At 42.9% G+C, this 49,728-nt stretch carries 47 protein-coding genes; 32 read left to right on the forward strand and 15 right to left on the reverse strand.

What is annotated here, in order from left to right:
- Positions 1-38 precede the first annotated feature (38 nt).
- Complete coding sequence (locus GMA13_RS04615) at positions 39-194, forward strand: hypothetical protein (RefSeq protein WP_255882980.1); 156 nt, start codon at positions 39-41, stop codon at positions 192-194.
- 310 nt (positions 195-504) lie between these two features.
- Here GMA13_RS04615 and GMA13_RS04620 read toward each other — a convergent pair whose 3' ends face one another.
- On the reverse strand, positions 505-1,290 hold the full coding sequence (locus GMA13_RS04620) for an amidohydrolase family protein (protein ID WP_255882981.1): 786 nt from the start codon (positions 1,288-1,290) through the stop codon (positions 505-507).
- A 232-nt stretch (positions 1,291-1,522) separates the two neighbouring features.
- On the opposite strand from GMA13_RS04620, the gene GMA13_RS04625 reads away from it, so the two are divergent.
- From GMA13_RS04625 to GMA13_RS04645, 5 genes are read left to right on the forward strand one after another with little or no spacing between them, the layout of a single operon-like run.
- A complete protein-coding gene (locus GMA13_RS04625) occupies positions 1,523-1,765 on the forward strand; it encodes a (2Fe-2S) ferredoxin domain-containing protein (protein ID WP_255882982.1) in 243 nt (80 codons plus the stop codon).
- 32 nt (positions 1,766-1,797) lie between these two features.
- Positions 1,798-3,474 carry a [Fe-Fe] hydrogenase large subunit C-terminal domain-containing protein gene (locus GMA13_RS04630; protein WP_255882983.1) on the forward strand — a complete coding sequence of 559 codons (1,677 nt, stop codon included), beginning with the start codon at positions 1,798-1,800 and terminating at the stop codon, positions 3,472-3,474.
- Entirely contained in the window at positions 3,467-4,639 is a 1,173-nt protein-coding gene (locus GMA13_RS04635; RefSeq protein ID WP_255882984.1) for a SpoIIE family protein phosphatase, read from the forward strand. Before GMA13_RS04630 ends, GMA13_RS04635 begins: the two co-directional genes overlap by 8 nt.
- A 15-nt stretch (positions 4,640-4,654) precedes the next feature.
- Entirely contained in the window at positions 4,655-6,124 is a 1,470-nt protein-coding gene (locus tag GMA13_RS04640; protein ID WP_255882985.1) for a 4Fe-4S dicluster domain-containing protein, read from the forward strand.
- A 37-nt stretch (positions 6,125-6,161) separates the two neighbouring features.
- Positions 6,162-6,647, forward strand: a complete 486-nt coding sequence (locus GMA13_RS04645; RefSeq protein WP_255882987.1) for a methylated-DNA--[protein]-cysteine S-methyltransferase — start codon at positions 6,162-6,164, stop codon at positions 6,645-6,647.
- Positions 6,648-6,708: 61 nt separating this feature from the next.
- Here GMA13_RS04645 and nrdG read toward each other — a convergent pair whose 3' ends face one another.
- The 4 genes from nrdG to GMA13_RS04665 all read right to left on the reverse strand — a co-directional run bounded on the left by nrdG (position 6,709) and on the right by GMA13_RS04665 (position 12,269).
- A complete protein-coding gene (gene nrdG / locus GMA13_RS04650) occupies positions 6,709-7,239 on the reverse strand; it encodes an anaerobic ribonucleoside-triphosphate reductase activating protein (RefSeq protein ID WP_255882988.1) in 531 nt (176 codons plus the stop codon).
- A 97-nt stretch (positions 7,240-7,336) separates the two neighbouring features.
- Entirely contained in the window at positions 7,337-9,463 is a 2,127-nt protein-coding gene (nrdD, locus tag GMA13_RS04655; RefSeq protein WP_255882989.1) for an anaerobic ribonucleoside-triphosphate reductase, read from the reverse strand.
- A 398-nt stretch (positions 9,464-9,861) separates the two neighbouring features.
- A complete protein-coding gene (locus GMA13_RS04660) occupies positions 9,862-10,878 on the reverse strand; it encodes a sugar-transfer associated ATP-grasp domain-containing protein (protein WP_255882990.1) in 1,017 nt (338 codons plus the stop codon).
- 134 nt (positions 10,879-11,012) lie between these two features.
- Positions 11,013-12,269 (reverse strand): aspartate aminotransferase family protein, encoded by a 1,257-nt coding sequence (locus GMA13_RS04665; RefSeq protein ID WP_255882991.1) that lies wholly within the window; start codon positions 12,267-12,269, stop codon positions 11,013-11,015.
- Between the two features lie 377 nt (positions 12,270-12,646).
- Here GMA13_RS04665 and GMA13_RS04670 point away from each other — a divergent pair, with 377 nt between their 5' ends.
- From GMA13_RS04670 to GMA13_RS04685, 4 genes are all read left to right on the forward strand, one after another.
- Entirely contained in the window at positions 12,647-14,014 is a 1,368-nt protein-coding gene (locus tag GMA13_RS04670; RefSeq protein WP_255882993.1) for a transglutaminase domain-containing protein, read from the forward strand.
- Positions 14,015-14,067: 53 nt separating this feature from the next.
- Entirely contained in the window at positions 14,068-14,832 is a 765-nt protein-coding gene (locus GMA13_RS04675; protein WP_255882994.1) for a dihydroorotate dehydrogenase electron transfer subunit, read from the forward strand.
- Positions 14,825-15,736, forward strand: a complete 912-nt coding sequence (locus tag GMA13_RS04680) for a dihydroorotate dehydrogenase (protein WP_255882995.1) — start codon at positions 14,825-14,827, stop codon at positions 15,734-15,736. Before GMA13_RS04675 ends, GMA13_RS04680 begins: the two co-directional genes overlap by 8 nt.
- A gap of 80 nt (positions 15,737-15,816) precedes the next feature.
- Positions 15,817-17,238 (forward strand): sodium:alanine symporter family protein, encoded by a 1,422-nt coding sequence (locus GMA13_RS04685; RefSeq protein ID WP_255882996.1) that lies wholly within the window; start codon positions 15,817-15,819, stop codon positions 17,236-17,238.
- A gap of 65 nt (positions 17,239-17,303) precedes the next feature.
- Here GMA13_RS04685 and GMA13_RS04690 read toward each other — a convergent pair whose 3' ends face one another.
- Positions 17,304-17,474: a DUF362 domain-containing protein gene (locus GMA13_RS04690; RefSeq protein ID WP_255882997.1), complete on the reverse strand. Its 171-nt coding sequence runs from the start codon at positions 17,472-17,474 to the stop codon at positions 17,304-17,306.
- A gap of 490 nt (positions 17,475-17,964) precedes the next feature.
- Between GMA13_RS04690 and GMA13_RS04695 the strand changes: the two genes are divergently transcribed.
- From GMA13_RS04695 to GMA13_RS04710, 4 genes are all read left to right on the forward strand, one after another.
- A complete protein-coding gene (locus tag GMA13_RS04695; protein ID WP_255882998.1) occupies positions 17,965-18,414 on the forward strand; it encodes a CtsR family transcriptional regulator in 450 nt (149 codons plus the stop codon).
- Between the two features lie 36 nt (positions 18,415-18,450).
- On the forward strand, positions 18,451-18,951 hold the full coding sequence (locus GMA13_RS04700) for a UvrB/UvrC motif-containing protein (protein ID WP_255882999.1): 501 nt from the start codon (positions 18,451-18,453) through the stop codon (positions 18,949-18,951).
- Complete coding sequence (locus GMA13_RS04705) at positions 18,944-19,972, forward strand: protein arginine kinase (protein ID WP_255883000.1); 1,029 nt, start codon at positions 18,944-18,946, stop codon at positions 19,970-19,972. Before GMA13_RS04700 ends, GMA13_RS04705 begins: the two co-directional genes overlap by 8 nt.
- Before the next feature lie 83 nt (positions 19,973-20,055).
- The gene (locus GMA13_RS04710) at positions 20,056-22,548 is read left to right on the forward strand and encodes an ATP-dependent Clp protease ATP-binding subunit (protein ID WP_255910511.1); all 2,493 of its coding nucleotides are present in this window, start codon (positions 20,056-20,058) and stop codon (positions 22,546-22,548) included.
- A gap of 154 nt (positions 22,549-22,702) precedes the next feature.
- Here GMA13_RS04710 and GMA13_RS04715 read toward each other — a convergent pair whose 3' ends face one another.
- The 8 genes from GMA13_RS04715 to GMA13_RS04750 all read right to left on the reverse strand — a co-directional run bounded on the left by GMA13_RS04715 (position 22,703) and on the right by GMA13_RS04750 (position 30,029).
- Complete coding sequence (locus GMA13_RS04715; RefSeq protein ID WP_255910513.1) at positions 22,703-23,476, reverse strand: hypothetical protein; 774 nt, start codon at positions 23,474-23,476, stop codon at positions 22,703-22,705.
- Between the two features lie 14 nt (positions 23,477-23,490).
- The gene (locus tag GMA13_RS04720) at positions 23,491-25,848 is read right to left on the reverse strand and encodes an endonuclease MutS2 (protein WP_255910515.1); all 2,358 of its coding nucleotides are present in this window, start codon (positions 25,846-25,848) and stop codon (positions 23,491-23,493) included.
- Between the two features lie 11 nt (positions 25,849-25,859).
- Positions 25,860-26,603 carry a DNA repair protein RecO gene (gene recO, locus GMA13_RS04725; RefSeq protein ID WP_255883005.1) on the reverse strand — a complete coding sequence of 248 codons (744 nt, stop codon included), beginning with the start codon at positions 26,601-26,603 and terminating at the stop codon, positions 25,860-25,862.
- The gene (locus tag GMA13_RS04730) at positions 26,554-26,727 is read right to left on the reverse strand and encodes a hypothetical protein (protein WP_255883006.1); all 174 of its coding nucleotides are present in this window, start codon (positions 26,725-26,727) and stop codon (positions 26,554-26,556) included. Before GMA13_RS04730 ends, recO begins: the two co-directional genes overlap by 50 nt.
- Positions 26,728-27,046: 319 nt before the next feature.
- The gene (gene panD, locus GMA13_RS04735; RefSeq protein WP_255883007.1) at positions 27,047-27,445 is read right to left on the reverse strand and encodes an aspartate 1-decarboxylase; all 399 of its coding nucleotides are present in this window, start codon (positions 27,443-27,445) and stop codon (positions 27,047-27,049) included.
- A gap of 13 nt (positions 27,446-27,458) precedes the next feature.
- Entirely contained in the window at positions 27,459-28,301 is an 843-nt protein-coding gene (panC, locus tag GMA13_RS04740) for a pantoate--beta-alanine ligase (protein WP_255883008.1), read from the reverse strand.
- A gap of 25 nt (positions 28,302-28,326) precedes the next feature.
- Positions 28,327-29,154, reverse strand: a complete 828-nt coding sequence (gene panB, locus GMA13_RS04745; protein ID WP_255883009.1) for a 3-methyl-2-oxobutanoate hydroxymethyltransferase — start codon at positions 29,152-29,154, stop codon at positions 28,327-28,329.
- The gene (locus GMA13_RS04750) at positions 29,151-30,029 is read right to left on the reverse strand and encodes a Rossmann-like and DUF2520 domain-containing protein (protein WP_255883010.1); all 879 of its coding nucleotides are present in this window, start codon (positions 30,027-30,029) and stop codon (positions 29,151-29,153) included. The genes panB and GMA13_RS04750 overlap by 4 nt, the downstream gene beginning before the upstream one ends.
- A gap of 264 nt (positions 30,030-30,293) precedes the next feature.
- On the opposite strand from GMA13_RS04750, the gene rimM reads away from it, so the two are divergent.
- From rimM to GMA13_RS04840, 18 genes are all read left to right on the forward strand, one after another.
- Entirely contained in the window at positions 30,294-30,806 is a 513-nt protein-coding gene (rimM, locus tag GMA13_RS04755; protein ID WP_255883011.1) for a ribosome maturation factor RimM, read from the forward strand.
- On the forward strand, positions 30,796-31,539 hold the full coding sequence (gene trmD, locus GMA13_RS04760; protein WP_255883031.1) for a tRNA (guanosine(37)-N1)-methyltransferase TrmD: 744 nt from the start codon (positions 30,796-30,798) through the stop codon (positions 31,537-31,539). The genes rimM and trmD overlap by 11 nt, the downstream gene beginning before the upstream one ends.
- A gap of 263 nt (positions 31,540-31,802) precedes the next feature.
- Entirely contained in the window at positions 31,803-32,066 is a 264-nt protein-coding gene (locus GMA13_RS04765) for an HPr family phosphocarrier protein (RefSeq protein WP_255883012.1), read from the forward strand.
- Positions 32,067-32,166: 100 nt separating this feature from the next.
- Positions 32,167-33,990, forward strand: a complete 1,824-nt coding sequence (gene uvrC, locus GMA13_RS04770; RefSeq protein WP_255883013.1) for an excinuclease ABC subunit UvrC — start codon at positions 32,167-32,169, stop codon at positions 33,988-33,990.
- A 77-nt stretch (positions 33,991-34,067) separates the two neighbouring features.
- The gene (rsmD, locus tag GMA13_RS04775) at positions 34,068-34,616 is read left to right on the forward strand and encodes a 16S rRNA (guanine(966)-N(2))-methyltransferase RsmD (protein WP_255883014.1); all 549 of its coding nucleotides are present in this window, start codon (positions 34,068-34,070) and stop codon (positions 34,614-34,616) included.
- Complete coding sequence (gene coaD, locus GMA13_RS04780) at positions 34,613-35,101, forward strand: pantetheine-phosphate adenylyltransferase (RefSeq protein ID WP_255883015.1); 489 nt, start codon at positions 34,613-34,615, stop codon at positions 35,099-35,101. The genes rsmD and coaD overlap by 4 nt, the downstream gene beginning before the upstream one ends.
- A 79-nt stretch (positions 35,102-35,180) precedes the next feature.
- Positions 35,181-35,642, forward strand: coding sequence for an ATPase (locus GMA13_RS04785; RefSeq protein ID WP_255883016.1), 462 nt, complete (start codon positions 35,181-35,183; stop codon positions 35,640-35,642).
- Between the two features lie 414 nt (positions 35,643-36,056).
- The gene (mraZ, locus tag GMA13_RS04790) at positions 36,057-36,476 is read left to right on the forward strand and encodes a division/cell wall cluster transcriptional repressor MraZ (protein ID WP_255883018.1); all 420 of its coding nucleotides are present in this window, start codon (positions 36,057-36,059) and stop codon (positions 36,474-36,476) included.
- A gap of 11 nt (positions 36,477-36,487) precedes the next feature.
- Positions 36,488-37,414 (forward strand): 16S rRNA (cytosine(1402)-N(4))-methyltransferase RsmH, encoded by a 927-nt coding sequence (gene rsmH, locus GMA13_RS04795; protein WP_255883019.1) that lies wholly within the window; start codon positions 36,488-36,490, stop codon positions 37,412-37,414.
- Positions 37,415-37,761: 347 nt separating this feature from the next.
- Positions 37,762-38,274 carry a hypothetical protein gene (locus tag GMA13_RS04800; RefSeq protein WP_255883020.1) on the forward strand — a complete coding sequence of 171 codons (513 nt, stop codon included), beginning with the start codon at positions 37,762-37,764 and terminating at the stop codon, positions 38,272-38,274.
- A gap of 375 nt (positions 38,275-38,649) precedes the next feature.
- Positions 38,650-40,908, forward strand: coding sequence for a penicillin-binding transpeptidase domain-containing protein (locus GMA13_RS04805; RefSeq protein ID WP_255910521.1), 2,259 nt, complete (start codon positions 38,650-38,652; stop codon positions 40,906-40,908).
- 35 nt (positions 40,909-40,943) lie between these two features.
- Positions 40,944-41,960, forward strand: coding sequence for a phospho-N-acetylmuramoyl-pentapeptide-transferase (gene mraY / locus GMA13_RS04810; protein ID WP_255883022.1), 1,017 nt, complete (start codon positions 40,944-40,946; stop codon positions 41,958-41,960).
- Positions 41,961-41,997: 37 nt separating this feature from the next.
- On the forward strand, positions 41,998-43,290 hold the full coding sequence (locus GMA13_RS04815; RefSeq protein ID WP_255910524.1) for an FtsW/RodA/SpoVE family cell cycle protein: 1,293 nt from the start codon (positions 41,998-42,000) through the stop codon (positions 43,288-43,290).
- A 28-nt stretch (positions 43,291-43,318) separates the two neighbouring features.
- Positions 43,319-44,446, forward strand: coding sequence for an undecaprenyldiphospho-muramoylpentapeptide beta-N-acetylglucosaminyltransferase (gene murG / locus GMA13_RS04820; RefSeq protein WP_255883024.1), 1,128 nt, complete (start codon positions 43,319-43,321; stop codon positions 44,444-44,446).
- A 130-nt stretch (positions 44,447-44,576) separates the two neighbouring features.
- Positions 44,577-45,830 carry a UDP-N-acetylglucosamine 1-carboxyvinyltransferase gene (gene murA, locus GMA13_RS04825; RefSeq protein ID WP_255883025.1) on the forward strand — a complete coding sequence of 418 codons (1,254 nt, stop codon included), beginning with the start codon at positions 44,577-44,579 and terminating at the stop codon, positions 45,828-45,830.
- A gap of 48 nt (positions 45,831-45,878) precedes the next feature.
- A complete protein-coding gene (locus GMA13_RS04830) occupies positions 45,879-47,372 on the forward strand; it encodes a cell division protein FtsQ/DivIB (RefSeq protein WP_255910526.1) in 1,494 nt (497 codons plus the stop codon).
- 325 nt (positions 47,373-47,697) lie between these two features.
- The gene (ftsZ, locus tag GMA13_RS04835) at positions 47,698-48,822 is read left to right on the forward strand and encodes a cell division protein FtsZ (protein WP_255883027.1); all 1,125 of its coding nucleotides are present in this window, start codon (positions 47,698-47,700) and stop codon (positions 48,820-48,822) included.
- Positions 48,823-48,883: 61 nt separating this feature from the next.
- A complete protein-coding gene (locus tag GMA13_RS04840) occupies positions 48,884-49,375 on the forward strand; it encodes an HD domain-containing protein (RefSeq protein ID WP_255883028.1) in 492 nt (163 codons plus the stop codon).
- A gap of 54 nt (positions 49,376-49,429) precedes the next feature.
- Here the strand turns inward: GMA13_RS04840 and GMA13_RS04845 are convergent.
- Positions 49,430-49,728, reverse strand: a 299-nt coding sequence (locus tag GMA13_RS04845; protein ID WP_255883029.1) for an IS3 family transposase, incomplete at its 5' end; no start/stop codon positions are given.

The raw sequence follows: 49,728 nt of genomic DNA on the forward strand, positions 1-49,728 counted from the left end.
CGCTTATCTTTTTCGGCGCATATATTGGGGGAATAAAAATGCTTAAGCATTGCGTGGATACCTTTTGGTATGCCATTATGGGTGGCTTGTGCATCGGTCTTGGAGCAACGGCGTTTCTCTGCACAGAGAACGCTATTTTCGGCTCGGTGCTGATTCCGCTGTTTAGAATAGTTCATAATAAGCTCACAGCATAATAAAAAGGAACGGTTTTCGCCGTTCCTTTTTATGTTCGGTTTAATGTTTTACATACCGTAATATGTAATCTCTTTTTGAAATTGTTAGCTTATATTTATTCCCGTCCAAAATGAAACTTACATAAGAACAATAATATATTTTTTAAGTTACTGTAACGCTGGTTGTAATATTTGATTCTTTGTTCTGAATTTCAACTACGCCGCTGCAAGTCAGTACATATTTTTTTGAGATAAACCGAATGTATCTCTTAGCAGCCTAAGATTATCTCCTGTAATTAAAAATCATCTTATTTTTGTTCTATAAAATATCTCAGCTTTCGCCTATAATCCTTTTTGCATTGCCGCTGAATATTTTTTCAAGCTCATTATCACATAAGCCGAGGTTCATAATATCTTCAATACTATCACCGGCTGTCCACATTGGGTAGTCTGTGCCGAATACAACCCTGTCTGCTCCGTACATCTTTATAAGCTCATTTGCTCTTTTTCTGCCGATGAACATTATTGAGCTTGATGTATCAATATAGCAGTTTGTATCAAGCAGATATTCAGCAGCTAAATCCCACAGCGACCATCCGCCGAAATGTGCGGCAACAACCGTAAGCTTCGGAAAATTTTGGAGTACCCTTTTAAGTCTTTCAGGGTGAGAGTAGGTGTATCGGTAGTCACCGCAGTGCATCAAAACAGGCAGCTTTCCCTGAAGCATATCATAAATCGGGAACATTTTAGGGTCGTCCATATTGAAGTGCTGTGTGTCAGGGTGAAGCTTAACGCCGTGAAGCCCAAGGCGAATTATATCCTCAATATCCTCCTGCGGATTTTCAAGGTCAGGGTGAAGCGTGCCGAAGCCGATAAAGTTTTTGTGTTTCTCACATTCTGCGGCTATAAACTGATTTATGCTCTTAACCTGATGCGGCACGGTTGCAACAGACTGAACAAGAAAGCGGTTCACTCCGTTTTCCTCTCCTTTTTTTTCAAGGTCATCTGCCGTTCCGTTGCAATCTATCCTTATACTGTAAAAATCCCCAATACCTTTAATAGCGTTTTCGGCTATCTTTTCCGGGTAAATATGTGCGTGAAAATCAATAATTTCCATAATCTCAGCTCCTTGAGTTCTATTATATTTTATTGCGGTCAATTTGTAAAGAAAAGTCGTAAATTCGCAGTAAAAAACAGCGCATATAATTGACGGAATTGTGTATATGTGATATAATTCTATATAATAAAGGCGTATTTTCTGTTGCTATAATCTGCTATTTTGCGGTGAATATTCAGATAATACAGCTTGAAATCCGATTTAATAAATTATCAGAAACGAGGTGTTTTTTATGAAGGTTTATGTATGTGTGGGAAGCTCCTGCCACTTAAGAGGTTCTTATGATATCATCAATCTTATGAAGGAAAGTATTGCAAAAAGGCAGCTTGAGGATAAAGTTGAGCTTAGCGCCGCATTTTGTCTTGGAAAATGTACTGACGGTGTGTCGGTGAAGTTTGACGATGAGGTAGTATGCGGAGTGAGCAAGGATAACTTTGATGAAATTTTCAGCGACTATGTATTGAGTAAGATTTGATAAATTAATCGCATATTGCGGGAGTGTAAATTATGACCGATTGCATACAAACAAAAAAATCAAATTGTAAAAACTGCCATAAATGTATCAGAGAGTGTCCTGTAAAGGCAATTCGCTTTCAGGATAACCAGGCATATATATTGAAATCAGAGTGTATTATGTGCGGAAAGTGCTACACAGCCTGTCCGCAAAATGCAAAGGTTATCAGAGATGACCTTCAGTCGGTGCGTGAGCTTGTTAAAAGCGGCGTACCTGTTTACGCCAGTGTTGCTCCGGCTTTTGTTGCCGATTTCAAGGGTGTGAATATCACAGAGCTGGAAAAGGCGCTTAAAAAGCTCGGATTTGCAGGCGCAGCTGAAACCGCAATTGGCGCAACGGTGGTTAAGGATGAATATCAGAGAATTTTGCGCAGCAATGACAGAGAGGTTGTTATCTCATCCTGTTGTCACAGCGTTAATACACTTATTCAGAAATATTACCCAAGCGCTTTGCAGTATCTTGCAAAGGTTCTATCGCCAATGCAGGCGCACTGTACAAAAATAAAAGAGAAGCATCCGGAGGCTAAAACCGTGTTTATCGGTCCTTGTATTGCAAAAAAGGACGAGGCGGATTTGTACCCAGGAATTGTTGACGGGGTTTTGACCTTTATTGAACTTAAACGTTGGATGGACGAAGAGGGCGTTACTCCGGAGCCTACATACGAAAAGGATGACGGAGGCAGAGCAAGACTTTTTCCGACCACAGGCGGAATACTCAGAACAATGACTGAAAAGCCGGAAAATTACAGTTATTTTGCGATTGACGGCGTAGAAAACTGTATATCTGCGCTTGAAGATATAATAGACGGCAAAATAACAAAGTGCTTTATAGAGATGTCGGCTTGTTCGGGAAGCTGTGTAGGCGGTCCTGCTATGAACAAGCAAAGCAACCGTCCTGTTGAGGAATTCCTTGCGGTTGACCGCTATGCCGACAGTAAGGATTTTGAAACCGAGCCAATGGATTCTGAGCAGCTTAAGAAGAATGTTGATTATATCAACACAAAGCGTCAGATGCCGGGTGAAAAGGCTATTGCTGACATTTTAAAGAAAATGGGCAAGACAAAGCCTGAGGATGAGTTGAACTGCGGCTCCTGCGGATATAATACCTGCCGTGAAAAGGCTGTTGCCGTTTACTTTGGCAAGGCGAGCATTACAATGTGCCTGCCGTATCTTATCCAAAAGGTTGAGAGTTTTTCAGACACCATTATTAAGAACACCCCTAACGGAATTATGGTTCTCAGCGAGGATTTGACAATTCAGCAAATTAATTCCTCTGCAAGAAGAATTATGAACATTGCAAGAGTTCAGGACGTTATAGGAGAACCTGTTGTTCGTATTCTTGACCCTTTGCCGTATATGCAGGTATTAAGCTCCGGGGTGAATGTGCACGATAAGAGAATTTATCTTGCGGAATATGATAAATATGTTGAAGAAACAATTCTCTATGACAAGAGCTACAACATACTTATCAGCATAATGCGTGATGTTACTGCTGAGGAGCAGGAAAAGGAACAAAAGGAAAAGATGGGCAAAAACACAGTCGAGATTGCCGATAAGGTTATCGAAAAGCAGATGAGAGTTGTTCAGGAGATTGCTTCTCTGCTTGGAGAAACAACGGCAGAAACAAAAATTGCCCTGACAAAGCTAAAGGAGTCCCTGAGCGATGAATAATCTTTGTACCGATATTGCCTTCAACAGCGTGATAAAGCACGGTGAGCAGCTTTGCGGCGACAAGGTTGAGCTTATTGAGCAGAGTGATAACAGCTATGTTATGGTGCTTGCAGATGGTTTGGGCAGTGGTGTTAAGGCGAATATTCTTGCAACGCTAACCTCTAAGATCATCAGTACAATGATGGCTAATAACCTGAGTATAGAGGACTGTGTTGAAACCATTGCACTTACATTGCCCGTTTGCAATGTGCGGCAGATTGCGTACTCAACCTTTACAATAATCCGTGTTGTTAACAGTGAAGAGGCTGAAATAATACAGTATGATAACCCTCAGGTTATTATTCTGCGTGACGGCAAGAGCATTGACTACCCCAAAACTATCACAGAGATTGAGGGAAAGACGATTTTTAAATCGAAAATAAAGCTTCAGGAAAACGATGTTTTCATTGCAATGAGTGACGGTGCAATTTACGCCGGAGTAGGCAAGACAATGAATTTTGGCTGGCAGAGGGATAACATTGTCACCTTTATGGAGCAGATGTACGACCCTGAATACACTGCAAAGGCGCTGTGCAATCTTTTGCTTGACGAATGTAACAGGCTTTACGGCGGCGAGCCGGGCGACGACACAACAATCGGCACAATCAAGATAAGAAAGCGTTCTCAGGTGAACCTGCTTTTCGGGCCGCCGTCTAATCCCGATGACGCAGGAAAGATGCATTCGCTGTTTTTCGCAAAGGGCGGAAAGCATATTGTATGTGGCGGAACAACGTCAAGCTTGGTTGCAAAGTATCTTAACAAGCCGATGAACACATCTATCGACTACCTTGACCCGGAGATTCCGCCAACCGCAACAATCGAAGGCGTTGACCTTGTTACGGAGGGCGTTATAACAATGAGCAAGGTGCTTGAGTATGCCAAGCATTACCTTGAAAGCAGTGATTTGTATTCTGACTGGAGCTTTAAAAAGGACGGAGCGTCACAGATTGCAAGAATGTTGTTTGAGCAGGCAACAGATATAAATTTCTATGTAGGCAGAGCAATTAATCCGGCTCACCAAAACCCGAACCTGCCTATTACCTTTAACATAAAAATGCAAATAGTTGAAGAATTGAGTGAATGTTTAAAGAAGATGGGAAAACGAATTAAAGTAAGCTATTTTTGATTGGAGTTGATTTTGATGGCTGAACAAAACGCAAAACCGCAGGCGAAGCTTAGAAAATTTGACACGAAGGTGCAGTACCTTAAATACAAGGTGCTCAGAGAGGTTGCACGCCATGCCTTTGACGATACACTGCTTGAAAGCTTCAACGATATAGCAAAGGTTATAGTAACAGGTAAAAAGCCGACAATGCGCTGTTGTATATATAAAGAGCGAGCCATTATTGGCGAGAGAATAAAAATCGCAACAGGCGGTGACAGAAGCAATCCAAATGTTATCGAGGTTATAGATATTGCTTGTGACGAGTGTCCTTTGGGCGGATACAGCGTAACAGAGAACTGCCGAGGCTGTATTGCTCACCGTTGTGAGGATGTGTGCAAGAGAGGCGCAATCACTTTTGACGAAAACCAGAAGGCACATATTGACAAGGAAAAATGCGTAAACTGCGGCAAGTGTGCTGAGGTTTGCCCGTACAGTGCGATAGCAAATTACAGAAGACCGTGTGAAAGAGCCTGCAAGATAAAGGCTATCAGTATGAACGAGGAGACAAAGGCGGCACAAATTGACAACAACAAGTGCATTTCCTGCGGGGCCTGCGTTTATCAGTGTCCGTTTGGTGCGATTGACGATAAGTCATACATTCTTGACATAATAAAGATGATTAAGGAAAGCGACAGCGGCAAAAATTTCAAGCTTTACGCTGTTGTTGCACCGTCAATTTCAAGCCAGTTCAGCTATGCAAAGCTCGGTCAGGTTATTACCGCTATAAAAAAACTCGGCTTTTCAAGCGTAGTTGAGGCTGCGTGGGGAGCAGATATGGTAGCCTACAAGGAGGCTGCAGAGCTTAGTGAAAAGGGCTTTTTAACAAGCTCCTGCTGTCCTGCGTTTGTTAGCTATATTCAAAAGCAGTTCCCGACCCTGAAGGATAACATAAGCCATAATCTTTCGCCTATGGCTGAGATTGCAAGATATATTAAAGAAAATGACCCTGAATGTAAAATCGTATTTATCGGACCATGCACAGCAAAGAAGATGGAGGTTAAGCTTGATACAGTTAAGCCTTACATCGACAGTGCAATGACCTTTGAGGAGTTACAGGCATTAATCGACAGCCGTGATATTCCGATTACTGAGCTTGAGGAGGGTGTGCTTGATAATGCCTCCTATTACGGAAGAATATTTGCTCGCTGCGGCGGCTTGAGTGACGCTGTTGCAGAGGCTCTCAAGGAGCAGGGTGTGGAGGACTTTGATTTGAATCCTATCTCATGCGACGGTATAGAGGAGTGCCGCATGGCGCTTTTGAAGGCTTCAAAGAATGTTTTGCCAAATAACTTCATCGAGGGTATGGCTTGCTCAGGCGGCTGTATAGGCGGACCGGGTTGTCTTACTCATGGGCCTAAGGATAAAAATCAGGTTGACGCCTATGGCAAGCAGGCTTTTGAGAAAACAATTACAGACGCTATCGGAGTTACAGGAATCGGGAAATAGCAGAAAAATTGCGACATTTTAGCGCAGAGGAAACAAAATGGCACAGTCTGAATACGGAAACATCAAGCATAAGCTTCATTTCAACACCCCAATTGGCACGCTCTGCATTCAGGACGATGGCAAAGCATTGACCGCACTTTATATCGACAGTAGCGGCGATACAAGCGGCGATTTTGAATCAGATTTGCTTAAACGGACTAAGATTCAGATTATGGAGTACTTTGACGGTATAAGACAGGAGTTTGATATTCCTCTTAACCCGAAAGGAACACAGTTTCAGCTAAACGTGTGGAGCAGTCTGCAAAAAATACCATATGCACAAACTCGCAGCTATTCTGATATAGCAGGGGACATCGGCAGACCAAATTCCTGCCGTGCAGTCGGTGGAGCAAACGGTAAAAACCCGATTATGATAATAATTCCCTGTCACCGTGTAATAGGCAAGAGCGGGTCGCTGGTTGGTTTCTCGGCAGGTATGGAGGTCAAGAAGTATCTGCTTGCGCTGGAACAGGCGACAAAATGAATATTTATAAATTTAAAGCAGAGCTGACAATTCAAATCCAGCTCTGCTTTGTGTTTTAATATTATATCTTTGCCAGGTCGCACAAAACTGTTTCTCCCGTTTTTAGCGACGACTGAACGTCAATTATCCTTTGGTTTGACGAGCCACGAAATTTCAGCGAAGGGTTCTTAAGCTCCTGCACAAATTTGCCGTCAACGAGAATATCAATCAGGCTTAACAGCTCGGCTGTCGATTTATACTTCTCGGCGAATTTGCCGTTTAAGTCCTTTTCAAAATCGTAGCCTGTATAGCACCAAATGTCCTTTTGCGGAAGAGTCTTTCTTACTTCCCTTACGAGTTTAATCAATGTTTCTTGATTGTGCGGGTCAAAAGGTTCGCCGCCGAGAAGGCTTAGTCCTCTTATATACGTCTTGTCAAGGCAGAAGAGTATGTGCCGCTGTGTTTCGTCGGTGTACAGCTCTCCGTAATTAAAATCCCAAGCCTCGCTGTTGAAGCAGCCCTTGCATTTATGTGTGCAGCCGCTTACAAAGAGCGAAACCCTGACCCCTGTGCCGTTTGCAACGTCAACAGGCTTAATTGTTGCGTAATTCATAGCTGTGTTTTCAGCTCCATTCATAAATTCTGCTAAAAAATGCTCTGTACTGATAAATACAAGAGCATTTTTTTAGCTTATTTTTAAGGTGTAGATTTTACAGATGCAAAACTCTCGCTTTAATTTCCTTAGTTTTGCCTACATTCCAATAGTTCTCACCAAGATAACCGCAGGTACGGCGTGTAACGCTCATTTTGCCGTGATCCTTGTTGCCGCAGTTAGGACACTCCCACTCGTAGTTGTCATTAACCTGTATCTCGCCGTCAAAGCCACAGCAGGAGCAGTAGTCACTCTTTGTGTTAAACTCGGCATACTGAATGTTGTCATAAATAAACTTAACTACCTCCGACAATGCGGAAAGGTTGTTTGTTATATTCGGAATTTCAACATAGCTTATTGCACCGCCGCTTGAAATCTTCTGGAACTGGCTTTCAAAGGTGAACTTTTCAAATGCGTCAATATGCTCTCTAACGTCAACATGATAGGAGTTGGTGTAATAGCCCTTGTCTGTTATGTCGGGAATTGAGCCGAAACGCTTCTTGTCAATGCGTGCAAAGCGATAGCACAAAGACTCGGCAGGTGTGCCGTACAAAGCAAAGCCAATGTTTGTTTCCTTCTTCCATCTATCACAGGTGTTACGCAGGTAATTCATCAGCTTAAGTGCGAATTTTTCGCCCTCTTTGCTTGTGTGACTCTTGCCTGTCATAAGCTTTGTTACCTCATAAACGCCGATATAACCGAGAGAAATGCTCGAATATCCGCCGTAGAGGAACTTGTCAATTGTTTCACCCTGCTTAAGACGGGCAATAGCACCGAACTGCCAGTGAACCGGACTTACGTCCGACTGAACGCCCTTTAGTGCATTGTGGCGGCACATTAAAGCCTCAAAGCAAAGCTCAAGTCTTTCATCAAGAAGCTGCCAGAACTTATCCATATCGCCGTTTGCAATTATGCCGATTTGCGGCAGGTTAATTGATACAACGCCCTGGTTGAAGCGACCCTCAAATTTGTAGTTGCCTTTTTCGTCCTTCCACGGAGAGAGGAAGGAACGGCAGCCCATTGGTGAGAATACATTGCCCTCGTAGTTTTCTTTCATCTTCTTTGCAGAGATGTAGTCTGGGTACATTCTCTTAGCTGAGCATCTTACAGCAAGGTCTGTAATGTAGTCATATTTTCCGCCCTTAAGGCAATTGTTTTCATCAAGAACATAAACAAGCTTTGGGAAGGCAGGTGTTATATATACACCCTGTGCGTTCTTTATTCCCTCAAGGCGTTGTTTTAATATCTCTTCAATAATCTTTGCATTTTCCTCAATGAACGGGTCATCGTCACGCAGATAAAGGAAAATGGTTACAAACGGTGACTGACCGTTTGTTGTCATAAGTGTGTTAATCTGATACTGAATTGTCTGAACTCCGGACTTAAGCTCCTCGTTGAGTCTTTCACTTACGAGCTTGTCTATAATTTCGGGCGCAACCTTTCCGCCGCATTCACGCTCAATATTTCTGCGGAATTTATCGTGGCTTCTGCGCAGATAACGTCCGAGGTGGGAAATATCTACCGACTGACCGCCATACTGGTTTGAAGCTACATTTGCAATAATCTGAGTCATTACGTTGCAGGCAACCTGAAAGCTCTTTGGTGTTTCAATGAGCTTGCCGTTTATCATAGTGCCGTTTTCAAGCATATCACCGATGTTGATAAGGCAGCAGTTGAAGATAGGCTGAACAAAATAGTCTGCGTCATGAAAATGCAGAACGCCGTCGTCGTGTGCCTTTGAGATTTTCTCCGGCAGGAGAATTCTTCTTGTAAGGTCACGGGAAACCTCGCCGGCAATATAGTCACGCTGGGTTGCGGCGATAGCAGTGTTCTTGTTGCTGTTTTCCTCGGCAAGCTCCTTGTTTTCATTGTTGAGAAGCTGGAGTATGCTCTCGTCTGTTGTGTTCTGTTTACGAACAAGTGCTCTTGTGTAGCGGTAGATTATGTAGGTTTTTGCAAGTACATATTTGTTAAGCTCAACAAGCTTTGATTCAATTATATCCTGAATCTGCTCAACAGCCATTGTGTCTTTGGCGTTTTGCTCAACATAGCCGATAATATCCTCAATTGTCTGTGCGCTGATGCGCTCACGCTCAGGAACCTCGGCATTAGCCTTTAAAATGGCTTGACGGATTTTATCAGCTTCGTAATCGACCATCTTGCCGTTTCTCTTCTGAACTAACATTTTCATTACTCTCCTATTCTTATAAATTCACGGTTCGCTCAAAAGGCAAAAATAATTTGTCTGTATATTGTGTGTTTACGCATAATCCTATCAATATCTTGTGACATCGGTTTAGGGAAAAAAAGAAAGTATTTAAGACACATTTGCAAAGATGCATCTTAAAAAACTGCTCGGTGCTGTTTGCTCAACAGCTTACGCATATTATAATAGCACAAAAGCCATAGGCTCATTAGTCGATAAAAGAATAATAGCAGATTTTCGTGCTTTTTTATCGCCAAAAATACCAACAATATTTTGTGTATAAGTGCCAATGGCTATCAACATATTGTATATATATATGCAAAATATCCGCCGTAACATACAATACGGCGGATACTCTCATCTTGCATTACTGTATTTTACTTGAATTCAGGCATAATCTTCTGCACCTTGCTGAGCAGTCCGATTCTCGGCTTGTCCGGGTCGGGAAGCTGAGGAAAGTCATAAGCAGGAAAGTCATTGCCCTCTACAATAGCCGGTCCGTTCTCGGTAAAGCAAACGTCCCAGCCGACATATTTAATTTCAGGTACTACCATAGCAGCCTTCTTAACAAGCTGCTTTATCTCATCACAGAATGGCAGCTTATAGCCGATGAACTCAATTCCGGTGTATGGGTGAGCGTCATAATTTACCAGAGCAGAGGTGTGCCCCTGACCGTTTACAACACCCTTGTCAAGGTCAAAACTGCAGGCAAGACCGCCGTTTTCAAGGTTGTCAACAAACTTTCCGTTGTTGCCCATTTTGAATACGGCATAGAGAATATGCGGCTGTCCGTTGTGAACCATTGTTACGATTCTCAGGCAGTTTAATGAGCACGGGTAAATCTTGGCCGCCTGCGGATGCTGAACTATTACTTCTTCAATTACGCCGAAGTTCTTTTCCTTGCTCGTTACATATTCATACAGCGCTTTAGTGTCTGCAAAGTCTGATACCTTGATTTTTTCAATGCCCTTGCCGCTTTCGCCTATATACGGCTTTGCAAAGAAATATTCCTTGCCCTGAACAAAGGCTTCAAACTCGCTGTATCCAATGTCGGCAAGGTCAATTACCTCTCTGCCCAGGAATTCCTTGAAGCGCTTGTCGAATACATTCTTACGGTCGAAAATATATGAGTAATTCTCGTCGTTTAAAAGGGTGATAAGCTTCTTGTTTTTTACCCTTGTCATATAGGTTTTTCTCTGCTTTGCGTTCATATTATAGAACTCAAATATAAGGTAATCGTAGTAGCCTGCGCCGTATCTGAGAGAGCACTGCGCAATGTCAAACAAAGCAGCTATTTTGTTTTTACCGCTTTTTTCGTGAACTCTGTCAATACATTCTTTCATTTTACCAAAGGTAGCGCCGCCGAGCATTCTTGTAATATCCTTTAAACCCATTTCACTCATCCTTTACAAAACATAAAAACAGGGAGCCGCAGCACGGCAAATAAATGCCGAACCTGTTTAAGCGTATAACCAAGCTTAAACAGCCGTTGTGTTTCAGCCACAGCCCCCACGATATTTTTAATTACTTACTTAAGGCAGTCTGCAATCGACTTCTTAAGTATTTCAAGACCCTCAAGCAGTATTTCGTCCTCAATAACAAGAGGAGGCATAAGCTTAACAACCGAGTTCTTTCTGCCCGCACCTTCGATAACGAGCTTGTTCTTAAAGCAAGTGTCAATAACCCTTTCGCTGAGAGTGTCATCACCCAAGCCGGCAAACTCAATGCCCCAGATAAGCCCCATACCTCTGTATTCAAGGCGACTGTCGAGCGGAAGAATCTCTTTTTCAATAAAGCTTTTAACAATCTCGCCCTTGCGCTTTGTTTCGGCTTCAATATTATTTTCAATCATATATTCAAGTCCTGCCTTAGCAGCAACAAATGAAAGTTGGTTGCCTCTGAATGTGCCGTTATGCTCGCCGGGCTTCCATAAGTCCATATCCGGATTAAGCAGGGCAATAGCCATCGGCATACCGTAGCCGCCGATTGACTTTGACATTGTAACAATGTCAGGCTTGATTCCTGCACGCTCAAAAGAGAAGAAGCTACCGCTGCGGCAGCAGCCAACCTGAACCTCATCACAAACAAGAACAATGCCGTATTTGTCACAAAGCTCACGGCAGCGTTTAAGCCATTCGTTGCTCAGAACCATAACACCGCCCTCAGCCTGTATTGTTTCAATGAAAATAGCTGCCGGCGTTTCAACGCCGGAATGGTCATCTGTTATAAGGCGTTCCATATATTCAATAGTGTCAAGCTGCGGGAACATATATGGAGCAGGAATATGTGTAACATCGTGCAACGGAACCCCTGCACCCTTGCGGTCTGTTTCGTCTGTTGTAAGCGCAAGTGAGCCGAGCGTCATACCGTGAAATGCACCCATAAGAGCGAACACATTTGTTCTGCCCGTAACCTTGCGTGCAAGCTTGAGAGCAGCCTCGTTTGCGTTTGTGCCGGTAGGACCACAGAACTGAATCTTGTAATTATAGCCTCTTGGCTTGAGCACCTTTTCCTCAAAGGTTTCGATAAACTCTCTTTTCGGTACGGTATACATATCAAGAGCATGAAGTATGCCGTCGTTGCTCAAATAATCAATCAGCTCAGCCTTAATTGTTTCGTTGTTGTGGCCGTAGTTTACTGCGCCTGCTCCGCAGAAGAAATCAATGTATCTTTCACCAATTTCGTCAGTAAATTCAGCGCCCTTTGCCTTTACAAAAACAGTGGGGAAATGTCTGCAATATGACCTGACTTCGGATTCATACACTTCAAAAGGTTTTGTATTCAAGGCTTTACGCTCCTTTGTTTTTCTTATAATATACAGTTTATATTCCGCTATGCACATTTTACATTCTTCTTGCATTTTAGTCAAGCGTTAGAAGCCCAAAACAACAAATAATATAAGGGTTTGTTTGAAAAATCAAAACAACTGTTTAATTCTACTAATACTCTTTATTGCTTTGTCAAAACCGGATGAAATATGAAGCCCGTTTTTTGTTTTTACTTAAAAGCATTTCGCCATAGCATATGCCGAGGATTTTGGGTTTTTATTGATTTATTGTAAAATTCTTGTATTGATATTATTGTCAATCAAACTATGCTGTGGTATAATTTTTGTGTTTAAACTGTAAATTAAATTGAAAATAATAATCGAGGAGGCTATCCGTGAAGAGCGTAAAGAGAATTATATCGCTTGTGCTTTGTACCGCAGTATCACTTACGTTTTCCTCCTGCTTTTCCGAGAGAAGTATCAGCGAGCTTGAGGACACTGCACGCAGTGCCGTAGAAGGCTTATATATGCCTAAAATTGAGGCACCTTCCCTAATTCAGATTGACGAAGATGCCTATGCAGGCGACTTCTCCTCAATAGAAGAGATAAATGCCGACAGCAAGAATTACACAAAGCTTGATATTACAGCCGGCTTCGATGCGCTTAATAACGACGCACAGCGCAGCCTGTATAAGCGAATGGCGGTTGATTCTTATGTAGTAGGCAGCAACAAATCCGATTCCGGTCTTTATTATGTAGATAAAATCTATATCAACGAGCCTATCAGCGAAATGGATATCAGGGTTGCTATGTCGGCATTTAAAAATGATTTCCCCGAGGTCTTTTGGTTGTCAAACCGCTTTTCATACATCAGCTCCGATGTTGTAGAGATTCAGTTGTATTCGGTTATTTCGCCGAAAGAAATAAATGAGAAAAGCGAGGAGCTTATAACAGCTATAAGCAAATTTATCGGGCAAATTCCTGCAGGGCTAAGTGAATTTGAACGTGAGCTTAAAATTCATGATTTACTTTTGAGCAGCTGCACATATAATGATAAGGTTGAATCAACAAGTGAGGACTGGATGCCGTTTTCAATTTACGGCGCTATGGTTAACGGCAGTGCTGTATGCGAGGGATACAGTAAGGCGATGCAGTATCTTCTGAATGTTTTCGGCATTGAGTGCAATACAATAAGCGGCACCGGCAACGGTAGCCTTCACCAGTGGAACACAGTAAAAATTGACGGCGAGTGGTACCACCTTGACGCAACGTGGAACGACACAACTGACAACAGAATTTTTTACGATTATTTCAACGTGAGTGACGAGGCTGTTTCATATGACCATCAGATTGCTAAGCTGTATACACAGATGAGCGAAAAGGAAATTTGCGGCAGTGAAGGCGACGGCAGTGATTCACAGATTTTCAACATATTTGTTCCTAAGTGCTTATCGTCTGATGCGAATTTCTACACAAGAAACTCGGTGCTGTTTGACGGAATAAATGATGAGTGTACTGCGAGAATTGAAACACAGCTAAGGTATTGCGCCCAAAACGGCATTAACACAATATATATTGCGGTTGACGACAGTCTTGATTACAACGAGGCTGTAAATATGTTGTTTTATGATAATCCGTACCAATTCTTCAAATATATAGAGGATGTTAATTACAGCCTTGGCGGTGTCATAAACGATGAAGAGGTTTCAGTTTTAAAACGTGAAAGACAGTCTGTTATTGAAGTATATTTTAAGTATAGATAAATTAACCGTTAGGTGAAATAAGCTGACCATTCAGCTATGAAAGGATGAAGCAGATGAAAAAATACGATTCTCAGCTATTTGAGCTTGTTGAGAAAAAGGAGCTTGCAAAGGGAATTTTTGATTTTAAGCTTAAAAATCCTGAGCTTGCAAAAATTACTAAGCCGGGGCAATTTGTTCATATTGCAGTACCGGGCAAAACTCTGCGCCGACCAATTTCTGTGTGTGATGTTTTGGATGACTGCATCAGAATAGTGTTTCGCATAAAAGGCGAGGGTACAGAGATTTTGTCACAGGCAAAGCTTGGCGATAAGCTTGATGTTATCGCTCCGCTGGGACACGGTTTTAATATTGAAAAGGGTAAGACCTACGCATTTATCGGCGGAGGTATCGGCACACCGCCAATGCTTTACAGCGCAAAGCAAGCGGACAGGTCATATGCAATACTCGGCTTTGCCAATAAGGACGCCGTTATTTTGTGCGACGATTTCAAGGCGGCAGGCTGTGAAACTATTGTTACAACAGATGACGGCAGCTTTGGAATTCACGGCTTTGTAACCGATGCGCTCAAGGAAATAATAGACAAGGTTGACGAGGTTTGCGCTTGCGGACCCACTCCAATGCTCAGGGCTGTTGCGGCTTTGTGTAAGGAAAACGGCAAACCGTGTCAGGTATCATTGGAGGAGAGAATGGGCTGCGGAATCGGAGCATGCCTTGTGTGTGCCTGCAAGACAAAGAGCAGTGAAGGGGAAGAGGAGTACACACATGTGTGCAAAAAAGGCCCTGTATTTAATGCAGAGGAGGTAGTCTGGAATGGCTGATTTATCACTGAATATTTGCGGAGTTAAGCTTAATAATCCGCTTATAGCGGCATCGGGAACCTTCGGCTTCGGGCGTGAATACAGCGAGTTTTATCCGCTTGAATATCTTGGAGGAATTTCCTGCAAGGGCATTACACTTGCGCCCAGGCTCGGCAATCCGCCGCCGAGAATAGCCGAGTGCAGCTCTGGCATACTGAATTCGGTAGGTCTGCAAAATCCCGGAGTTGATCATTTTATTAAAGAGGACTTGCCTTGGCTTTCACAGCAGAATACAGCTGTTATAGCAAACATAGCAGGCAATACCGTTGATGACTACTGCCAAATGGCAGAGAAGCTCTCGGACAGCTCAGTTGATATGATAGAGATGAATATTTCCTGCCCGAATGTAAAGCACGGCGGGGTGGCTTTCGGAACGTCCTGTGCGTCTGTCGGCAGTATAACAAAAGCTGTAAGAGCACACTGTAAAAAACCGCTTATCGTAAAGCTTTCGCCAAATGTTGCAGATATAGCCGAGATAGCCAAAAGCGCCGAGGCTGAGGGTGCTGACGCAGTATCTCTGATTAATACGCTTACGGGAATGAGAATTGACATTGACACCGCACGACCGATTCTGAGAAACAATACAGGCGGAATGAGCGGTGCGGCTGTTTTCCCTGTTGCGGTGAGAATGGTGTGGCAGGTTAAAAATGCAGTTAAAATACCTGTTATCGGTATGGGCGGCATAACAACATGGCAGGACGCTGTGGAAATGCTGATTGCCGGTGCAGACGCTCTGCAAATCGGAACTGTATTTTTCAATGACCCGTATGCTCCTATAAAGATATGCAAGGGTCTTAACGATTTCCTCAACAAAAAGGGAATGAAAAGTGTAACCGAGCTTACAGCAACAATTAAACCTTGGTAATTAACAAGGTTATAAAATCACTTTGAGGCACACACCGTGGCTTGATTATTATATACGCAAAAGAAAAATGAGGTGTAAATTTGGAGATTTTAGAACAAATCGTCAATGTAGTTGACGATTTTATGTGGGGCTGGCCGATGATAATTCTTCTGCTTGGAACGCATATATTTATGACAATCAGAACAGGTGTTATTCAGCGTAACCTCCCGAAGGCTATCAAGCTTTCGGTAACAAAGGATCCTGATTCATCAGGCGATGTTAGTCAATTTCAAGCATTGACAACTGCACTTGCTTCAACAATCGGAACAGGCAATATCATCGGCGTAGGTACGGCAATAGCGCTTGGCGGCTTTGGCGCAGTGTTCTGGTGTTGGATTACCGGTGTTCTCGGTATAGCTACAAAATATGCTGAGTCTTTTATCGGCGTTAAGTATAGGGTAAAAACAAAGGACGGTTCAATGGTTGGCGGCGCAATGTATGCGCTTGAAAGAGGCCTTAATATGAAGTGGCTTGGCATTATTTTTGCTGTGCTTGCCGCTTTGGCTGCTTTTGGTATAGGCAATGGCGTTCAGATAAACGCTATTTCAAGTATTCTGACCGATACTTTTGATGCAAATAAAGCTCTCAATCTTAATCTGTTTGGTCTTCCTTTGCCGGTAATTCCGCTTGTGTGCGGTTTGGCTGCTGCACTGCTTACCGGTATTGTGCTTTTCGGCGGTGTAAAGTCGATATCAAGAGTTTGTGAAAAGCTTGTTCCGCTTATGGCTGTTCTGTATGTAGGCGGCTGTGTTTACATACTCTGCTATAACTGGCAGTATATTGGTCAGGCAATTCAGGCTATTATGACAGAAGCCTTTTCGCTCAAGTCCGTTGCAGGCGGCTTTATGGGAACTGCACTTATGATGGGCTGCAGATACGGTATTGCAAGAGGTCTGTTCTCAAACGAATCCGGTATGGGTTCTGCTCCTATTGTTGCAGCGGCTGCAAAAACAAGAAATCCGGTAAGACAGGCTCTTGTTTCTTCAACGGGAACATTCTGGGATACAGTTGTTGTTTGCCTTATGACAGGCCTTGTAATAGTAAGCAGCTGTATTGCCAACCCTGCTATTGACACAGTGCAGATTGACGGGGCAAGCTTGACAAATGCGGCGTTTGCTCAGATTCCTTATGTTGGTCCTGTTATTATCGTAGTAGGAATAGTTACCTTTGCATATTCGACAATCCTCGGATGGTCATATTATGCTGAGCGCTGTATTGTTTATCTGTTCGGTTTGAAGGCTCTTCCGGTTTACAGGGTTGTATGGCTTGTTGTGCTTGCAATTGCTCCGCTTCTTGCTGTGAACATAGTTTGGAGCATTGCAGACGTTCTTAACGCTTGTATGGCTCTGCCGAATATCTTTGCGGTTTGGATGCTGTCCGGTGATATGAGGAAAGACACGAAGTATTATCTCAAACACTTAGATGAATACGACAAAACGCCTATTCCTGTGGTTGATAAATAAATCAAATATAAAATAAAAAGGGACAACCAATCGGCTGTCCCAATTTTTTTGGATATGTATCCATATTACTCCTGAGCAGGAGCGCCTACAGGGCATGTGTCTGCGCATGAGCCGCACTCTGTGCAAGCGTCAGCGTCGATAACATACTTGCCGTCACCCTCTGAAATAGCACCAACAGGGCACTCAGCCTCGCATGCGCCGCAAGCAATACAATCATCACTAATAATATATGCCATTGTGAATAGCACCTCCTTATCTTTGTATATATAATTGTATCATTCTTTTTTCAAAAATCAACAGTTTTTAAGAAAAAAACAAAAAATCCATAGCCAATTATGTCAAAATTAAGTAAAATATTATATAAATTTGACATAATTGATAATAAGAATCGTCAACTTAAGCAGAAAGATTGAAACATTTTTGCAGGGAACATTCTTGACCGTTATGCGGGTTTTCTGCGTTTTAGAAAGCTCTACAAAACGAAGATAAAATAAAAGTCAAAAAAGTCAAAAGTAATAGTAAAAGTAAGTATAAGTTAGAAAACAAGAGTAAACACCTTAAAACAGGTGAAAAATAGGCAAAAACTGAGTTTGACTATCTTTGACCTAATGCGTATAATATAGTCACAAGGTCAAAGAAAGTCAAAGACAAAAATGAAAAATCAAATTTAACTTTTAATTTCGACTGCTTTTATAAAACATATAAGCTACAATCGGAGGTGACGATATGAGAATATCAGACATAGTAGCAAGCTATATTTTAAATATGCTTGATGAAAGCGACGGTAACGCCGAAATACGCAGGAACGAGCTTGCAGATTCAATCGGCTGTGTACCGAGTCAGATTAACTATGTGCTTACCTCACGCTTTACACCTGAGCAGGGGTATATAGTTGAGAGCAGACGTGGAGGCGGTGGCTTTATAAGAATAACAAGAGTTCACACCGACAAAAACTCCGCATTGATGCACATAGTAAACTCGATTGGCGGAGAGCTTGAGTTTAATGATGCTCGGCTTATGGCAGAAAACCTACGCTGTGCCGGTGCAATAAGTGAGGAATGTGCCGCACTTATCAATGCGGCATCGGCGCAGAGGAATTTTGTTGGGCTGCCAAAATCAGCGGCAAACGCAATCAGAGCCGCCATAGTCAAGAATATGCTTTTAACTCAGATTTAATGATTAATAATAATTAAAAAAGTGGGAGGAATAATTATGCTATGTCAATCATGCAAAAAGAATGAAGCAACAACACATGTAAAAAAAATCGTCAATGGAAAGATTGAAGAATACGATTTGTGCAGTGAATGTGCTAAAAAGATGGGTTACACAAATATTTTTTCAAGCTTTGAAAACGAATGGAACAGTATGCTTGGCAGCTTCTTCGGCGGCGGTTTGCCGTCAAGAACAAGCGCAACACGCTGCAAGGGCTGCGGCTCTTCATTTGCTGAAATAGCAAAAAGAGGAATGGTAGGCTGCCCTGAGTGTTATGAAACATTCTATGACGAGCTTTTGCCGTCTATCAAAAAAATTCACGGAAACACCCAGCATAACGGCAAGTTTCCTGCAAGCGCAGGCAAGCAGCTTGCAATAGTCAGTGAGCTTGAGTCTATGCAGGAGCAGCTAAACGAGGCAGTTAAAAGACAGGAGTTTGAAAAGGCGGCACAGCTTCGTGATAAGATTAATTCGCTGAAGGGAGGTAATCAGAATGTCTGATATGTGGTATGAAAAAACAGGAGAACAGGGCGGAGTAGTTGTAAGCTCCAGAATTCGCCTTGCCAGAAATATTAAAAGCTATCCGTTTCCGAATAAGGCTTCCCTTGAGCAGAAAAGGGAAATTGCCCAAAAGGTTAAGCTTGCCGTTGAGGAGAGCAATAGCACGCTTGCAAACAGCTTCAGCTTTATCTCAATGGAGGAGCTTAATCAGATTCAAGCCATATCGCTTGTTGAGAAGCATCTGATAAGTCCTGAGTTTGCGTCAGAACGAAAGGGCAGATATCTGATGCTCTCAAATGATGAGTCCATAAGCATAATGATAAACGAGGAGGATCACATCAGAATACAGGTTCTTGGCAGCGGCTTAAGCCTTAACGAGTGCTACGAAACTGCAAACCATCTTGATACTTTGCTTGATAATGCTTTAGGTTTTGCGTTCAATAACAAGCTTGGTTACCTTACACAGTGTCCGACAAACCTTGGTACAGGTATGAGAGCATCACTTATGCTTCACATTCCTGCAACCGAGAAGAACCGTTCAATAAGCCGAATTTCAGGCAATCTTTCAAAGCTTGGAATGGAGCTTAGAGGAACCTTCGGCGAGGGCAGTGATGCAAAGGGGTCGCTGTATCAGTTGTCAAATCAGATAACGCTCGGACTTTCCGAGCACAACGCCATTGAAAACCTTAAGAATATAGCCTCACAGCTTATAGAGCAGGAGAAAAAGACTCTTGATGAAATGTCAAAGACGATTGAAATACAGGACGTTATTGCACGTAGTCTTGCCTTGCTTAAAAGCGCAAGGCTTATGTCAAATGACGAGGCGATGAAGCTTATTTCAAATGTTAGAGTCGGTATGTTTACGAGTCTTATTGAAAACGCAGACTACGCAATGCTCAACCGTTTGAATGAGCAAATTCAGCCGGCAACACTGATGACGGCTGAAGGAAAAGAGCTGACGCCTCAGCAAAGAGATATAAAACGAGCTGAAATCCTAAGCAAAGAATTCAAGGATATTTAGCCGCAAGGAAGAATTTAAACCATAATATTTGAAAGCATATTTCATTGCGACAGCTATTTCATTGATTTTGGGAGGTATGTTTTATGTATAACTTCAAAGGCTTTACACAAAAGGCAAATGATGCGCTCAATCTTGCCATTGAAAAGGCAGAGCAGCTTGGCCACACATATATTGGTACGGAGCACGTTTTGTTGGGACTTTTAGGTTCAGAAAACAGCGTTGCCGCCACTGTGCTTGAGTCGTCAGGGGTTAATGCACAGGCGGTTGTAAATCAAATTAAGGCCCAGATAGGTTCCGGGTCAAAAACAACCCTAACACCGTCCGACTTCACTCCGAGGACAAAAAGGGTTGTTCAGGGCGCAATAACAGTTGCCGCACGCTATGGACATAACTATGTCGGCAGTGAGCATTTGCTTATTGCCTTACTGTCTGAGGATGACAGCTACGCCGTGCACTTTATCTACGGATGCGGCGCAAGACCAAATGAGGTTTTGCAGAGCTTGGCTTCACAGCTTAATTCAGCAGGCGACAACGCCGAGCAGAGCAACTATTCCGGCTATGACAGAGGTGCAAAAGCAGGCGGCAAGAACGGCACAAAAACGCTTGAAAAATTCGGTGAGGATTTAACCGAAAAGGCGAAAAAGGGCGGCATAGACCCGGTAATAGGCCGTGAGGAAGAGATAAACCGTGTTATTCAGATCTTGTCAAGAAGAACAAAAAATAACCCTTGTCTTATTGGTGAACCCGGCGTCGGCAAAACAGCAGTAGCAGAAGGCCTTGCACTGAGAATTGCAAACGGCGATGTTCCCGATTTGCTCAAAAACAAAAGAGTTTTTGCTCTTGATTTAACAGGTATGGTTGCAGGCTCTAAGTACAGAGGTGACTTTGAGGAACGCATAAAGGCGGCAATGGATGAGGTTAAGAATGACGGTAATATCATTCTTTTCATTGACGAGCTTCACACCATTATAGGCGCAGGCAGCGCCGAGGGCAGTGCTGATGCAGCCAATATTCTTAAGCCTGCGCTTGCAAGAGGCGATTTGCAGGTTATCGGCGCAACTACAATCAACGAATACAGAAAGCACATTGAAAAGGATGCGGCGCTTGAAAGACGTTTTCAGCCTGTAACAGTCGGCGAGCCGTCAACCGATGAAACAATTCAGATTCTAAAGGGCTTGCGTGACCGCTACGAGGCTCACCACAAGGTTTCTATTCCTGACGAGGCAATAGAAGCCGCTGTTGACCTCTCTTCAAGATATATTACCGACCGTTTCTTGCCGGATAAGGCTATCGACCTTATCGACGAGGCGGCGTCAAAGGTGCGCCTTAGCGCTCATACACAGCCGACAAGCATTAAGGAGCTTGAGGACAGGATAAACAGACTTGAGCAAGAGAAATCTGCCGCAATAAATGCTCAGAAATTTGAGCAGGCGGCAAAGCTGCGTGATGAGCAGAACGAGGTAAAGTCACAGCTTGAGAAGGCAAAGGACGAGTGGAAACAGAACACCGACAATTCCTCCGGAACTGTTAGCGAGGATGACATTGCAAACATCGTATCGCAGTGGACAGGAATTCCGGTATCAAAGCTTACGCAGGAGGAAAGCCAAAAGCTTCTTAATATGGAGGAACTGCTCCATAAGAGAGTTGTCGGCCAGAACGAGGCAGTTGACAGTGTTGCAAGGGCAATCCGCCGTGGCAGAGTTGGACTTAAGGACCCAAAAAGACCACAGGGCTCGTTCATTTTCTTAGGACCGACAGGCGTTGGCAAAACAGAGCTTTGCAAGGCGCTTGCCGAGGCGGTGTTCGGTGATGAAAACGCAATGATCAGGCTTGATATGTCCGAGTATATGGAAAAGCACACGGTATCAAAGCTTGTTGGCTCGCCTCCGGGATATGTGGGATATGATGAGGGCGGTCAGCTTACTGATAGAGTAAGAAGTCATCCGTACTCGGTTGTGCTGTTTGATGAAATTGAAAAGGCTCACCCCGATGTGTTCAATATGCTCCTCCAGATTCTTGAGGACGGCAGACTTACCGACTCACAGGGCAGGGTTGTTGACTTCAAGAACACGGTTATCATTATGACTTCAAATGTTGGCGCAAGGCTTATCACAGACGCTGAAAACGGTAAGCTGGGATTTGCCTTTGAGGATAAAAACAGCGATAATAAATCCGAAAGGGAAAATTCCGATGTGAAAGAACTTGTTATGAGTGAGCTTAAGAAGGTTTTTCGTCCGGAGTTTTTAAACAGAGTTGACGATATTATTGTATTCAATAAGCTTACAGAAAGCGAAATTGAACAGATAGCCGAAAAGATGCTTGAAAACCTCAAGTCACGGCTTAAGACGCTTAATATTGATATGGAGTTTACCAAAGGTGCAGTTTCAGCGATTGCAAAGGCAGGGTATGACCCGGTATACGGTGCAAGACCGCTTCGCCGTGCAATCCGTCAGCAGATTGAGGATGAGCTTTCACAGCAGATTCTCGAAGAGAAAATTAAAGGTGGCAACAGTGTAAAGTGCGACTACAAGGACAACGCTTTTACTTTTTGTCAGACCTGCGAGGTGAATAATTAATAAAAGCTTAAAATACTCTATATTTTCTTTACGATAAACCAAATCGGCGTTTCTCAATTACAAAGCAAAAGCTTCATAAAAAAACAGCTATGCTGAACGGGGCGTGTTAACTTAACTGCCTGTTTAGCATAGCTCTTTTATTTGTAAAATTATATCAGAATAATGAGTTCAGCCAAGATTCAAGTGAACCTAAAATAATGTCGGCGGCGCTTGTTGTTTTTACAATAAGTGTGTTATCACTTGCTTGAGCCTTGGTAACAGCTAAATTAATGTCCTGTCCCAAAAGCTCAAAGCTGTAAGAGGCATTTAAATATATGCTGTTGCCTTTGCGTTCCAAAAATCCTGAATTTTTCGCAAAGCTGTCGTCATTGAATATGCAGTCAAGAGCCAGCCACCTTGGCAAGGGCAGTGCGCCGAGCTTTGCGGACTTAAGCTTAAGCTCAATCTTGTCGTCAACAATAGAGGGACTTATTTCAAACTCACCGGATATTTCGTAGGTTTGACTGTCCTTTTCTACCATAGCGTAAATCTCACAGGGCTTGTCGTTGTGAATGAAGAAAGCAATATCTTTTATCGGAAGCGGCTCTTCACCGTTTTGCTCTTTTACGTTATTTGCCTGTTCAATCAAATATACGGCAAACGAACTAAGCTCGCCGCTTGAAATTTCAGCGTCGTTATCATATATTGCGGATTTTACAAGAGTATATAGTGCGTCGTTGTTGGGTGTTGCGGTGAATTTATCGCTGTTGGGTGTTTGCAAAATAAGTATAAACACCACTGCGGCGGACAATGCAAGAAGAATAAGTATGGAAGCGATTACAATAATTGTATTTCGCAATGCATTGCCTTTTCTTTTGCTTTGAGCTTGTGTTGTTATAGTGCCGTAGTTATCATTATAGCTCTCAATTGGCAGGCTTTTATTACCCATCAAATTACCTCCCATTATTTTAGTGTTGCAATAGTAACGCCGCTTTCGCCCTCGCCGAATACTCCCAATCGGAAGGTCTTAACAGCTTTGCAGGTTTTTAAGAAGCTTTGCACCTCTCTTCTGAGTACGCCCGTACCCTTGCCGTGAATTATTGTAATTTGATTTATTCCGGACAGTACAGCTGAGTCAATAGCACTCTCCAAATCCATTATCGCCTCTGTCGCCGTCATTCCTCTCAAGTCAACCTCTGTCACAGCCTTTATGTCGGTCTGTTTTGTAACTGTACGGGTACCGCCGTGTGACTTCGGCTTTTGCGGCTTTGGGGCGTCTATCAGCCTTAAATTGCTTATGGAGGCTCTTGTCTTGATAATTCCTGCCTGAACAAGTACCGTTTTACCATCAGGGTTAATTTCAAGCACAGTCGCTTTCTTGTCAATATCGAATAACAAAACAGAGTCGCCAACCTTCAGCTTTCTCGGCAGCTTATAGTCGCCCGGTTTTACCTTTTCAACCGGGTCGGCTGTGTTCTCAATATTTCTTATTTCCTGGCGGAGCCTTGCCTTGTCCTCGGCAGAAAGCTTTTGTTCCTTCTGCACCTTTTCAACACTGTCCATAACATCAAGCGCAGCGGCTCTTGTTTTGGCTACAATTCTTGCAGCCTCCTCCTTGGCTCGCTGAATTTCAGCCTCATTTTGCTGCTTAACTCTCTGGACTTTTTCCTCGGCTTCTTCAAGAGATTTTTTGGCTGAGAGAGTTTTCTCCTGCGCTTCTTTAAGCTGTTCTTCAAGCGCCTGCCGCTTTTTCTCAAGATTTCGCACAACGCTCTCAAACTTTCTGTCCTCACGGGAAACAAGCTTTTTTGAACGGCTGATGATATCCTCGTCAATTCCGAGCTTCTGCGATATGGCAAAGGCATTTGAACGTCCCGGGACGCCTATTGACAGCTTGTAGGTCGGTCTGAGCGTTGCAACGTCAAATTCACAGCAGGCGTTTTCAACTCCGGCTGTGTTGAGCGCATATGCTTTTAATTCAGCATAGTGAGTGGTTGCCGCTGTTATTGTGCCGAGCAAACTTAGTCTTTCGAGTATAGCCGTTGCAAGCGCCGCACCCTCAACAGGGTCTGTACCTGCGCCAAGCTCGTCTATCAGAGCAAGGCTTTTGTTGTTGGCAATTTTTAGTATGCTCGAAATATTTGTCATATGTGCAGAGAAGGTGGAAAGGCTCTGTTCAATGCTCTGTTCATCGCCGATGTCTGCAAGCACATTGTCAAATACGGAAATTCTGCTGTTGTCGCTTGCGGGAATCATCATTCCGCACATAGCCATCAGCGTAAGAAGTCCTATTGTCTTTAGCGTTACAGTCTTGCCGCCGGTGTTCGGTCCTGTTATCACAAGTGTGGAAAAGTCACTGCCGAGCCGCACATCGACGGGAACTACTTTGTTTTTGTCAATAAGCGGATGTCGAGCCTTTTTCAACTCAATTATGCCGTCGTCATTCATCAGCGGAATAGAAGCCTTCATTTTATATGCAAGCGAAGCCTTTGCAAAGATTAAGTCGAGTTGAGTTAGGTACTCGTAATTGTCCGAAATCTGCCTTGCAAAGCTGCCTACGCTTGCAGACAGCTCAAACAGTATTTTCTCAATCTCGGCTTCTTCCTTTGACTGCAAAACCTTTATATCATTGTTCGCTTCAACCACGCCCATAGGTTCTACAAAGATAGTTGAACCGCTTGCTGAGGTATCGTGAACAAGTCCGCTTATACTGCCTCGACATTCCGCTTTAACAGGTACAACATAACGTCCGTCACGCATTGTCACAATGGCGTCCTGCAAATATTTTTTGTATGTGGCTGAATGGACAATCTTGTTAAGTACATCTCTCGCCTTTTGCGATGCGTTTTTTATTTTTCTGCGAATTTCGGATAGGGCAGGGGAAGCCTTGTCCGACATTTCATCATCAGAGATTATTGCTCCGGTTATTTCGTCTTCAAGATACTTGTTCGGAATAAGAGCCTGAAATCGGTTGTCAAGCACACTTTGAACAGAAGCGCATTTTTCTCTCCATTGTCTTACTCCTCTGACTATACGCAAAACCTCCGCAACACGCAAAAGCTCGCTCATTGAAAGCATACCGCCCGCTGCGGCTCTTGCAAGGCAACCGGAAATGTTCTTTATACTGCCGAATGACGGCGCACCAAAGCGACCGCTTAAAATATATGCGTCCTCGGTTTCCTTTAAATTTGCCAGAACTTGCTGTAAGTTGTTTTGAGGTCTGAGCGACAAAGCAAGCTCCTTAGACTCCTCAAAGGAGGCTTCAGATGCAAGCATATTTAAAATTTTATCAAGCTCAAGTGTTTTAAGGTGTCTGTTCATTTTCTTCTCCATTATTTGATTACCTTGTAAAAGTCAAGAGTTTTAAAGCCTCGCTCTGAAAGCGAAAGCAAATATTCTTCAGCTGCCCTTTCAAAAAGCTCCGAACCGCCATTGGACAGCGAAAAAGAAAATAGCTTTTCAAGCGGAGCGTATATTGAGTGCCGCAGCGCAGCGGTCACGCCTAAGCCTGTTTTGAGTGAATACTCCTTTTTTGTGTCAAGACAGCCGCCGCACAGGAGTATTCCGCTTTTAGGAAAGAAGTGCATATTTTCGTCCTCGTACTTCTTACATTCGTTACAGCATACAAGGTCGGGCATATAACCGCAAATACTTGCAAGCCGCAGCTCGGCGGCTCCTTTAATGAGAGGTGCAGGACGTGACGAGCGTGACAAAACATAAAGCGTATTTAGAATAAGCCTCAATCCCTCCTCGCAGGGCAAATCTTCGGGAAAAAAGTGCATAGAAAGCTCGCAGAAATATTCGGCAAGCGCCATTTTTACAACGTCAAGTCGAAGCGGTGTGAACATCTCAAGGCTTTGGGCATCGTCAATTATGTACGACTCCCGACCCTTAAATATACTGAGTCGAGAGTAGCAAAGCAGCCTTGTTGCGGCGCTTTTTCCGCTTTTTATGCTGCCTGCATTTTTTACAAATGCCCTGATAACACCGTTGCTTCGTGTCAGAACGGTAACAAGACGGCTGTTCTCACCAATATTCTGTTCCTTTATAATCAGACCGTCCGTGCTCAGATTCATATGCGTCCTCCAAGGGCTGTGAGTCATCAAAATCTTGCTGTGAATTTTTCATTGACGAGTATGCAAGGTAATCAAGCACACTGCCTGTTTTTAAAAACTCGTTCCAGGCATCATATTCATCCATTACAAAACCCCCATAATGATGAGTTTGAATTAAGAGTTTAGCCAAGCAAAAACTTGAGCTGCGCTCTAATATCATTATACGCATAGCGTGAAAAAATAACGGTGGTAAATTGTAGAATAAATCTGCCTTAAATTCAAAATTTTGAAAATGAAAAATTCGCTGTTTCTTCTATTATTATACAAAATAAGGCGGCATTTGTAAACCTGTCGTTAAATAAGTATAAAAACGGAGCCTGATTTTTCAGACTCCGTTTAATAAATGTTTCTGTTAAATTGCGAAGAAATTTATCTCTTTATAATATGGCAGGATTAATTTTGCGTTATCCGATAAAATCATCTGCCAACAGCCCATGTTTTTCATATCTTGAAACATTTTTTATTTTATTTTCTTCATCAACAAACACAACATAGGGTTTGTGCTCCTTTGCTTCTTCCGGCGTCATCTGAGCATAGCACATAATTATTATGCGGTCGCCAACAGATACCTGCCTTGCGGCGGCTCCGTTTAAGCATACCATACCTGAGCCTGCCTTTCCTGCTATTGTGTATGTTTCAAACCTGTTGCCGTTGTCTATATCGACAATCTGCACCATTTCATATTCTAAGATTCCGGCTGCCTCCATAAGCTCTGTGTCTATTGTAATGCTGCCTACATAGTTCAAATCAGCCTGCTTAACAACGGCACGGTGAATCTTACCCTTAAGCATTGTAAGTGTCATAGCTTCGCTCCAATCATTCTATTATGAAGTTGTCAATCAATCTTGTTTTTCCTATATAAACCGCAATAGCTACAAGAACAGATTTTCCTATCTTTTCAACAGGCGTTATTGTGCTGAAATCAACAACGTTAACGTAGTCAATTTTTGCAAGTGGCTCTGTGCTTATGCTGTCCTTAATAGCCTTGATTATCTTGCTTGAATCTGTTTCGCCGTTTTCGATAAGCTCTCTGCCGAGCTTTAAGCTTTTGCTGAGAATAAGTGCGGCTTTTCTCTCGTCAGAATTGAGATATGTGTTTCTTGAGCTTTTTGCAAGACCGTCGCTCTCACGGATAATCGGGCAGCCGATAATCTCAACATCAACGTTAAGATCTGCAACCATCCTCTTTATAACTGCAAGCTGCTGTGCGTCCTTTTGACCGAAATACGCTCTGTCAGGCTTAACTATGTTGAAAAACTTAAGCACAACAGTCTGAACTCCTCTGAAATGTGTTGGCCTTGTTTTGCCACAAAGCTCGGTTGTTAAACCGTTCATATCAACATATGAGCAAAAGCTTTCGCTGTACATTTCGCTTGGTTCAGGGTGAAACAGCAAATCAACGCCGACTTCCTCGCACATTTTTGCGTCTTTTTCCAGATCTCTCGGATAGCTCTCCAAATCCTCTGTCGGAGCAAACTGCATTGGGTTTACAAAGATGCTTACAACAACCTTATCGTTGTTTGCTCTTGCTGCCTCAATAAGGCTTCTGTGACCCTCGTGCAGATAACCCATTGTCGGAACATAGCCGATTGTGAGTCCTTCTCTTTTCCACTTATTAACCTGTTCTCTTATATCCTTAACTGTATATTTTATATCCATTATCAGCACTCTCCCGTCTGTATTATCAATAAAGCTTTTTTATTATTTCATCGTCAATTTTGAAGGTGTGCTCCTCGCACGGAAAAGCGCCTGACTTAACCTCGGTAATATACGCCTTGAAAGCGGCTTTCATCATCTCGCCGACCTTGGCGTACTGCTTTACAAACTTTGGCTTGAAGTCAGAATACATAGCGAGCATATCCTGATATACAAGCACTTGCCCGTCACAGCCTGCGCCTGCACCTATGCCGATTGTCGGTATGCTAACAGACTCTGAAATCTTCTTAGCAAGCGCCGCAGGAACACATTCAAGCACAACTGCAAATGCGCCTGCATCTTCAACAGCTCTCGCCTCGTCAAGAAGCCTTTGTGCAGCTTGCTCACCCTTGCCCTGAACCTTAAAGCCGCCGAATGCGTTGATTGACTGCGGAGTAAGCCCAATATGAGCGCATACCGGGATTGAAGCCTTAACAATCGCCTTGATGTGTTCACAAACCTCAAGACCGCCCTCAAGCTTTACAGCCTGTGCACGTCCCTCTTTTACAAGCCTACCGGCGTTTACAACAGCGTCATAAACAGATGTCTGATAAGACATAAACGGCATATCTGCGATTACAAGTGCATTTTTTGCGCCCCTTGCAACAGCCGCACTGTGATGAATCATATCTTCCATTGTAACGCTGAGTGTATCTTCATAGCCGAGCATAACCATTCCAAGTGAATCGCCGACTAATATTGAGTTTATTCCTGCCTCGTCAAGTAGCTTTGCGGTTGAATAATCATAGGCGGTGAGCATTGTCAGCTTTTCTCCGTTTGTTTTTGCTTCTTTAAAAGTTACCGATGTATTTTTCATTTGTTTTCCTCCGTTAATTCACATATTGGCATATTGTGTTTTAAAAGCTCATTAATTTCGCCGTAGTCCCTGTCCTTATTTTTTATCTTAGACAAGCTTAATATCCTTTGCGCCAACGCCGTATAAATCAGCTTATCGTTTCCGTCAAGACAGCGCAGATGCTTTGCAACAGTTTGTGTGTCGCCTCGTTCAATCGGACCTGTAAGAGCATTTACACAACCGCTGTCAAGCACGTTTTGAAGGTTTCCTTTCACAAGTGAGTTTGTCGCTTTTATCGCTTCAGCTCTTGAAAAGCCGCATCGCTCCAAAAGCGAATATCCTAAATCAAGCAGAGCAACCATATGATTGCTGAGTACGCTTGCTGCAGTGTGATAGAGTGCCTTGCTGCCCTTGTCAATTCGGCAAACTATACTGCCGAGAGAGGTTAAAAGACTCTCCATTTCAGATACAGCACCTTCGTCGCCCTCGGCTGTGAAGAACGCATTGCTGAGCGACTTATAGGATGAGTATCTGTTGCTGAACGCTAACATTGGATGAACGGAGCAAGCCTTTGCGCCGGCTTCCTTCGCTCCTGAAAATACATCAGATGATAATGAACCACTAAAATGGCATATGATTTTATCTCTTACGGGCATTTTCTTAATGCAATCCCACGCCTTGGCTATTTCACTGTCAGGCGTTGTTATAAACAGGGTGTCGCTTAATTTTACCGTCTCCGATAAGTCATCGAAGCTGTCCGTTCCGGTAAATTCTGCCGCAGCTGCGGCATTTTGATTGTTTGTATCGTAATAACCTACAATATGAATATTGTTGTCGGCGAGAAATCGTCCAATAGAAAACCCGACCTTGCCGGCTCCAATAATTCCTATATTCATGCTACCACCTCTTTCAAAAAAAATCGTGATAACATACCATCTGATGCAGCTTCTTAAATGAATACCGCTCAAGGAAGAATATATCACATTTTTAAAGATAATTCAATGGAAATTATACAATATAAATCCACCATAAATTGGCAATTTTTTATTTTATCGGACAGATAAATACGGGTATTGTAAAATACGAAGAATATGATAAAATATTATAAACAGCCTTACTGCTAAAATTACATTGATTTCGGGCTGAAAAAGGAGAATAAAATGGTTAAGACATTTTTAGAGATTGGAAAAATAGTTGGCACACACGGTCTTAAGGGAGAGGTAAGGATAGAGCCTTGGTGTGATTCGCCGCAATTTTTGTCGCAGTTTAAAACGCTCTATTTTGACGGCGGAAATAAGGCTGTTAAGGTGTCGGCTCGTCCTCATAAAAGAATAGCTATTGCTAAGCTTGAAGGCGTTGATACTGTTGAACAGGCTGATATGATGCGTGGCAAGGTGCTTTGGATGAACAGAAACGATGTTAGGCTTGAAAACGGAGAGTACTATATTCAGGACTTAATTGACTGCAAGGTCACTGATATAGATACAAACGCAGAATACGGTATTGTTACTGATGTTTTCAAGACGGGCGCTAATGATGTGTACGAAATAACGGACAAACAAAAACACAAGTTTCTTATCCCTGTTATACCTGATGTTGTCAAAAATGTTGATGTTTTCAGTGGCGAGATAAAAATAAAACCGATGAAAGGAATTTTCGATGATGAGGATTGACATAATAACCTTGTTTCCCGAAATGTGTCAGGCTGTTTTATCTGAAAGTATCATCGGCAGAGCTGTAAAAAGCGGAGTAATAGAGCTTTATTTTCATCAGCTGCGTGACTATGCCTTTGATAAGCACAGGCGTGTTGACGATACTCCCTACGGAGGGGGAATGGGAATGGTGCTTAAGGCGGAGCCGGTGGCGCTGTGTTTTGAGGATATATGTAAAATGGCGGGCACAAGACCTCACTTTGTTTATATGTCGCCGCAGGGCAGGGTGATAAACCAGCAGCTTTTAAAGGATACGGCACGGCAGTATGAAAATATCTGCATACTCTGTGGTCACTATGAGGGGCTTGACGAGCGTGTAATTGAGGAGCTGATTGACGAGGAAATCTCGATTGGCGATTATGTCCTTACAGGAGGCGAGCTTCCCGCCTGCGTATATGCTGACGCATTGTGCAGAATGGTTCCCGGAGTGCTGTCTGATGAGGAGTGCTTTACCGAGGAGAGCCACTACAACGGATTGCTTGAATATCCTCAGTACACAAAGCCGTCTTTGTGGAGAGACAAAGAGGTGCCGGAGGTGCTTTTATCAGGCCATCATAAGAATATAGAAGATTGGCGCAGAATGCAGTCTATAAGGAGAACAAAGCAGAAAAGACCTGATATGTATAAAATCGCTGAAATTACACCGGAGGAACGAGCGAAAATTGACAGTGAGGACGGAAAAAGTGAGGTATAATTCTATACAAGAAATAAACGCTGTACATAAAAACAGTTTTTTTCTTGATTTTTATTTATTATGCACAAATAACACCATAATAATTGCCAATTTGAACGTCAATCAAACCGAAATTGCAAAAAATATATTGACGGGAGAAACCTGTGTGATATAATATTTAATAAGATTTATGCACGCATTTATTGATTTAAAAGCAGTGCTTTATGATTATGCAAATAGTCGAAATGGGTCATCACAAATCATATTAGAGGAGAGATTTAGAAATGTTCGTAAAAGATGTTGAGGTTCAGAATCAGGTAGGTTTGCACGCTCGTCCCGCTACTTTCTTCATTCAGAAGGCTAATGAGTATAAGTCATCCATCTGGGTTGAGAAAGAAGAGAGAAGAGTAAATGCAAAGAGCTTGCTTGGCGTTCTTTCACTCGGTATTGTTGGTGGAACGACAATCAAGATTATTGCTGACGGTCCTGACGAGCAGGTTGCTGTTGAAGATTTGGTAAAGCTTGTTGAGTCCGGCTTTTCCGAGTAATTCCTAAATCGTTGTTGACGGACAGAGTTTGTTCTCTGTCCGTTTTTTCTTTATACGGAATACGGAGAAAATTAAGGTTGATATATTAAGGATTGATAAGATGAGCGATAAAATATCTCAGCTTCGTAAAAAGGCGATGGCTTTGCCGCTTGACCCAGGTGTTTATATTATGAAGAATAAAAGCGGCAAGATAATTTATATCGGAAAAGCCAAGGCATTAAAAAACAGAGTCAGCCAATATTTTGGTTCGCAGAACAACCACTCCGACAAGGTAAGGCGAATGGTAGAAAATGTTGATGATTTTGAATATATTATAACAACATCAGAATTTGAAGCTCTGGTACTTGAATGCAGCCTTATAAAACAGCATAAGCCGAAGTATAATATTCTTTTAAAGGACGATAAGGGATATGCCTTTATCAAAGTAACCAAGGGGAATTGGGGCAGAATAAGCGCAGAGAAAAATAACAACGACCCCAACGCCTTATATCTGGGCCCGTATATCAGCCATTACTATGTGAAAAACGCTGTTGACCAGGCGCAGAAGATTTTTAAGCTTCCAAATTGTTCAAAGGTTTTTCCACGTGATTTCGGCAAAAGCCGCCCATGTCTTAATTATTATATCAAACAGTGCTGTGCGCCTTGCACAGGCAAGATGTCCGTTAAAGAGTACAATGAAAATTTTGATGAAGCTGTTGACTTTTTAAGGAACGGCGGCAAGGCGTCCATTAAAAAGCTGACAGACGAAATGAATGAGGCAGCCGAAAACCTTGAGTTTGAAAAGGCGGCGAGAATCAGAGATAAGCTTAACGCAGTGCGGCGAGTAGGGCAACGCCAGAGAGTTGTTGCAACTGCCGTGAAGGAGCAAGACGTAATCGCCCTTGCCTGCAACGGTGACAACGGCTGCTTTGAGGTGTTTCGCTTTGAAAACGGAAGTCTTTATGACCGTGAGAGCTTTGTGATAAGCGACATTGAGGACACGCCGAAGGCGAGAACTGAGTTTGTTGAAAGATATTATCAGCTGCGTACAAAAATACCGCCGAGGATAACGCTTGACAGCGAATGTGAGGACACAGAAATATTACAGCAATGGCTGTCAGAGCAGTGTGGAAAAAAGGTACTGATAAACGTTCCTCAAAAAGGTGAACAGCTAAAGCTTGTGCAGATGTGCAAAAACAATGCTGCCGAGCAGATAGCGCAGAAGAGAGGAATAACTGCCAGAGAGGAAACTGCTCTTACCGAGCTTGCCGAAATACTCGGACTGAAAAAAACGCCCGATTATATAGAATCCTACGATATATCCAATTTAATGGGTACTGAAAATGTAGCAGGGATGATTGTGTTCAAAAAGGGCAAGCCGTACCGTAAGGCTTACCGCCGATTTAAGATAAAGACTGTTGAAGGGCAGGACGACTACGGCTCAATGCAGGAGGTTATAAGACGTAGGTTTGAGGAATATCAAAAGCACGGTGATGACGGAAACACCTTTGGCATTTTACCTGACCTTATCCTGCTTGACGGCGGCAAGGGGCAGCACAGCGCAGTAATGCAGGTGCTGCGAGATATGAATATATCTGTTCCTGTTTTCGGTATGGTTAAGGACAGCAAGCATAAAACAAGGGCGATTACAGACGGCAGCGACGAGATAGAGATTTCCTCAAAGCGCAGTGCTTTTACTCTTGTATCAAGCATACAGGAGGAGGTTCACCGCTTTGCAATAACCTACCACAGAACAAGCCGCAAAACTGCCGCTTTCAAAAGCTCTCTAACAGAGATAGACGGAATAGGAGAGAAGAGGGCGAAAGCCCTGCTCAAGCACTTTGGAAGCATAAAAAATATAAAGAATGCAGATTTGCAGGAGCTTATAGATGCACCGAATATGAACAGCGTTGCTGCAAATGCTGTTTATAATTATTATCATTGACTTAATCCCGTAATTTTGGTATAATATTAGCGTATTTTTGCAGGTGTTGTTTTCGGCATCGGCTTAAGGGTGATTAAATGAGAGTAGTATCCGGCTTAGCTCGTGGGAAACGTCTTGAGGTTCTGGAGGGCGACGATGTTCGCCCGACAACCGACAGGGTTAAGGAAGCCGTTTTCAGTATTATTCAGTTTAATATTGAGGGTAGGCGTTTTCTTGATTTGTTCTCAGGCTCCGGTCAAATGGGCATTGAGGCTCTGAGCAGAGGCGCAAAGCAGGCTGTTTTTGTCGACCAAAGCCGCCGTTCAATCAAGGTTATCAATAATAACATTGACAGCGTTGGTTTTCGTGACAGAGCAAGGGTTGTAAATACAGGAGCAGATGCTTTCCTTGCCTCGAATTCGGAGAGATTCGATATTGCCTTCCTTGATCCGCCCTACGGAACAGGACTTCTGCAAGCTGTTCTGCCTGCGGTTGTTCAAAATATGAACAAAGGCGGGCTGATTATTTGTGAAAGTCCACTAAAAGAAGAATTACCTGAAAAAATTGGCGAATTTTCTCTTGACAGAACTTATCGCTATGGTAAAATTAAAATAAGCATATTTTGTGTTGAGGATGAGTGTCTATGAATCAAACCGTAATATGCCCCGGCAGCTTTGATCCGGTAACAGTCGGGCACGTTGATATTATAAGCAGAGCTTCAAAAATGTTTGACCACGTTATTGTGGCTGTTATGGTGAACCTCAGCAAGACGCCAAGCTTTTCCATTGAGGAGCGGATAGCTCTTTTAAAAAAGGCTACTTCAGGACTTGATAATATTGAAATTGTCGGTTTTGACGGACTGCTTGCAGAATATGCGAAGCAAAGAAATGCCACAGCGGTGGTTAAGGGACTCAGGGCCGTATCCGACTTTGAATACGAATTTCAGATGTCGCTTACCAATAAAAAGCTTAATCCCGAACTTGAAACAATTTTTTTGACAACAAGCGCAGAAAATATGTATTTAAGTTCAAGTATAGTTAAGCAGGTGGCAAGTCTTGGCGGCGATATAACAAATTTTGTTCCCGAATGTATTCGTGCTGAAATTGAGAACAGACTTTCTCAAAACAGATAAGATTTTAACACGAATTTAATTTTTCACTTATGATATTTATTATTAAATGGGCTTACAGCCCCCGAAAGGAATGAAAACAATGAGAGTTGAAGAACTTATTGAAGAACTGCGTGAGGTTATAGGCGATGCCAAAAATATGCCGTTTTCCGGCGGTAAGATAATTGTTGAGGCTGACCACGTTAAGGATATCCTTGATGATATCGACGACAATCTTCCGCAGGAGGTTCGTCAGGCTAAGGCTATTGTTGCGGACAGAGCGCAGATTATTGCCGACGCAAAGAAAGAGGCAGAGCAGATTATCCGCAATGCCGAAGAAAGAAAAAAGACCCTTGTTAATCAGAACGAAATTGTTCGTCAGGCACAGGCTGAGGCTAATGACATTATTAACGATGCACAGGCTAAGTCAAAGGAGCTTAGGAAGGCTGCCAATTCCTATATTGACGATTTAATGGCAAGAACAGATGAGCTTTTATCAGCTCAGGTAAACGAGCTTAAGAAGGCAAGAGCCGGACTTAAAAACACACAGAGAAGCGGCAACTGATTAATCCTAAATTTTAGGCGTACAGTTTATTGTACGCCTTTATTTTTGCTCAATAACTATACAAATAGTAGCAATATACAAACTGGATAAGTAATTTGTTCTGATAATTTGATGAATTTTTAAGGCTTTAAAAGAAAATTATAAATTTGTAACCCTTTTATTATTCAAATGCAGAAAAATAAACCGAGAAAATAACCTATCTTGTGCTAATTGCAGTCGATTCTTGCAATATCTTGTATACGTTCATTGTTAGTTAAATTGCACATAAAATTACAAAACTGTATCCTTAAATAATTAAATAATACTTGCAACTTTTCGCAAAATATCTTATAATAGTTACACAAAGTGACAGATACTGTCGCTAAATGTCACATAAGAGTGGCTTTTAGAATTTTATGATATGGAAGTGGCGTTGTGTTCTTTGGTACCTACAAGCATAACCTTGACCCAAAAAACCGAATAATAATGCCTGCCAAGTTCCGAGAGGAGCTGGGTGACACTTTCTTTGTCACAAAAGGACTCAGTAACTGCCTTTGGGTTATGTCCGCTGAAAAGTGGACTGTGTTTGTTGACCAAATTTCGGCTCGACCTGCTCCGGAAGCAAATGTGCTTCAGCACTACTTTTTTGCAGGAGCTGACCAGGTTACGCCGAATGCTCAGGGAAGGTTCGTTGTAAAGGACGAGCTAAGGGAGTTTGCGGAGCTTGAAAAAGAGGTTGCAATTGTTGGCGCAGGAAAACAGGTAGAGATTTGGAGCGGCAGCAATTGGGATAAAATCTCAGGCTCAGCTTCACAGCAGGATATTGCGGAGCTGATGAAAAACATCACGTTTTAAGAGGTGATATAATGGCTTTTTCGCATATTCCCGTTTTGCTTAACGAGGCAATCTCAGCGCTCAATATAAAGCCACACGGTATTTATATTGACGGAACAGCAGGAGGCGGAGGACATTCGGCAGAAATTCTGAACCGGCTTGGGTCTGACGGGAAACTTATTTCCATAGATCAGGACCCGACTGCAATAGCCGCTGTAACAAAACGCTTTCAGGACGACAACCGCTCTGTAATCGTTCAGTCAAATTTCAGCCAAATGGCAGATGTTGCAAAAAACCTCGGCATTGAATATGTGGACGGCGTCCTGCTTGATATAGGAGTGTCATCTGTTCAGCTTGACACCCCCGAAAGAGGTTTTTCCTTTCACAATGACGCACCGCTTGATATGAGGATGAGCCAAAGCGGCAAAACCGCTGCGGATTTGGTAAACAATCTCAGCCATAAGGAGCTTATGCGGATTATCTCTCTGTACGGTGAGGAAAAGTTTGCTTCAAGAATAGCGTCAGACATCATCAGGTACAGGGAGAAAGAGAGAATAGAAACAACATTGCAGCTTGCCGAGATAATTAAGCAGGCTGTACCGGCAGCTAAAAGGCGAGACGGCCATCCTGCACGAAAAACCTTTCAGGCTCTGAGAATAGCTGTAAATGGCGAGCTTGACAGGTTGGAGGAAGGACTGGACGCTGCATTTTCGCTATTAGCTCCGAAAGGACGTCTTGCGGTAATCACATTCCATTCACTTGAGGATAGGATTACAAAGCAAAAAATGGCGTCTTGGTGCACCGGCTGCACCTGTCCAAAGGATTTTCCGGTGTGTGTGTGTGGAAATAAGCCGAAAGGAAGGCTTGTTTTCAGGAAGCCCTTGGAAGCATCCTTGGAGGAATTAGACAAAAACCCCCGAAGCAGAAGCGCTAAATTACGCTGTTTTGAAAAAATGTAACAATATTGTAAATAATGGCAAAAAAGCCTTTGACATTTATTACAGAAAGTAGTAAACTATATGTAGTGAAATTAAGACGATTTATTCGATTTTTCACTCCAACATATAGTAAAAGATGTTTTAGCTTTCGGAAATGAAACGAAGAAGGTTTATTTTGCAAAAGTTACAAACTCGTTACAAGTTGGATTTAGTTGGAATTATTGTTATATTGATAAGATTTCTGATTAATTCGGCGTTTTTTAATTACAAGTGTGTTTCGGGCCGACAAAACAAAATTTAATAGTGACAAATTCGTTACATTTCTCAGTCTATGATTAATGTATGTGTATTTATCAGAGGTGAAAAATATGGCTTTAAACGGTAGAAGCGTGGCCTACGATATCAGCCTCTTTGAGACGACGGCTGAAGAGAGATTAGAAGAACAAAAAAGATTACATAGAAGAAGACATAATGTTGTTAGCTTACCTGAAGAGGATTTAATAAAAAACAGAAGAGCAAAGCCAAACCCGGCGAAGATTTTTTCAAGGGTTGCTTTGGGCGGTATTATTACGGTTACAGTTGCCCTTATTATTCACGGGCAGGTTCAGCTTACTGAGCTTAACCAGAAAATCAGCAATGCCTCCACAAATCTGTCTAATCAGGAAAGCCTCTACACACAGTTGCAGATGAAGGTTGATTCAAAGCTTTCAACTGCCGAGGTGGAAAGCTTTGCCGAGTCTAATCTTGGTATGAGCAAGGCTGACAGCTACCAAAAGGAATACATAAGCCTGTCACAGGGCGATAAGGCGGAGGTTGCAAAGGAGCAAGGCTCGAATATTTTCGACTCTATCGCACAGGCAATTGCGGGCTTGTGGTCTTAATTCTTATTTGGGTGAACAAAATAAAATGAAAATAAAAGCGGTTGTAACGTGGGGCATATGCTCCGAAAGCAAATCAGTGGCATTATTTAAAAATAAGGATTGTCACTGGTTTGGCTTGTTGCAACCTTTTTGCTATTTATGGGCGTTGTCGCATTTTGATGAAAAAAGTTTATACTCAGGCAAAGTTATGGATAAAAATTGTTCTTACGGCTTTGCCTGTGTTCTATATGCAATATGAAATTGACTATACTTATATAAGTAAAAACGCTACATATTAAATATTTTATTTTATCAGAAAAGAATTTTACCCCATGCATATATAAAACTAAACTAACCTACCAACATTATAAATGAAAAACGGAAAGGGGAAATTTAATGTCAAAGGGATCTAAGTCGAAGCTAATGCGGCGATGTATGATAATAATGTCTATCATCTTGCTGCTTGGCTTTGGTACAGTTGGTTTTCGGCTGACTCAGCTTACATTAGTGCAGGGGCAGGAGCTTCAGCAAAAGGCGGTAGATCAGCAGCTTACCGATACAACAATCAACGCACGGCGAGGAACAATTTACGACACAAACGGAAAGGTACTCGCACAAAGTGCAACAGTGTGGATGGTTGTTCTATCTCCGATAAATTTTGAAAATGATGAGGAGAGAACGATTGTATCAAAGGGCCTTTCCGAAATACTTGGACTTGACCAGGAAAGTATATTTGCAAAGACAAAGGAAAAGGTATATTACTCTGTTGTTAAAAGGCAAATCGAAAGCGACACCCGTGACAAGGTGCTTGAGTTTATCAAGAAGATAAAAGAGGAGTACGATATTTCGGGTGTTATTGATTTGCTTGAGGATTACAAAAGGTATTACCCTTACAACGATTTTGCTTCAGCAGTTATAGGATTTACCGGCAGTGACGATCAGGGACTTTCGGGTCTTGAATATGAATACAACGAAGAACTTACAGGTACTCCGGGCAGACTTGTAACTGCGACTACCGGCAACGGAAACGGAACCGAGATGCCGTTCCAATTTGAGCAGAAGGTTGATGCTATCGACGGTAACAGTCTTGTACTGACAATTGACGAAACAATTCAGCACATTATGGATAAGTATCTTGAGCAAGGTAATGTTGAAAATAAGGTTTACAACCGTTCAGTCGGTATTATGATGGACGTTCACACAGGCGCAATACTCGGTCAGTCGGTTGTAAGTGGATATGACCTTAACAACCCTTTTACCTTGACAGACAAAAATGCAATCGCACAGATAAGCGAGCTTGTAGGCAGTGAAAAGGAAAAAGCAGAGAGTGAAGCTTTGTCGGCACAATGGAGAAATAAGGCTATCAGCGACACCTACTACCCCGGTTCTGTTTTCAAGATAATGACTGCCGCTATGGCGCTTGAGGAAAATAAGGTGAACGATAAATCGACCTTCAACTGCACAGGCTCATACACTCCGGTGCAGGGTGTACCGCCAATTCATTGTCATAACACCCTCGGTCACGGAACACAGACCTTTGCGGAGGCTATATGCAACTCCTGTAACCCTGCGTTTATGCAAATAGGCGGCAGTGTAGGTAAGACGAAATTCTGGGAGTATTTTCAGGCATTCGGTTTTAACACAACAACAGGAATCGACTTACCCGGAGAGGCAAGCGGACTGTTCTTTAATTCGGACGGCTCAATGACAGACCTCGACCTTGCGATTGCTTCGTTTGGTCAGGGTGTTGCCGTAACCCCAATTCAGATGGTAACGGCAATTTCAGCCATAGCAAACGGTGGCGAGCTATTGCAGCCGTATGTAGTTAAGCAGGTTCTCGACCCGGACGGAAATGTTGTTAAGTCAACCGATAAGATAGTAAAGAGAAAGGTTGTTTCAAAGGAAACCTGTGATAAGCTCAGTGAGATTCTTGAGCTTAATGCAAAGGAAGGCTCGGCAAAGAACGGCTATGTTGCGGGTTACAGAGTAGCAGGAAAAACCGGTACGTCTGAGAAAAAGGTTGACGTAAACGGCGACGGCAACAATGACTACATTGCTTCCTTCTGTGGGTACGCTCCTGCGGACGATCCGCAGGTTTGTCTGCTTGTTTACTTTGACGCACCGCTTGGGGATAACTACTACGGCAGCGGAGTTGCCGCACCTGTTTTCTCACAGATTATGAGCGAGGTTATGCCATACCTAAGCGTGAGCACACAGTACACTGACGAAGAACTTGAGAAGATGGACACAACGGCGAACAGCTATCTCGGCCTTTCAATCAGCGAGGCTGAGTCAAAGGTTGAAGCAGACGGCTACACCTGTGTTGTCAAGGGCGACGGCGACACGGTAGCAGCTCAGCTTCCGGCGGCGTCAACAAGAATACCGCAGGGCGGTACGGTTGTGCTTTACACAAGCCTTGAGGAGGTCGCTAACGGCGAGGTTGAGGTTCCGAACTTCTCCGGGATGACGCTTGCAGAGGCAAATATGGTGGCGGCAACCTATAACCTTAATATAAGCGTGCAGGGTGTGAGCGGCATAAGTGACGGAGTTGTGCTTACGCAGAGTACAGCGGCAGGCGAAATGGTGTCGCCGGGAACAGTTATTACACTGAATTTCACCACCTCGTCAAATTACGGAAATAATAATGTAATGTAATAAAGAAAAACTACAAAACAACGGAGGTAGAAACAATGAATATCGGATGGGTGCTTGGAAGCGCGGTAAGCTCATTTGTAATATCGGCTCTTATAGGCAAGTGGCTTGTTCCTTTTTTGAAAAAGGTAAAATACGGTCAAACCATTTTGGAGGACGGTCCTAAGTGGCACGAGAAAAAGCAGGGTACACCTACAATGGGTGGATTTATGTTCATAATAGGTTCGGTTGTAACAACCCTTATATGTACGCTCCTGTTTTTTATATTCACCACCGAGCCTCAGCTTAAAGCAGACATCGGCAGAGTGCTTGCCGGTATAGTAATGGCTTGCGGTTACGGCGCAATAGGGTTTATTGATGATTATATTAAGGTAGTTAAAAAACGTAATCTTGGACTTACAGCAAAGCAAAAACTCCTCTTGCAGTTTGCGGTAGCAATCTCTTATCTTGCAACGCTTTATTTACTTGGCACATCAAGCAATCTTTTAATACCGTATGTCGGTTTTGTTGACCTTGGAATTTTCTATTGGATTTTTTCTGCAATAGCTATTGTAGGTGTTGTAAACGCAGTAAACCTTTCGGACGGAATTGACGGACTTGTCGGCTCAATGTCATTTTTCTCGGCACTCGCATTTATGCTCCTAGCGTCTGTTCTTCAGAGTCAGTGCTCAGGTATAATGGCGTCAGCTCTTGCAGGAGGTTGTCTTGGCTTCCTGCTTTGGAACTTCCATCCGGCTAAGGTCTTTATGGGCGACACAGGCTCGCTCTTCCTTGGCGGTTACATCTGCGCCATTGCATACGCACTTAATATGCCGATTATCCTTATAGTAATAGCGTTGCCGTATCTTCTTGAGATGCTGTCGGTAGTGCTTCAGGTTACTTACTTTAAATTAACTCACGGCAAACGCCTATTCAAGATGAGCCCAATTCATCATCACTTTGAAATGTGCGGCTGGTCAGAGGTTAAGATAGTTGTTGTGTTCAGCGTGTTTGCCGCAGTATGCGGAATCTTTGCGGTGCTGTTTACAATATTCGGTATAGGCTTTATCAATTAAAAATTTTACAGCTATTATATATTACGGTGGTGTAAGGATGGATTTAACACACACGAATACTAAACGCAGAAATCGGCAATCACATCATATGCCGATTGAGCGCTCTCAAAAGCTTGCCGCAACCGGCAAAGCGGCTGCTGAGGCAGACGCTTTGTCAAGTCGCAGACAAAGGCAGACAAGAGATCGCAATACTGCAGGCAAGATCCGCAAGCTTTTCAGAGTTGGCGCAGGAATAGATATGCCTTTTCTAATTTTGGTTTTGGTGCTCCTCGTCTGCGGAGTAATTATGATGTTCTCGGCAAGCTACCCTATTGCATATTACGAGCAGGAGAACAGCTACTTTTATTTGTTCAGACAAGGCGGATTTGCTCTTGTCGGAGTTTTGGTAATGTTTGCAATGTCATACCTGAACTACGAATATCTCAAAAAGGTGTCGCTGCTTGTTCTTGGCGCAGGCTTTGTAGCCTTGGTTGCTGTTTTCTTCTTTCCGTCATTAACAGGTGTTCACAGATGGATAGAATTTGGGCTTTTCAATTTGCAGGCTTCTGAGATAATGAAGTTTGCCATTATACTGTTTTTGGCGCATTGGGGAGCATATCAGCACAAAAAGACGAACACAATAAAGTATGGCGCATTGCCGCCGCTTATAATATTTGTTGTAACTGCTGTTCTGCTTTTCTTTGAACCGCACTATTCAGGTATTGTTATTATAGGAATACTTACAGCGCTTATGGTAATTCTTTACGGCGGAAAAATCAGATGGTTTGTAATAATCGGTTCCGTTCTTGTCGGCGTTGTTCTTATACTTGCTGTTACGGGAAAGCTCGGTTACGCTATGGAGCGTATGGACGGCTGGGGAAAGGCTCTTGAATATGTCGATGACGAAATGTGGGATCAGACATTCCAGACAAGAAACTCGCTGTACGCTATTGGTTCCGGCGGACTTATGGGACTCGGACTTGGGCAGTCAAGACAAAAATATTTATACCTGCCTGAGCCTCAAAACGACTTTATCTTTGCTATTGTATGCGAGGAACTTGGCCTTATCGGAGCGCTTGTTGTGCTGACGCTTTTCGGACTTCTTATCTGGAGAGGCTTTGTAATCGCAATGCGTGCTAAGGACCGCTTTGGAACTCTGCTTGCGGCAGGCCTTACGGCACAGATAGGAATTCAGGTTGTGCTGAACATTTTTGTTATTACAGACTGGATGCCAAACACAGGTATCAGCCTTCCGTTTTTTAGCTACGGTGGTTCCTCACTGATAATGATTTTGTTCCAGATGGGAATAATTCTTTCAATTTCAAGAACAGCAAATATGAGTAAAATATAAACAACCATTATATTAAGGAGACGTTATTATGCGTGTGATTTTTGCAGGCGGCGGCACAGCAGGGCATATAAACCCGGCACTTGCAATCGCCGGATATTTAAAAGATAAGGACCCCAAAACAGAGATACTTTATATAGGAGCACAAGGAGGAATGGAGGAAAGGCTTGTTCCTCAGGCAGGTTTTAAAATAAAAACTATAAAAATCTCAGGCTTCAAAAGAAGCCTGTCCCCAAAGGCGCTTAAGGACAATATTGTTACTCTGAAGAGAGCTTTTTCTTCAACAGCTGACGCCAAGAAAATCATTAAGGAATTTAAGCCTGATATATGCATCGGTACAGGAGGTTATGTAAGCGGTCCTGTTATCCGTGCGGCAATAAAGCTTAAGATACCTGCAATTATCCATGAGCAAAATGCCTTTCCCGGTGTTACAACAAAGATGTTGTCAAAAAATGTACAGAAGGTTATGCTTGCAAACCCGTATGCAAAGAAATATTTGAGCGACAGCTGCCATTTTGTTACAACAGGAAATCCTGTAAGAGGTGAAATAATAACAGCAGCAAAAGAGCCGTCACGAAAAGAGCTTGGTCTTGATATGCGTCCCGTTGTTCTTTCGTTTGGTGGAAGCCTGGGAGCAAGAAAAATCAACGAGGGTGTTGCCGACTTAATTGCACGAAGCGGCAAGGACGGCAAATATCAGATAATACACGCATACGGCCAGTATGGCAAGTGGTTCCCTGATTTGCTTCGCAAAAAGGGAATAGAGCCAAATGACTGTGAAAACCTTGATATAAGAGAGTATATCAACAATATGTCAACCTGCCTTGCGGCGGCTGACCTTGTTATATGCCGTGCAGGTGCGATAACCTTAAGTGAGCTTCAGGTTCAGGGCAAGCCTGCAATTTTAATCCCGTCTCCGAATGTAGCTGAGAATCACCAGTACCACAACGCAATGTCTATGGTTGACTCTAATGCGGCTTTTATTATAGAGGAAAGCGAGCTTACCGGCGAAAAGGTTATCGAGTACGCCGACAGAATTCTCGGAGATGAAAACACACTCAAGGAATATTCACAGAACGCCGGAAAGATGGCAATAGTGGATGCAAACGACAGAATTTATTCCGTTATAAGAACTGTTCTTAACGGTGTGGCAAAATAACCTAAAATTAATGCATATGGCTCCCTCGTTTGAGGGAGCCGCCATTCACAAAGCACAGCCCTTTTTCATAATATATAAAAGATTATCTTTACCAAACGGCTTTTATATATTAGAATAAGGGGTGTTCTCTGTGTCAAAGCTGATAATAGAGGGTCGCAAAAGACTTAGCGGAAGGGTTGAAATTCAGGGCGCAAAAAACAGTGCCTTGCCAATTTTGGCGGCAACTCTGCTTACAAATGACAGCTGTGTTATAAACAACTGCCCCGATTTGTCGGATGTTGAAATAACGCTGAACATTCTACGCTATCTTGGATGTACCGCTCAGCTTGACGGAAACACTGTAACGCTTGACAGCAAATGCGCCGATAAATATGACATACCCGACGAGCTTATGCACGCAATGCGTTCATCCATTATTTTCTTAGGGCCTTTGCTTGCACGTTTTGGAAAGGCAAGGCTTACCTTTCCCGGTGGCTGCGAGTTAGGGCCAAGACCCATTGACCTCCACTTGAAGGCGCTTAGAATGATGGGCGTTGAAATAGCGGAGCAGCACGGCATTATTGAATGTTTCGCTCCTGACGGAATAAAGGGAGCGAAAATTTCGCTGTCGTTTCCAAGTGTGGGAGCCACAGAAAATATAATGATTGCCGCTGCAACTGCCAAAGGTACAACAGTCATAACAAACGCTGCAAGAGAGCCTGAAATCTGCGACCTTGCCGATTGCCTTAACAGCTTCGGTGCTCAGGTTGCAGGAGCAGGAGAGGGTACGATAGTTATTGACGGTGTTAGTACGCTCAAAGGCGCTATGCACACGATTATACCTGACAGAATCGCAGCGGCTACATATATGGCTGCGGTTGCCGCAACAGGCGGCAAGGTGCTTGTTGACAGAATTGTGCCGTCACATTTAAGCGGCATTACACCTATTTTTGAGGAAAGCGGCTGTACTGTAAAGCAAAGAGGAAATTCAATTCTGATTGATGCGCCTCGCAGGCTGAGGGCGGTTAAGCTTATTCGCACAATGCCGTATCCCGGTTTTCCAACAGACGCACAGCCGCCGCTTATGGCGATGCTTGCCTTGGCAAGGGGAACAGGTATTTTTGTTGAGAACATATTTGAAAACCGTTACAAGCACACAAGCTGCCTTGAGAGAATGGGAGCAAGGATTTATATTGAGGGTAAGGTTGCCGTGGTTGAGGGTGTTCCGGAGCTTTACGGCGCAAAAACAGCAGCTCCCGATTTACGTGGAGGAGCCGCTCTTGTTGTAGCAGGGTTAAGCGCAGGCGGCAAAACCGAAATTAACGATATACATTATATAGAACGAGGATATGAAAGAATTGAGCTTGCATTGTCACAGCTTGGAGCGTCGATAAAAAAGTTGTAATATAAATATATTAATTGGTGTTTAATATACAGTTGTGGGGAAGATAAAATGAATAAGAACGGTAAAAATGAAAAAGAAAAAAATGAAAAAAACGATAAAACAATAAAAAATAAAAACAGACCGTATGACAGTGCCGACAGAAGAAAAGCTTCGGGTAGTTCACGTCAGAAACGAGAGTCTGATGGTCGCCGTGAACGCTCGGACGATGCTTTTCCAAAAAGGAAAAGAGAAGAGGAATTTGTTGAGCATACTGATAAGCAGAGAAGAAAGGGCTCGTCCTCTTCAAAACTGAGCGGCAAGGAAAGAGAAAATTCTGAAAGTGCTGACCGTCAGAGCAATATAAGAAAGAGGAAAAAGCCTTCGGCTGACTCAAAAGGCAAAAAGCGGAGAGATAAGGCCCAGAAACACATTGAGAGCGAAAACCTGATTGATAAAAAGGACTACGGCGACGAGTTTTACACAGATGAGCTGGAGCTGAAGAGAATAAGAGCAAGACAGAGGATTGACGAAAAGCTGGCTAACGACAGTGTAATTGAAAAAAAGCCGATGTCACACAAAAGGCGGAAGCTTAAAAATATTGGCGTTGCGGCGTCTATTGTTTCAATTATATTTATAATAGGTATAGTGTTGTCGCTTACTGTGTTTTTCCGCTGTGAACAATTTTTGGTTGAGGGAGCAGAGCATTACTCTGCACAGGATATAATTGATGCAAGCGGAATGAGTCTTGGTGAAAATCTGTTTTTGAGCGATAAGAGCGCAGGCGAGGAAAAAATTGAAAGCTCGCTGCCGTTTATTGAAGAGGCAAACATTTCTGTAAGAATACCGAATACGATGCTTATTACCGTTACCGAGAGCAAGCCGGCGTTTATCGTAAGCAGCGGAAACGATTACATAGTGGTAAGCTCCAAGGGTAAGGTTATGGAGAAGATTCAGGGCAAAACTGATAAGTACGATGCGCCGTTAGTGCTTGGATGTACTGTAAAATCCTCTGAGTTGGGCAGGGAAATTAAGTTCAAGGAACCGGGAGCGCTTTCAATATTAAAGGCAATATCCGCAGGCTTAGAGGAGAATGAATTTTCCGGAATCAAGGAGATTGACATTTCCAACACTGCAAGAATTTGCCTTAACTATTCCAACAGAATAAAAATTATTATCGGTCTGCCCGAGGATATAAGCTACAAGCTTAAAACAGCGAAAATAATAATCAGTGAAAAGTTGTCTGAAACCGACACAGGTGAGCTTGATGTTTCAGGCTGCAAGGAGAAGAACAAGGCTTCGTACTTCAAGCCTGATCCAAGCATATATATCGACAGAATACAGGAAACTCAGCCTGCTACCGAACCGACAACAGAAGCGTTAACCCAAACGCAGACTGAGCAGGAAGCACAAACCGATATATGGACAGACGCCGAGCCTGACAGTGCAGATGATGATTATTCAAACGGTGTGCCTATGTATGAGTATCCGACAGATGAATACGGAAACGTAATTTCTTCAACAGATTCCGAAAGCCAGAGCGGATATGATAATTACGGCTATTAATACCGTTATGACGTAGCAGATTGCAGCAACGATTCTTAAAGCACATAGGATTGAGACTAAGAAAAGTATCATTAAAATGTATTTGTGCAGATATTGTGAGTTGTTGCCTCAAAAATCGCCTTAAAACGTCATAATAATCAGGGCGTTCTTGTAGAAATGCGAAAAATAGAAAAAAATATGTAAAACGCTATTGAATTTTTCACTCTTTTGTGTTAAATTTATAGAGTAGCAGTATAATGGTTGTGGGTATGCACAGCTTTTTAGTATTTCAGAAAACTAAGATTAATTTTTATGTCGTCTTTGCGACGTATAGGAGGAAGTTTAAATGGCATTTGAGATTGAAAAAGAGTTTGGTAACGATACACCTGTTATCAAGGTAATTGGTGTCGGCGGTGGCGGCGGCAACGCTGTTAACCGAATGGTAAAGATGGGCGTTCAGTGCGTAGATTTTGTTGCAATAAATACAGACGACCACGTTCTTCAGTTCTCCAGTGCGGGTACAAAGATTAAGATCGGCGAAAAGATCACTCACGGCAAGGGCGCAGGTTCAAAGCCGGAGATAGGCAGACAGGCAGCTGAAGAAAACAGAGAAGAGATTGAAGCTGTTCTTAAGGATACAGATATGGTATTCATTACAGCAGGTATGGGCGGCGGCACAGGTACAGGTGCAGCTCCGATTGTTGCCGAGATTGCAAAGTCAATGGGCATTTTAACAACTGCAATTGTTACAAAGCCGTTTGGATTTGAAGGCAAGAAGAGAATGGAGCAGGCTGAGGCAGGTATTGCAGCTCTCAGAGAGAATGTTGATTCACTTATTGTTGTTCCGAACGAAAGACTAAAATATGCAAGCGAGCAGAGAATTACTCTTAAGAACGCTTTTGAACTTGCCGATGACGTTCTTCGTCAGGGTGTTCAGAGTATCTCTGACCTTATCCTTATACCCGGTCTTGTTAACCTTGACTTTGCTGATGTTACAGCTATTATGCACGATGCCGGTTATGCTCACATGGGTATCGGTTATGCAACAGGTAAGGACAAGGCTGACGAGGCGGCAAGAATGGCTATTACAAGCCCACTTCTTGAAACATCAATCAGTGGTGCTAAGGGTGTTATTGTTAATATCACAGCTTCACCTGATATCGGTCTTGACGAAATTGATACAGCCTCTGCAATGATTACAGAGCAGGCTGACCCGGATGCAAACATCATTTGGGGTGCTGTTCTTGATGAAAATATGGAGGATGAGATGAGCGTTACTGTTATTGCAACAGGCTTTGGCGGTGGCAATGACAATACAATGCGTGATCCAAGAAACAGAGGCAAAAGAGCAGCAAGAAGCGAAGCTTACAGAAGCGCTCCGACAAAGGAAGCTCCAAAGAAGGCTCCGGCTGATGTTGCTGATGAAGATGACTCTTACTATGACATTATGTCAATCTTCAACCGTAAATAATAAATGACTTAGCAAAGAGGCTGCCGAAAGGCGGCTTCTTTTTTTGAGGTGATGTAACAAAATGGACAGCAAGTTAAACCGACTTTTTCTTAAAATGACTGAGTATTTTAAGGGGGATAAAAGACGCATATGCCACTTAACAAAGGTTCATTCCTTTGCTTCGCTTATCGCTTCTCTTGAGGGCGTTGACAGTGACACCAAATATATCATCGAAGCCGCCGCACTTGTCCACGACATTGGCATAAAGCCGTCTGAAGAAAAGTACGGAAGCTGCACAGGAAAACAGCAGGAGCTTGAAGGACCGCCTGTTGCGGAGTATATGCTAAGAACTCTTGACTTCTCGGAAAATGTCATCGAGAGAGTAAAGTATCTTGTTGCCCATCATCATACCTATAACAATATAGACGGAATTGATTACCAAATTCTTGTAGAGGCTGATTTTATCGTAAATATGGACGAGGATGAAATAAATATAGAAGCGATAAAAAATTGCCTTGAAAAAATTTTCAAAACGAAAAGCGGAAATCAAATTTGCAAAAATATGTTTATGTAATAAAAAGGGGACACCTCACTGAAGTGAACCCCAAAGTTTAGACAAAATTAAATATTAAATTACTTGAGAATGAGTTCGGTATTGTACCGGGCTCATTTTCAGTTTTGATACAATTCGTTCATTGTTGTAGTAATCGATGTATTTCTTTAGTTCATCAATGAAAGTGTTAACACTTTCAAATTTTTCACCATAGAACATTTCAACCTTAAGTCTACCGAAAAAGTTCTCCATAGCACCATTGTCCATACAGTTTCCTTTTCGTGACATGCTCTGTGTAATGTTGTGCTCAGAGAGTAATTGCTGATATTCAGCGTGCTGGTATTGCCATCCCTGGTCTGAATGAAATACAGGTG

This window comes from Ruminococcus sp. zg-924, assembly GCF_024433635.1.
Taxonomy (GTDB): Bacteria; Bacillota; Clostridia; order Oscillospirales; family Acutalibacteraceae; genus UBA7067.

Excerpts from the sequence above, each read along its gene's own strand:
- GMA13_RS04705 (WP_255883000.1), top strand. The coding sequence starts at position 18,944 with ATGTCTGATATGTGGTATGAAAAAACAGGAGAACAGGGCGGAGTAGTT.
- GMA13_RS04720 (WP_255910515.1), bottom strand. The coding sequence starts at position 25,848 with ATGAACAGACACCTTAAAACACTTGAGCTTGATAAAATTTTAAATATG.
- panD (WP_255883007.1), bottom strand. The coding sequence starts at position 27,445 with ATGACACTTACAATGCTTAAGGGTAAGATTCACCGTGCCGTTGTTAAG.
- GMA13_RS04675 (WP_255882994.1), top strand. The coding sequence starts at position 14,068 with ATGAAAAAATACGATTCTCAGCTATTTGAGCTTGTTGAGAAAAAGGAG.
- GMA13_RS04630 (WP_255882983.1), top strand. The coding sequence starts at position 1,798 with ATGACCGATTGCATACAAACAAAAAAATCAAATTGTAAAAACTGCCAT.
- rimM (WP_255883011.1), top strand. The coding sequence starts at position 30,294 with ATGGTTAAGACATTTTTAGAGATTGGAAAAATAGTTGGCACACACGGT.
- GMA13_RS04645 (WP_255882987.1), top strand. The coding sequence starts at position 6,162 with ATGGCACAGTCTGAATACGGAAACATCAAGCATAAGCTTCATTTCAAC.
- GMA13_RS04635 (WP_255882984.1), top strand. The coding sequence starts at position 3,467 with ATGAATAATCTTTGTACCGATATTGCCTTCAACAGCGTGATAAAGCAC.
- nrdG (WP_255882988.1), bottom strand. The coding sequence starts at position 7,239 with ATGAATTACGCAACAATTAAGCCTGTTGACGTTGCAAACGGCACAGGG.
- panC (WP_255883008.1), bottom strand. The coding sequence starts at position 28,301 with ATGGATATAAAATATACAGTTAAGGATATAAGAGAACAGGTTAATAAG.
- GMA13_RS04750 (WP_255883010.1), bottom strand. The coding sequence starts at position 30,029 with ATGAATATAGGAATTATTGGAGCCGGCAAGGTCGGGTTTTCTATTGGA.
- rsmH (WP_255883019.1), top strand. The coding sequence starts at position 36,488 with ATGGCTTTTTCGCATATTCCCGTTTTGCTTAACGAGGCAATCTCAGCG.
- GMA13_RS04840 (WP_255883028.1), top strand. The coding sequence starts at position 48,884 with ATGGACAGCAAGTTAAACCGACTTTTTCTTAAAATGACTGAGTATTTT.
- GMA13_RS04715 (WP_255910513.1), bottom strand. The coding sequence starts at position 23,476 with ATGGGTAATAAAAGCCTGCCAATTGAGAGCTATAATGATAACTACGGC.
- murG (WP_255883024.1), top strand. The coding sequence starts at position 43,319 with ATGCGTGTGATTTTTGCAGGCGGCGGCACAGCAGGGCATATAAACCCG.
- mraY (WP_255883022.1), top strand. The coding sequence starts at position 40,944 with ATGAATATCGGATGGGTGCTTGGAAGCGCGGTAAGCTCATTTGTAATA.
- GMA13_RS04680 (WP_255882995.1), top strand. The coding sequence starts at position 14,825 with ATGGCTGATTTATCACTGAATATTTGCGGAGTTAAGCTTAATAATCCG.
- GMA13_RS04620 (WP_255882981.1), bottom strand. The coding sequence starts at position 1,290 with ATGGAAATTATTGATTTTCACGCACATATTTACCCGGAAAAGATAGCC.
- GMA13_RS04615 (WP_255882980.1), top strand. The coding sequence starts at position 39 with ATGCTTAAGCATTGCGTGGATACCTTTTGGTATGCCATTATGGGTGGC.
- trmD (WP_255883031.1), top strand. The coding sequence starts at position 30,796 with ATGAGGATTGACATAATAACCTTGTTTCCCGAAATGTGTCAGGCTGTT.
- panB (WP_255883009.1), bottom strand. The coding sequence starts at position 29,154 with ATGAAAAATACATCGGTAACTTTTAAAGAAGCAAAAACAAACGGAGAA.
- GMA13_RS04700 (WP_255882999.1), top strand. The coding sequence starts at position 18,451 with ATGCTATGTCAATCATGCAAAAAGAATGAAGCAACAACACATGTAAAA.
- GMA13_RS04690 (WP_255882997.1), bottom strand. The coding sequence starts at position 17,474 with ATGGCATATATTATTAGTGATGATTGTATTGCTTGCGGCGCATGCGAG.
- coaD (WP_255883015.1), top strand. The coding sequence starts at position 34,613 with ATGAATCAAACCGTAATATGCCCCGGCAGCTTTGATCCGGTAACAGTC.
- recO (WP_255883005.1), bottom strand. The coding sequence starts at position 26,603 with ATGAATCTGAGCACGGACGGTCTGATTATAAAGGAACAGAATATTGGT.
- GMA13_RS04695 (WP_255882998.1), top strand. The coding sequence starts at position 17,965 with ATGAGAATATCAGACATAGTAGCAAGCTATATTTTAAATATGCTTGAT.
- GMA13_RS04640 (WP_255882985.1), top strand. The coding sequence starts at position 4,655 with ATGGCTGAACAAAACGCAAAACCGCAGGCGAAGCTTAGAAAATTTGAC.
- GMA13_RS04730 (WP_255883006.1), bottom strand. The coding sequence starts at position 26,727 with ATGGATGAATATGATGCCTGGAACGAGTTTTTAAAAACAGGCAGTGTG.
- uvrC (WP_255883013.1), top strand. The coding sequence starts at position 32,167 with ATGAGCGATAAAATATCTCAGCTTCGTAAAAAGGCGATGGCTTTGCCG.
- nrdD (WP_255882989.1), bottom strand. The coding sequence starts at position 9,463 with ATGTTAGTTCAGAAGAGAAACGGCAAGATGGTCGATTACGAAGCTGAT.
- GMA13_RS04785 (WP_255883016.1), top strand. The coding sequence starts at position 35,181 with ATGAGAGTTGAAGAACTTATTGAAGAACTGCGTGAGGTTATAGGCGAT.
- GMA13_RS04765 (WP_255883012.1), top strand. The coding sequence starts at position 31,803 with ATGTTCGTAAAAGATGTTGAGGTTCAGAATCAGGTAGGTTTGCACGCT.
- GMA13_RS04800 (WP_255883020.1), top strand. The coding sequence starts at position 37,762 with ATGGCTTTAAACGGTAGAAGCGTGGCCTACGATATCAGCCTCTTTGAG.
- GMA13_RS04625 (WP_255882982.1), top strand. The coding sequence starts at position 1,523 with ATGAAGGTTTATGTATGTGTGGGAAGCTCCTGCCACTTAAGAGGTTCT.
- GMA13_RS04815 (WP_255910524.1), top strand. The coding sequence starts at position 41,998 with ATGGATTTAACACACACGAATACTAAACGCAGAAATCGGCAATCACAT.
- GMA13_RS04805 (WP_255910521.1), top strand. The coding sequence starts at position 38,650 with ATGTCAAAGGGATCTAAGTCGAAGCTAATGCGGCGATGTATGATAATA.
- GMA13_RS04660 (WP_255882990.1), bottom strand. The coding sequence starts at position 10,878 with ATGGGTTTAAAGGATATTACAAGAATGCTCGGCGGCGCTACCTTTGGT.
- ftsZ (WP_255883027.1), top strand. The coding sequence starts at position 47,698 with ATGGCATTTGAGATTGAAAAAGAGTTTGGTAACGATACACCTGTTATC.
- rsmD (WP_255883014.1), top strand. The coding sequence starts at position 34,068 with ATGAGAGTAGTATCCGGCTTAGCTCGTGGGAAACGTCTTGAGGTTCTG.
- GMA13_RS04830 (WP_255910526.1), top strand. The coding sequence starts at position 45,879 with ATGAATAAGAACGGTAAAAATGAAAAAGAAAAAAATGAAAAAAACGAT.
- GMA13_RS04710 (WP_255910511.1), top strand. The coding sequence starts at position 20,056 with ATGTATAACTTCAAAGGCTTTACACAAAAGGCAAATGATGCGCTCAAT.